Origin of the sequence: Pseudomonas sp. PD9R, assembly GCF_019200975.1 — a bacterium.
Classification (GTDB): domain Bacteria; phylum Pseudomonadota; class Gammaproteobacteria; order Pseudomonadales; family Pseudomonadaceae; genus Aquipseudomonas.
Genome location: NZ_JAHTMR010000021.1, coordinates 1 through 57,152, shown reverse-complemented (window position 1 = coordinate 57,152; position 57,152 = coordinate 1). Strand labels below are relative to the sequence as shown.

Below are 57,152 nucleotides of genomic sequence, written 5' to 3'. Positions count from 1 at the left end.
ATGAATGTAGTCACCACCGACCTGCCCGGTGTTCTGATCATCGAACCCAAGGTATTTGGTGACGAGCGTGGGTTCTTTTACGAAAGCTTCAACGCAAAGGCATTCGCAGAAGCGACGGGCGTGGACGCGAAATTCGTTCAAGACAACCATTCCCGCTCGCAAAAAGGTGTCCTTCGGGGTCTGCATTACCAACTGCAAAATACCCAAGGCAAACTGGTTCGCGTAACGGCCGGTGAAGTACTCGACGTGGCCGTGGACATCCGCCGCAGCTCGCCGAATTTCGGCAAATGGGTTGCTGTTCGATTGTCCGCCGACAATCACCGCCAGCTCTGGGTACCGGAAGGCTTTGCCCACGGCTTCGTGGTGTTGAGCGAGTACGCCGAGTTCCTCTACAAAACCACCGACTATTACACCCCTTCAGCCGAGCGCAGCATTCGTTGGGACGACCCAGACCTGGCCATTGACTGGCAACTGGACGCCGCGCCGCAGCTGTCGGGCAAAGACCAGAACGGGGTCTTTTTCAAGGACGCCGACGTGTTCGCCTGAATCCCGACCTGAACCTTTACTGCTCAGGGCGCGCAGACTGCGCCCGCAAGCCTAGGCATAATGCGCCTGTAACCACAGGCGCTCGATGCTTATGACTCCGACCCTCCCCCGCAGACCCCGTTGGCGAAGCCTGGCCTTGCTCGCGCTGTGCCTGGCGCCATTGCTGTGGCCGCTGGAACATCTGGCCGAGCGTTATTACCGCAGCGAACTGGCCGGGCAGAATCGCCAGACCCTCGACCTTTACGTCGCCAACCTGCTGGGCACCCTGCACCGATATGAAGTGTTGCCGCAGATCCTTGGCGATCTGCCGGCCCTGCGCGCCGTGCTCGGTGCGCCGGACGATGGCGTCACCCAAGGCAACGCCAACCGTCTGCTGAAAAACATCAGCACCCAGACCGGTGCCGAAGTCATGTACCTGATGGACACCACGGGCAAGACCCTGGCGGCGTCCAACTGGGACAAGCACGACAGTTTTGTCGGGCGCAATTTTGCCTTTCGACCGTACTTCAGCGAGGCCATGGCCGGGCGGCTCGGGCGATTTTTCGGGCTGGGCACCACGTCCGCCAAACGCGGTTACTTCTTTGCCGCCGCCGTGCGCGACGGCGAAAAAATCGCTGGCGTGCTGGTGGTCAAGGTCGACCTCGACCACACCGAAAGCCTGTGGGGCAAAACCCCGGAACAACTGCTGCTGACCGACCATAACGGCGTGGTCATCCTCACGTCACGACCTGAATGGCGCTTTCGCTCGACTCGACCGCTGAGCGAAGAAGAAAGCAAAGCCATCACCGCGATTCAGCCTTATCCGACCCGCGATCCCAAGCCGCTGAAGCTCAACCCCAACGCCTGGCTGACCCAGACCCAGCCGATCGCGGAGACCGGCTGGAATGTCAGCATCCTCGCCCCGCGCACTCTGATCAATCGCCCGGTGCGCACCGTGGTCGCCATCGGGGGCGCGACGCTGCTGGTGCTGATGCTGCTGCTCGGTTTGATGATGCAGCGCCGCCGCCATTACCTCGAACGCATCGCCTTCGAAGCCAAGGCCCGTCGCGAACTGGAAGGTCGGGTCGCCGAACGCACCAGCGACCTGGAAGGCCTCAACCGTCGACTGAAACAGGAAGTGCTGGAACGCGAACAGGCCCAGCAAGAACTGGTGCGCGCCCAGGATGATCTGGTACAGGCCGGCAAACTGTCGGCGCTGGGGACGATGTCGGCGAGCATCAGCCACGAGCTCAATCAACCGCTGGCCGCCATCCGCAGCTACGCGGAAAACGCCGAAGTGCTGCTCGACCATCAGCGCACCGACGATGCGCGGGGCAACCTCAAGTTGATCAGCGAGCTGACCGGGCGCATGGCCTCGATCATCGCTCACCTGCGCGCCTTTGCCCGGCGTGATCGCCACGCGCCAGAAAGCGTCGCCCTGCAACCGGCGTTGGACGATGCCCTGGCGCTGCTCGCCAAGCGTCGGCGCAGCATGGAAGTCGAGCTGATCCGTGACTTGCCTGCAGCGGCATTGTGGGTCGAGGCGGGGGAAACGCGGTTGCGCCAGGTACTCGGCAATCTGCTGGCCAACGCCCTCGACGCGCTGACGGAGAAAGGGCCGCCGCGTAAGCTCTGGTTGAGTGCCCAATCCACCGCCGATGGCGTCAACCTGTACATTCGCGACAACGGCCCCGGTTTCTGCATGGAGGCCCTTGGCCGCGCCAGCGAGCCCTTCTACACCACCAAGACCCGCACTCAGGGGCTTGGGCTGGGGTTGGCAATCTGCGAAACCCTGATGCGCGCCTTCGGCGGTGAACTGTCGTTCGCCAACCACAAGGAAGGTGGCGCCCTGATTACCCTGAAGCTCCGCGCAGGCGCACCCGGCGTGAGCCTTCAACCGTCCGAGGACCGAAGTGCATGACCATCGACAACCGCATCCAGGTCGTGTTGATCGACGACGATCCCCATTTGCGTCAGGCCCTGAGCCAGACCCTCGACTTGGCTGGCCTGAAAATTCTGCCGCTGGCCGAAGCCAAGGGGCTTGCCGCACAACTGGAGCGTGACTGGCCGGGCGTGGTGGTCAGTGACATCCGCATGCCGGGCATGGACGGCCTCGAACTGCTGACCGAGCTCCACGCCCAGGACCCGGAATTACCGGTGTTGCTGATCACCGGTCACGGCGACGTGCCGCTGGCGGTGCAAGCCATGCGCGCCGGAGCTTATGACTTTCTGGAAAAACCCTTCGCCAGCGACGCGCTGCTCGACAGTGTGCGCCGCGCGCTGGCCTTGCGCCGACTGGTGCTGGATAACCGCAGCCTGCGTCTGGCCCTGAGCGATCGCAATGAGTTGAGCACCCGATTGGTCGGGCAGTCGCCATCGATGCTGCGTCTGCGCGAGCAAATCGGTGCATTGGCGGCGACCAAGGCTGACGTGCTGATCCTCGGCGAAACCGGCGCAGGTAAAGAAGTCGTAGCGCGGGCGCTGCACGATTTGTCGAGTCGGCGAAACGGTCCGTTCGTAGCCATCAACGCCGGGGCGCTGGCCGAGTCGGTGGTCGAAAGCGAGCTGTTCGGTCATGAACCGGGGGCGTTTACCGGCGCGCAGAAACGGCGTATCGGCAAGTTCGAATTCGCCAATGGCGGCACGCTGTTCCTCGATGAAATCGAAAGCATGAGCCTGGACGTGCAAGTGAAACTGCTGCGGCTGTTGCAAGAGCGGGTGGTCGAGCGCTTGGGTGGCAATCAGCTGATCCCGCTGGACATCCGCATCATCGCCGCGACCAAAGAAGATCTGCGGCAGTCTGCCGACCAAGGGCGTTTCCGCGCCGACTTGTACTATCGACTGAACGTTGCGCCGCTGCGCATTCCACCGCTGCGCGAGCGAGGTGAGGATGCGCTGGTGCTGTTCCAGCATTTTGCCGATGAAGCCAGCGCCCGCCACGGTTTGCCGCCCCATGAACTGCAACCGGGACAACGCGCCCTGCTGCTGCGCCATACCTGGCCTGGCAACGTGCGCGAGCTGCAAAACGCCGCCGAACGCTTCGCCCTCGGCCTGGAACTGGCGCTGGACAACGACGAGTCACAAGGTGCGGCCGGCAACGCGGTGGAGGTGGTCAGCGGCGGGTTGAGCGAGCAAGTGGAAAACTTCGAGAAAACCCTGATTGCCGCCGAGCTGGCGCGCTCCCATAGCTCGGTGCGCAGCGTCGCCGAAGCCCTCGGCATTCCCCGCAAGACCTTGCACGACAAGCTGCGCAAACACGGTCTGAACTTCGCCGACAGCGGTGCCAACAGCCATAGCGACGAACTCGAGTGAGCCCGCGTCAAATCATCCACTTCAAACAAGAGGCCGCGCAATGAGCCGCGACAGTCGTCACCTGGAATCCGTCCTCCATCGCGACATCCCGCTAACGCGGGACATGGGCCTCAAAGTGCTCGACTGGCACGATCAGCAACTGCGCCTGTACTTGCCGCTGGACGCCAACGTCAATCACAAGAGCACCATGTTCGGCGGCAGCCTGTATTGCGGCGCGGTGCTGGCCGGTTGGGGCTGGCTGCATTTGCGTTTGAAAGAGGAAGGGATTGAAGACGGGCACATCGTGATTCAGGAAGGCCAGATCAACTACCCGCTGCCGGTGACGGGCGATGCCAACGCCATTTGCCAGGCGCCGAGTGCGCAGGTGTGGAAAAAGTTTCTGGCGATGTATCAGCGCTATGGACGGGCGCGGTTGACCTTGCATACGCGGGTCGTGAATGCGGGAAGCGATGAGGATGCGGTGACGTTCACTGGGCAGTACGTGTTGCACCGGTAAAGCAAAAGATCGCAGCCTGCGGCAGCTCCTACATGCATGCATTCGAATATCCGGGTACACGCTGATCCATGTAGGAGCTGCCGAAGGCTGCGATCTTTTGATCTTAGCTTCGAGCCAATTCCAACAATTTCTCCCGCCACGCAGCCTTCGCCGGCAACGCCAAAAAGAACTCGTTCAACAACGATTCCCGCGCCGGATAGCTGAACGGCTCGCCGCTCAATTCCAGGACCTCGCCACCCGCGCCTTCCAGCACGCCCTGCGCCGCCGCCGTGTCCCACTGCGAAGTCGGCGCCAGGCGCGGATAACAATCCGCCGCCCCTTCGGCCAACAGGCAAAATTTCAGCGAGCTGCCGATATTAGCCAGCTCCAATTCACCCAGGCTGGCGCTCAACCCGGCCAGCAAGCGCTCCTGTTCTGGGCTGGAATGCCGACGACTGGCAACCACAGTAAAAGACGCGCCCGCCGGCGGCACTTCACGGACCTGAATCGGCGAAGGCTCGCCATCCTTGTCGCCACGCCACGCGCCCAACCCGGTGCCACCGACATAAAAGCGCCCGTTGGTCGGCATCGACACCACGCCAAACACCACGCGGCCTTGTTCGATCAATGCAATGTTGACGGTGAATTCTTCGCTGCCAGAAATGAATTCCTTGGTGCCGTCCAGCGGGTCCACCAGCCACCAGCGCTGCCAACTGGCGCGCACGTTCTGGGCAATGTTGGCGTCTTCTTCGGACAGCACCGGAATGCTCGGGTCCAGCGCCGTCAACCCCGCCAGAATCAAGTGATGAGCGGCCAGGTCAGCAGCGGTAACGGGAGAATCGTCCGACTTCGCGGTGACGGCCGTGCCTGTGCGCCAGAACGGCAGGATCGCCTCGCCAGCCTGCAGCGCCAGTTCAACCACCGGTGCCATCAATGGATGAGGAAAATTCATGGCAGAAACACCCCGCGCTGGGTCAGCAGGTCACGGGCCAGGTACAACGCCGCCAAGGCACGGCCCTCGGTGAACTGCGGGTTCTGCGCCAGCGCCGACAGTTCGCGCAAGTTGACTTTGCTCTGGCCCATCGGCTCTGGCTCGTCACCTTCCAGACGTTCTTCGTATAGATCAGTGGCCAGCACCACCTGGATTTTCTGGCTCATGTAACCGGGCGACAATGACAATTCGGTCAGATGTTCCAATTGCCGCGCGCCAAACCCGGCTTCTTCCTTGAGCTCGCGCTCGGCCGCCGCCAGTACGTCTTCGCCTGGTTCGATCAAACCTTTGGGCAACGACAGCTCGTATTCATCGGTGCCGCCGCAATACTCTTCAACCAGTACGGCATGGTCCGCATCGAGCATCGCCACGATCATCACCGCGCCATACCCGGCGCCCTTGCCGACCAATCGCTCATAGGTACGCTCCACGCCATTGGAAAAGCGCAACTTGAGCTCTTCCACACAAAACAAACGGCTGGTGGCGACGATCTCGCGGGCGAGGATGGTGGGTTTCTGGCGCATGAGCGGCTCCTTGGCGTGAACGCGTTACTATACCCGGCCTATCCTGATTGTTTACCTCGGATATCTTTTTTACCGCTGGAGAAGTTTTTTATGTCCCTGCTGCCCTGGCACGACATCGACACCGTTCTGCTGGATATGGACGGCACGCTGCTGGACCTGCACTTCGACAACCATTTCTGGCTGGAGCACCTGCCGCAACGTTACGCCGAACTCCACGGGGTCAGCCGCGCCATGGCGGAGATGGAGTTGCAGCCGTTGTTCGAACGCAATGCCGGCCAGTTGCAGTGGTACTGCCTGGATTTCTGGAGTGCAGAACTGAACCTGCCGGTACGCGACCTGAAACTGGAAACCGCACACCTGATTGCCCTGCGCCCGGACGCGGATACCTTTCTGGCGGCGATCAAACAGGCTGGTAAACGCGTAGTGATGATCACCAATGCTCACCGTGATTCGCTGTCATTGAAGCTGGAAAAAATCGAACTGGCGCCGTACTTCGAGCGCCTGATCAGCTCGCACGATTACGGCTTCCCCAAGGAAAACCCGCAATTCTGGGATGCACTGCAAGCCGACATCGACTTTGACCCGGCACGCAGTCTGTTTATCGACGACACCTTGCCGATCCTGCGCAGTGCCCGGGAGTTTGGTGTGGCGCATTTATTGGCGGTGAAAGAGCCGGACAGCCGCAAAGGGCCGAAAGACACGGCGGAGTTTGCGGCGGTTGGCGATTATCGGGATTTGATAAACGGCCTTTGATCTCTGTAGGAGCTGCCGAAGGCTGCGATCTTTTGATTTTGCTTTTCAAAAACAAAGTCAAAAGATCGCAGCCTTCGGCAGCTCCTACTGGCCTCGCATTACTCGGGAATGCGCAACGACTGCCCCGGATAGATCTTGTTCACATCCTTAAGCATCGGTTTGTTGGCTTCGAAGATTTTGTTGTAAAGGTTCGCGTTGCCATACACCCGCAGGGAAATCGCACTGAGCGTATCGCCCTTCTCGACCACGACAAATTTCGCGGCCACAACCACGGGACCTGTCACAGTGATCTGATCTTCTACCCCGCTGACACCGGCAACGTTACCCAGTGACAAGAGGATTTTTTCCTTCTCCTCCTGCGTAGCAGCTTCGCCGCTGGCGATCACCTTATCGCCTTCGACTTTTACCTGAATTTTCGACGTATCGATCCCGGTCAAAGCATCCTTCACATGTTTGGTCAACGCTTCACTATTGGCTTCGGCTTTGTCCGGCGTCAGCGCATCAAGAATTTTTTCACCGGCTTCTTTAAGAAAACTGAACAGGCTCATCGTGTGCTCTCCATGGGGAATTAAGTGTCCAGACGCAAAAGCCTAGACCACGCCTGTCACTTGCGGATCCAACCCGACCAATGACGCCGCCGTCCCCTAAACGATAGAATCCGCACCTTCCCGAATCCTGGAGCGAAGATGGACATCAAGCAGCTGAAATTCCTCATCGCTCTCGACGAAACCCGACATTTCGGCCAGGCCGCCGCGCGCTGCCACATTACCCAGCCGACCCTGTCCATGCGTTTGCGCAACCTCGAAGAAGAACTCGACTTGCCGCTGGTCAATCGCGGCCAGCGCTTTGAAGGCTTCACCGCGCCGGGCGAGCGGGTGCTGGCCTGGGCCCGTACGGTTCTGGCCGCCTGCGATGGTTTGCACGCCGAAGCCGCCGCCTGTCGCGGCAATCTGGTCGGTACGCTGCGCCTGGGCGTGGTGCCGCTATCGAGCTTTGACCCCGTGCCGCTGATGCAACGCCTGCATGCCGAACACCCGAACCTGCATTTCGAACTCTCGGCGCTGAGTTCAGAGCAAATCCTCGAACAATTGGCAAACAACCGACTGGATATCGGTGTTTCCTATCTGGAACGTCTGGACAGCGAACGCTTCGAGTCTGTGGCCTTCAGCGAAACGCGCATGGGCCTGCTCTACGATCAGCGTTTCTTTACGTTCGGTGACAACGCGCTGAGTTGGGAATCGCTGATGGAATTGCCGCTGGGCATGCTCACCAGCGGCATGCACTTTCGCCAGTCCATCGACCACAACTTCCACATCCGTGGCCTGACGCCGCGACCGTTGTTGCAGACCGATGCCGTGCATCAACTGTTACAAGCTGTGCACGGTGGATTGTGCTGCGCCGTGATGCCGCTGGACGGCGGCCTGGAAAACCTCACCGATCATCTGCGCCTGCATCCGATCGAAAACGCCCAGACCCTCGCCCGGCTGGGGCTGATCATGCGCCGCAGCGCTCCGCGCTCGGCATTGGCCGAGGCCTGTTTCGCGATTTTTCAACAATCACTGCCGGACGCTTGATCGACGTCATCTATCGGTAGATCAGTATTAGCGATTAGACGCGACAAGTTGCCGCGCCTAGTCTTAAAGCTGATCAAACCGTCGGTGATGCCATGAACGCCAAGCGCCCCGCCCGCCCGGCGCCTGCCCTCGAAACGCCCGCGCCCGCTGCCAGCCGGACTTACAGCTACACCAGTCTCGAACACACAGAATCGGCCAGCACGGCGTTGGCCGAGGAAGTCGCGTTGGCGATCGCCTTTAACGGCATCAGCCAGGCGGTCATGTTGGTGACGCCGACGGATCTGGAAGACTTTATCGTCGGCTTCAGCCTCGGCAGCGGCATCATCCAGGACGCCACCGAGATCTATGACCTGCAACTCAGCGGCTCGGGATCGGCGCAATACGCGCAGGTAACCATCGCCAACCGCGCGTTCTGGAACCTCAAGCAGCAGCGTCGGCAAATGGCCGGCACCAGCGGTTGCGGGCTCTGCGGCGTGGAGGCGGTCGAACAGGCATTGCCAGACCTCAAGGTGTTGCCCGGCGCGCCATTACCGCCCGCCGAATGGCTCGAAGGGCTGCGCCAGCGCATCGGTGCGTTCCAGCCGCTGGGCCAATACAGCGGCGCGGTGCATGCGGCGGTGTTCATGAATGACCAGGGCGAACTGCTGCTCGGTCGTGAAGACATCGGCCGGCATAACGCCCTCGACAAACTGATCGGCGGGCTGATCCGCAGGAACATCCCGATCACCGGCGGGCTGGCGATTGTCACCAGCCGTTGCAGCCTCGAATTGATCCAGAAAGTTTTGCGCGCCGGCATCCAGACCCTGGTCAGCCTGTCGTCGCCCACGGGCCTTGCCGTGCAATGGGCCCGTCGCCACAACCTCAATCTCATTCATTTGCCGCAGAAGAATGCGCCGCGGGTCTACAGCCCGGCTTTGGAGAATCAAGCGTGAGTCAACACCGTCAAGCCGACCAGACACCCGTTCCTCGCTACAAGCCTTACAAAGGTGCCGCCGGCGGCTGGGGCGCACTGATCAGCGTCGCCCAGGCCTGGTTGACCAGCGACAACGCGCTGAAAAACCTGCGCATGATGCTCAAGACCAACAAGAACGGCGGCTTCGACTGTCCTGGTTGCGCCTGGGGCGATTCCAAGGAAGCCGGCATGGTGGCGTTCTGCGAGAACGGCGCCAAAGCGGTGAACTGGGAAGCGACCAAACGTCGTGTCGACGCTGCGTTCTTCGCTAAACACAGCGTCACTTCGTTGCTGGAACAAAGCGATTACTGGCTTGAATATCAGGGCCGTCTCACCGAACCAATGAGCTACGACGCCGAGACCGATCGCTACAAACCGATCAGTTGGGACGCCGCCTTCGCCCTGATCGCCAAACATTTGCAGGGGCTGTCGAGCCCGGATCAGGCCGAGTTCTACACTTCGGGCCGTGCCAGTAACGAAGCGGCTTATCTCTATCAGCTGTTCGTGCGCGCCTACGGCACCAACAACTTCCCCGACTGCTCGAACATGTGCCATGAGGCCAGCGGTGTGGCGTTGTCACAAAGTGTCGGCGTCGGCAAAGGCACCGTGACCTTTGACGATTTCGAACACGCCGATGCGATTTTCGTCTGGGGTCAGAACCCCGGCACCAACCACCCAAGGATGCTCGAACCACTGCGCGAAGCGGTGATGCGCGGCGCACAAGTGGTGTGCATCAACCCACTCAAAGAACGCGGTCTGGAGCGCTTCCAGCACCCGCAACACCCGATCGAAATGTTCACCAACGGCGACAGGCCGACCAACACCGCGTATTTCCGCCCCGCGCTGGGCGGCGACATGGCAATCATGCGTGGCATGGCGAAGTTCCTGTTGCAGTGGGAGCGCGACGCGCAGAAGGCCGGTGAGCCTGCTGTGTTCGATCACGACTTCCTCAACGAACACAGCGCCAACGTGCTGGAATACCTCGGCACCATCGATGACACCCCGTGGGAGCAGATCGTCGAGCAGTCCGGCCTGCCCCTGGTGGAAATCGAGCAAGCGGCGCGCATGTACGCCAAGGGTAAGAACGTCATCATGTGCTGGGCCATGGGCATCACCCAGCACCGCCATTCGGTGGCAACCATCCAGGAAATCGCCAACCTGATGCTGCTGCGCGGCAACATCGGCCGGCCGGGCGCGGGCCTGTGCCCGGTACGCGGCCACAGTAATGTGCAGGGCGACCGGACCATGGGTATCAACGAGCGCCCGCCGGTGGCGTTCCTCGATTCCCTGGAGCGACGCTTCCAGTTCAAGGTGCCGCGTGAAAACGGCCACAACGTGGTCGAGGCGATTCACGCCATGGCCGAAGGTCGGGCAAAAGTGTTCGTCGCCCTGGGTGGCAACTTCGCGCAAGCCACCCCGGACAGCCCACGGACCTTCCAGGCACTGAGCAATTGCGACCTGACCGTGCAGATCAGCACCAAACTTAACCGCAGCCATTTGGCTCACGGTAAAGACGCGTTGATCCTGCCGTGCCTTGGCCGGACCGACATTGATATCCAGACCGAAGGCGCCCAAGCGGTGACGGTGGAAGACTCCTTCAGCATGGTCCACGCCTCCAACGGCCAATTGCAGGCGCTGTCGAACCAGATGCGTTCGGAACCCGCGATCATCGCCGGCATCGCAGCGGCGGCCCTGGGCAGCAAACCGGTGGACTGGAACTGGCTGGTAGCCGATTACAGCCGCATCCGCGACCTGATTGCCGACACTATTCCGGGCTTCAAGGATTTCAACGAAAAGATCAAGAATCCAGGTGGTTTCTACCTCGGCAATAGCGCCGGTGCGCGCAAGTGGAACACCGTATCGGGGCGGGCCAATTTCCGTCCGAATGTGCTGCCCAAGGATCTGGTGCACGAACGCACCCGATCCACTGGCGTATTGCCGGACCTGATCATGCAATCGATGCGCTCCCACGATCAGTACAACACCACGATCTATGGTCTCAATGACCGCTATCGCGGGGTGAAGGGTCAGCGAGATGTACTGTTCGTCAACGAAGCCGACATCATTCGCCTGGGTTTCAAACCGGGGCAGAAGGCTGACATTGTGTCGATCTGGGACGATGGCGTGCAGCGTCGGGTGAAGGGCTTCACGCTGTTGGCGTTTGATATCCCGGCCGGACAAGCAGCGGCTTACTACCCGGAAGTAAACCCGCTGGTGCCGCTGGAAAGCACCGGGGATGGCAGCCATACACCGACGTCGAAATTCGTGGCGATCCGGTTGGAAGCGGCGAGTGAGACCGGGTTGATTTTGGCCAGGTCTGCTTAAGCCGGATCAAAAGATCGCAGCCTTCGGCAGCTCCTACAGAGACCTCTGTAGGAGCTGCCGAAGGCTGCGATCTTTTGACATTATTGCTGACACAACAACTTTCCAAACGCTCACAAAAAAGGCCGTTTTCTCTCAAAAACGGCCATTCCGAAGTAGCTAAAGACCGGCAAAAAAACGTTAAGTTCCGCCCAAAAAACAGCAACTTATAGAAATGTGCTCAAGTCGTGTTACTCGTCGGATTTCGATTGTCACGCCTATGACACAGCCTCAGGATCGCGCCGTCATCCCCTTGAGGTTCCTTTATGAAGTTCTCCTCGATTCTCTTGTTGTCCCTTAGTCTGGCCAGCGGCATCGCTTCTGCTGGCGGCACCACCGAAGCCGGTGTAGGCGGCGCATTGGGCGGGGTTCTGGGCTCGGTCGTCGGTCAGTCGTTAGGCGGCAATACAGGTTCCACCATTGGCGCGGCCCTGGGCGGCGCGGGTGGTAGCGCAGTCGGCGCAAACAAACACAGCCGTGGCGAAGCCGCCATTGGCGGTGCGTTGGGCGCAGCAGGCGGTAACGTGGTCGGCCGCAGCATGGGCGGCACCACCGGCAGCCTGATTGGCTCGGCAGCAGGCGGCGGCGCCGGTGGCGCGCTGGGTAACTACATGGGCAACAAGAGCAACGAAGAAGACGATGATCATCGCTCCTATCGTGGCCATGATGACCGTCGTTACTACCGTGACGATCACCGTCACCGCGGCCATGCCTATGGGCATCGCAAGCATCACCGGTACTATCGCGACTAAGGCTTGAGTTGCCTGGTTAGCCGGTACATCAAAAAATCGCAGCCCAAGGGCTGCGATTTTTTTTGCCTGACTAAACCACCAGGCGCTCCAGGGCGTCGCGCAATCGGGCAGGGATCGCCACGGGCTGGTTCGACGCACGATCCACAAACACATGCACGAAGCGCCCCGCCGCACAGGCTTCGTCTTCCCCGGCCTTGAACACCGCCAGCTCATACTGCACCGAACTGTTGCCCAACTTGCCTACCCGCACACCGATTTCGATCCGGTCCGGGAAGGCAATGGAAGCAAAGTAGTCACAGGCTGAACTCACCACAAACCCCACCACCTCGCCGTCATGGATATCCAGGCCGCCGACTTCGATCAAGTAAGTGTTCACCGCCGTGTCGAAGAAGCTGTAGTAGGTCACGTTGTTGACGTGGCCGTAGGCATCGTTGTCATGCCAGCGAGTGGTGATGGGCTGGAAGTGCGGGTATTCGGAGCGTTGGGGCATCAGCGTCGATTCCTGGGGTTGTATGGGCAGTCTAAGGGGAAACCCCTCTCGTGATCATTCGCGAGCCTGCTCGCGAAGGCGCCGTCACGGGCGCCACCTCCATCACTTGTCAGCAAACCCCTTCCCGGCCACTGCCAAATCGCCAATCAATCGCGCCGGGCTCCAGTGATCACCCTGGCGAGTCTCCAGCGCCAGCAAGCGCTGATGAATATCCGCCAACCCTTGCTGATCCGCCCAAGCCATCGGCCCGCCCTTGTCCACCGGGAAGCCGTAACCATTGAGGTAAACCAGATCGATATCGTGGGACGAGTCGGCGATCCCCTCCTGAAGAATCTTCGCGCCTTCATTGACCAGTGCCAGCAAGCAACGCTCCAGAATCTCTTCCGACCCGATTTCACGACGCTGAAAGCCCAGCCCTTCGCTGACTTCCAGCACCAGCGCATCCACCGTCACATCGTGCTCGGCCTGACGACTGCCCGGTTCATAGTGGTAGAAACCGTTGCCGCTCTTCTGACCAAAACGCCCCAACTCACATAAACGGTTATCCACCTGAACCTCTGGCGCATCCTGCCCGATACCGGACAGTTGGCGGGCGCGCCATTGCAGGTCGACACCCACCACGTCGAACATGCGGAATGGCCCCATGGCAAAACCGAAACCTTGCAGCGCGGCATCCACCTGATAGGGGTACGCGCCCTCCAGCAGCATTTTTCTCGCTTCAAGTACGTATGTATTGAGCATGCGATTGCCGATGAAGCCGTCACAGTTTCCCGACACCACGCTGACCTTGCCCATGCGCTTGCCCAACGCCAGGGCGGCCTCAAGCACCGCCGGTGCAGTCTTGGCACCGCGGACGATCTCCAGCAGTTTCATGATGTGCGCCGGGCTGAAGAAATGCAGACCCAGGACCTGCTGCGGGCGGCGTGTAACAGCGGCGATGGCATCAATGTCCAGTGCCGAGGTGTTGCTCGCCAGAATGGCTTCGGGTTTGAGCAGGCCATCCAGTTCACGAAAAATCTGCTGCTTGAGTTCGAGGTTTTCGTAAACCGCTTCGATGACCAGGTCGACATCGCGGATAGCCGCATAATCAACAGCGGCGGTGACCCGAGCGATGCGGGCGTCTGCCTCGGCCTGATCGATGCGCTCCTGCCGCACATTGTGAGCGTAGGTATCCGCCACGGTCACCAGTGCCTGTTCAAGCATCTGCGGATTGTTATCGACCCATTGCACCGCGACCCCGGCGTTGGCCAGGCACATGACAATGCCCCGGCCCATGGTGCCCGCGCCGATGACGGCGGCGCGCTGAATATTGAACGGCGTCTGGCTCATGTTTTGTTCTCTTGTTGGCGATCCAAAGACAGCCCTCACCATAGTCAGGCATCGCGCATTTTTGAAATTTATTCCTGTGATGAGCAACATTCAGCGCGTGGATGCAACCCTGTAGGAGCTGCCGAAGGCTGCGATCTATTGACCTTGGCTTTTTTAAAACAAGATCAAAAGATTGCAGCCTTCGGCATCTCCTACGGGTTAGAGGTGCGCCTCGGACCAATTGCGCACTTCGGCATATGGATAGTCTTCCAATGCAGCAAACCCGGAAATCGCCCGCACCTTGAGCTTGGTAAACAGCGGCACGCTGATCCCGCACAGAAACCGCGTCACCCGCTCAGCCGATGGAACACTGCCCGTATGCTGTTCATGCCTGTGGATAAAATCGTCGCACAACGTCTCGAAATTTTTATCCACAAGCGCCGGCAGCTCAGGCGGGGCTGGCAGCCGTGCTACTTGCCCGTGACACACCGAACAATGCCCGCACTGCCTTGGCGCGTTTTCATCGCCGAAATACTCGGCCAGGCGATAACCCAGGCAATGGTCGGTGGCGAACAGGTCCAACATGGCGTGTATCCGCGCGATTTCGGTTTGCTCATGCCGGGTGAAGTAGGCGTGCAGTTCTGCACTCAAAACGGCGCTGTCGAAATCGGGTTGCAGCACGCTGTAGACCTCGGTCATCTGCTTGCTTTCAAGCTCGACCCAACCCTTTTCCTGAAAGTAATCCAGCGCCTTGACCACCCGATCGCGCTCGGCCTGATGCTGCTCATACAACGCATCGAAATTCACCGTGGCCCAGGTTCGTGCACGACTGGAGGTCTGGATGATCGCTGCGACGAAATCCCTGCGCTCACCTTCGAAGCGAGCCAGCAGCGCCTCGGGCTCCTGCAAATACTTGAAACGGTATTCGGCGTAATAGGCGTAACGCGGGGCAATCAATCCACGCAGTTCCAGTTGCACCAGCAAGGTCTTTAGCGGTAACTGACGGATGTTGCTCTGATCCGCCAAAGGCCCCAGCAAAAACTCCCACTGCCCTTCTGGCGCGGCGGCTTGCATCTCGTCGAGCACGCAGCGGATGCCGTCCCGCTCAGGGGTGTCGCCATAGACGAAGTTTTCCAGCACGTTGAGGCTGTCGCGGTTGGCCAATACCAGACAGTCGGACGGCTGCCCGTCACGCCCCGCGCGACCGATTTCCTGACTGTAGTTTTCGATGGATTTGGGCAGATCGAAATGCACCACGTTGCGGATGTCGCTCTTGTCGATGCCCATGCCGAAGGCGATGGTAGCGACGATGCAATTGGACTGCCCACCCATAAAGCGTTTCTGGATCGCCTCCCGTTGCTCATGAGGCAAACCGGCGTGATAGGCCTCGGCCTGAATCCCGTTGCGGCTCAGATGCTCGGCGATGTGCTCGGCAGTTTTCTGCAAGGTGACGTAGACGATGCTCGGCTGCCCAGGACGCTGGCTCATCCACTCGACAAGACGACGGCGCTTGTCCTGCCCGCGCACCGGCTCCACCCACAGATTCAAATTTGGCCGATAGAAACCGGTGGTCACCACATCCTCGGGCGCGATGGCGAATTTGGCCTGCATGTCGGCGATCACCTTCGGCGTCGCAGTCGCCGTAAGCAGCAATACCTGAGGGATGTTGAACTGGCGCTGATAGTCCGGAAGCTTGAGGTAATCCGGGCGGAAATTGTGGCCCCACTCCGAGATGCAGTGCGCCTCGTCGACCACCAGTAGCGAGATCGGCACCTGTTGCAAGAAATTGCGGAAGCGTTCGTTCTTCAGGCGCTCCACGGAGATCATCAAAATCTTCAGTTCACCGGACTTTGCCCGGGCCATGACATCGCTTGCAACATCGCGGCTCTGCGCCGAATCGATACTGCCTGCCGCAATGCCGTGGCGTTGCAGGAACCCGAGCTGATCCTGCATCAATGCCAGCAGCGGCGAGACCACCAGTGTCAGGTGCGGCAGCAAGACCGCCGACAACTGATAGCAAAGGGACTTGCCGGAGCCGGTAGGGAAAATCGCCGCCGCCGAACGCCCGGCCAGCACCGCGCTGACCGCTGCCTCCTGACCGGGTCGAAACTGTGGATAACCGAAAACCTGTTCCAGGGTGTTGTGCATAAGCTGTCACTCCGTTGACCGCTGCGATGAGCAAAGCCTAGCCGGCGATTGCAGCGCGTCGAGAAAAGGTCGGGGGTAAAAACGATACGGGATGATACAGCGGATGGCTCTACGGGATTGCCGAGGTTGAGCAATACGACGTCTGGTAGACCGCTATCGCGAGCAGGCCCGCTCCACATATGATCTTCACTAAACGTTGATTTTGTGCTCGGCCAAGAACCACTGTGGAAGCGAGCTTGCTCGCGATGAGGCCTGTTCCATCACCACAAAAATTCGAAAGGTCCTACGGATTCTGGCGCACCGAATACCGAGATTTTTCGAATAACAACTGACAACCCCGTAGGTATTTTTACCGGCAGCGGCTTCACCCTAAAAATCCCCCACCAACCTGTAGTCCCTTTCCTCAAAAAACGAAAAAAACCCTACAAAACCTGTCCATCACAGCCGTCTTGTCGCGCTGGCACAGCCCCTTCTATAGTTTGCGGCGCGGCTGAAAACAGTGTCTCGGCCTGCCGGGCACACTTGCCGATTTCGCACAGGACCCACTTTGATGAACAACCCCGACCCACTGACCAGCCGCTATCGCCCGCTCAAAACCCGCTACAGCGAAACACCCGTGCTGGTCATCGATACCGAAGCCGATCCCTTTGAAATCCTCGACGCCGCCCGCCAACGCATCCGCGCCGCCAGCGACCTGCTCGAAACCCTTTATTGCCTGTGCTTCAAACAAGCCGACACCAGCGATTTCCCGAACATCATCAGCGCGCTATACCTGTTGACCCAGGACGGCAACGACCTGCTCGACATCGCCCGCCAACGCCTCCCAAAAGCCACCGCAATCTAAAGCCAAGCCACAACCCCCTGTAGGAGCGAGGCTTGCCCGCGAAGAACGATAACGCGCTCCAGTTGACGCCATTCAATCGTTTAAAAAGCTGCCGTGGATAGGCCTGTAAGTCATGCCCTATCAAAGCTTCGGCACGGTCCTACAACAGAAGTCACCTTGTCGCCTATCGCCGCTCGGAGACAGACATCTATAGTCCGCGCTGCCGCTGCCAAATCAGCGACCGGGTTTGGTCACCTGAATTGAGAGAGAAAACTTTCGCATGCCCTTGTATGCTGCCGGCATCTTTTATGTCAGCACGCTTTATGGCGGCTGTGTTTGGGACGCTTCGGCGTACTCGGGTTATCTCTCCCTGGTTGACCAACCTGAGCACAGTCCGCCACCCATCGTTTGGTCACGGTAACGGCGGTTCTTCGACGACATAAAAGAGAAAAAATAATGAACAAATGGAATCCGTTCACCAACGAACGCTACTACCCCCTTACCACCAACCTCACCGATTCCCCGCCACTGATCATCGACACAGAAGCCCACCCGCAAGACATCCTCGAAGCCGCCCTCCAGCGCGTCCGAGCCTCCAGCGAACTACTCCGAACCCTGCACTGCCAGAACTTTCAAGACGGCGACATCGAAGACATCCCACAAATCACCCACGCGCTCTACCTGCTGACCCAGGACGGCTGCGACCTGCTCAAAGTCGCCCACCAACGCTTGATGGGGTGGAAAGCGCCAACCTGAGTTTTGCCTCTCCGATATTAAGATCCGCTCAATCATAACTGCCATTATTCTGGATGTATTCTGGTATTTCAGCTGAAATAATGGCAGTACATATGTTTTCCCAACCCACTTTTTTGTTGCCGTGGCGACGTCCTCAGGCAAAGCGATGCCTTTCCACTTAAGTGCTATTATTTTGGTATTTAAGCCTTAAAAATGAAGGAATATTGGTATATGGCCAAGAAAACTGCGCCACTCTTGCCCTCCGCAGCCAGATTGCTTGCCGAGTTCGGGGAGCGACTGAAGCTAGCGCGCCTGCGTCGCAAACTCACAGCCAAGCAAGTCGCCGAGAGATCAGGCATGTCACTGATGACCTTGCGCTCACTGGAGTCAGGGGGGGCGGGCGTGACCATGGGCGCCTACGTGTCTGTCATGCAGGTGCTGGGCCTGGAAAAAGACTTGAGCAAACTCGCTGCAATCGATGAAGTGGGGCGTCAGTTGCAGGATGCACAGCTGAAACCTGCGGCGAATTCCGCAGCCGTCGCTCGTCGACGAGCACCCAGAGTCAACGCTGTAAAAAAGACCGCCCCACACCCCGAACAGCACACGGAAGTGATTGAAAGCGGCGACGAGACTTCAGATTTTTCTGCGGACTTCCCCTTCAATACCCACTCACTTTCCAATCTGTTGACAAAGAAAAGCACCAAACCCACGACAGGTGAAAAATGACACTGATTGCTGTGTATGCAGACTGGGAATCCTTGAACGGCCCAAGACGCCTCGGCTTCCTGCATGCCAGAAAAACGCGCTCCACCAGTGTTTTCGAGTTTGAGTACGACGCTACGGCACTGGCCGATCCCGAACTGAATTTCACAACGCTGGATCCCCGAATCGGGCTCTTCGAAGGTCGTCAGTTCCCCGGTCAACACCAGACTCGGTTTGGTGTATTCGCTGATTCAAGCCCGGATCGATGGGGGCAATTACTGATGAAGCGACGACTGGAGCGGGACATTCGTGAAGGGTTGGCCCCAGCAGGCAACAAGCTTTACGAGTCGGATTTCCTTCTAGGCGTCCATGACCTCTACCGAGTCGGGGCAATCCGCTACAAACTCAATGACGAAGGCAGTTTTCTCGATGATCGGGATGGTGTCGCTGCCCCGCCCTTCGTCGAGTTGCGCGCACTGGAACAAGCAAGCCGCGCCTTGGAAAACGACCCGGATAACACATCAATCGACGGCGGCGAGTGGCTGAGAATGCTGATTGCGCCCGGCGGCTCACTGGGCGGAGCCAGACCCAAAGCCAGCGTCGCCGATGAACAAGGTCACTTGTGGATTGCCAAGTTTCCAAGCACCCGCGATGACTATGACGTAGGGGGTTGGGAATTGGTGGTTAATGCCCTCGCCAATCACTGTGGCTTGCGCGTCGCAACCGGTATCGCCCGACGCTATGCGAGCGATCATCACTGCTTCATGATCAAGCGTTTCGACCGAACCGCACGCGGTGGCCGACTGCACTTTGCCTCAGCCATGACCATGACGGATCGCGTCGACGGTGACGATGCCTCAGTAGGCGCCAGTTACCTTGAATTGGCTGAGGTGCTCATGGAGCACGGCTCGGAAACCAACGCGGATCTTAGGGAGTTGTGGTCTCGAATTGTGTTCAACATCCTGGTTTCCAACACTGATGATCACCTGCGCAATCACGGGTTTATCCTTGACCCGGGTCGTGGATGGCGTTTGTCTGCTGCCTATGACATGAACCCGGTGGCGCACGCCGATGGCTTGAAACTCAACATCACTGATTCAGACAACGCGCTTGATCTCGAACTTGCCCTGATCGTAGCGGAGTATTTTCGGGTCAATCGTGCGGATGCAGAAGACATAATCGAAAGCTTCAAGGATGTTGTCAGCCAATGGTCAACACTGGCTGGAGCCTTGGGATTGTCGAGGCGTGAACAGGACAAAATGGCACCAGCGTTTCGGCTTGCAGAATCTTAGCTACCTAGCCTGACCTAGAGTGAAGAACGTTCCCATGCGTGAGTAAAGACCAACAAGCTCAAGCCCAACCGGATACAGCGCCATGATCCTCGCCCCCAACCTCCCCGACGACCCAACAATGCGCCAGCTCCTGCAACTGTTACACGAAGAGCTTGGCTTCCCAGAGCGCAAAACCATCAGCCTCAACACCTCGATCAACTTCGACCTGAACTGCAACGGCGCCGACGCCCAGCATTTGATCGAGTCCCTGGAAGACCAGTTCGCCATCGACTTTGTGGATTACGACAGCTATCGCTATTTCCAACCTGAAGGCTACGATGTATTCCTCAAACGCAAGGCCAAGGGTCGCGGCGACAAGGAACCATTGACCATCGCCATGCTCTACCGAGCTATCAAGGCTCGACGCTGGGACACCCGGGAGCTGGAAGGCCTGTAATGTCCGGCGGATAACGATAAGGACATTGCGTGGACGTACTGATGGGTTTGTTGGCCGCCCTGCTTTGGGGCGGGACGGATTTTCTGGTGGGTTTGAATGCCCGCGCAGTGGGTGTCAAACGCGCCGTGTATTTCGGTCAAGCGCTGGGCTTCGCCATCATGAGCCTGCTGCTGATCGCCTTTCCCGTGTTCATTCTCAGGTCCATGGCCGCCCCGCCAGAGATCTGGTTGATTGGTGTCGCCGCCGCATTACTCACCGTGTCTGGCGCCTTGGCCTTGTCCAAGGCCTTCGCCCTCGGCAAAGCCTCAATCGTCGCGCCACTGGTGACGTCCTACGGCGTGGTGACCACGCTGCTCTCCTGGGCCGGTGGTGAACAGATCAGTCAGCTCCAGTTGCTGTGTATTGCCCTGTGCGTAATCGGGGTAATCCTCTCCAGCCTTCACTCCGACCCGAAAGTGCCACACACCACTCAGGCCAGCAGTTCCATTTTCTACGCGCTGCTGGCCGCCGTGTTCTACGGCACCAGTTTTTGGTTGCAGGGCCATTACGTCTTGCCGGTGATTGGACCGGTGACGATGCTCTGGCTCGCTTATCTGGTGGGCCTGATCGTGCTGGTAGCGATCGTCCTCAGAGTCGATGACGGACTGAAAATCCCGCCACTGAAAAACTGCCTGACGCTGACCGGCGCAAGCCTCATGAACCTGGGCGGTTTTTCGTCGTTTGCCTGGGGTGCGGTGGCCGGATCGGTTTCGGTGGTGACGGTGATCAGTACGTTGTCTGGCGGGATTGCGGCGATTCTGGGGTATATGTTTTTCAAGGAACGGCTAGGGAAGGTGCAGGTGCTCGGGGTGGTACTGGTTCTGGTCGGGGCGTTTGTCTTGCATTTGAAAACCTGAGACAACGCCCACAAAAAAGCCGCCCTGAAGGGTAATGCAGATCAGCTAAGGCAATTGTAGGAGCGAGCGTGCTCGCGATGAACTTGAGGACGACGCGTTTATCCAGCAAACACGCGTTATCGTTAACGTCCATCGCGAGCAGGCTCGCTCCTACCGGGTACAGCGCTCGCCTAACTGATCAGCACTACCCCAAAGGGCGGCTTTTTCATTGCTTCAAACCAACGCTTACAACTTTGGACCAGCAGCCTTGATCGCGTCGCTCACTTCGAACTTCTTGAAGTTCTCGATGAACAGGCCGGCCAGTGCTTTGGCGGCTTCGTCGTAGGCGGCTTTGTCTGCCCAGGTGTTGCGTGGGTTCAGCAGGCCAGTCTCAACGCCCGGTACGGCCAGTGGCACGTCGAGGTTGATGGTGTCCAGGTGCTCGGTCTCGGCACCGATCAGAGCGCCGCTCTGGATCGCTGCGATCACGCCACGGGTGGTCGGGATGTTGAAGCGTTTGCCGACGCCGTAGCCACCGCCGGTCCAGCCGGTGTTGACCAGGTAGACCTTGGAACCGAAGCCGCGGATGCGCTTGATCAGCAGCTCTGCGTATACGCCAGCCGGACGCGGGAAGAACGGTGCGCCGAAGCAGGTGGAGAAAGTCGACTTGATGCCACTGCCCGAACCCATTTCAGTCGAGCCCACCAGAGCGGTGTAGCCAGACAGGAAGTGGTAGGCCGCTTGTTCTTCGCTGAGGATCGACACTGGCGGCAGCACGCCGGTCAGGTCGCAGGTCAGGAAGATCACCGCGTTTGGCTCGCCACCGAGGTTTGCCTCGGAGCGTTTGGCAACGTGCTCCAGCGGGTAGGCGGCGCGGCTGTTCTGGGTCAGGCTGACATCGGCATAGTCGGCGTGCTTGGCGTCGTCGATAACGACGTTTTCCAGGACTGCGCCGTGCTTGATGGCTTTCCAGATAACCGGCTCGTTCTTCTCGGACAGGTCGATGCACTTGGCATAGCAACCGCCTTCGATGTTGAACACCACGCCTTCACCCCAGCCGTGCTCGTCGTCACCAATCAGGTAACGGCTTTCGTCAGCCGACAGGGTGGTTTTGCCGGTGCCCGACAGACCGAAGAACAGGGTCACGTCGCCTTCTTCGCCGATGTTGGCGGCGCAGTGCATTGGCAGTACGTCGGCGGCCGGCAGCAGGAAGTTCTGCACCGAGAACATGGCTTTCTTCATTTCACCGGCGTAACGCATGCCAGCGATCAGCACTTTCTTTTGTGCGAAGTTAAGGATCACGCAGCCATCGGAGTTGGTGCCGTCGCGCTCTGGAACGCACTCGAAGTTGGCGACGTTGAGAACCTGCCATTCTTCACGGCCAGCCGGGTTGTACTGGGCCGGGTTGATGAACAGGCAACGACCGAACAGGTTCTGCCAGGCAGTCTGGGTGGTCATTTTCACGGCCAGGTAGTGCTCGGAAGCCGAACCTACATGAACGTGGGAAACGAAATGCTCTTGCGCGTTATTGAACGACTCGACGCGAGCCCACAGGGCATCGAACTTGTCGGCCGGGAACTTGCGGTTGATCGGGCCCCAGCCAATGGCGGCCGAGGTGGACGGTTCGTCAACGATAAAACGATCGACTGGCGAACGGCCGGTACGGTGACCGGTACGAACAACCAGTGCGCCGGTATCGGCAAGCTCGCCTTCACCGCGGTTGAGGGCTTCTTTAACCAGATCATCAACACTCAGATCGGTGTACACGGCGTTATTGGCTTGCGTCATGAGGTTCCCCGTCGGCCAGTGGCCGAGTGCTCCAAACGTTTTTGTAGTAGAAAGTCGTGCACTACTACCGCGAAAAAAGTGGGCCGGATTATGCCAGAAAAGCCCAAAAAGAGTAGGCCCCTCCTGTCGTAACGGCGTTATTCCGGCACTAACCAGTGAATTTACCTGCGCTGAACCGTTTTAGTGACGGGTATCTGACGGCGTCTCGACACCCGCTCCGGAGAACAATTGAGTGACATCGGCGGCGTCGAACAGGTACTGCTGGTTGCAGAACTGGCAGTCGATCTCGATGTGGCCACCGTGTTCAACCACCAGGTTTTGCGCGTCTTCCATACCCAAACTGACCAACGCATTGGCCGAACGTTCGCGCGAGCAGCTGCAACGGAAGCGCAGTTTCTGAACATCGAACAGACGCACCTGCTCTTCGTGGTACAGGCGATGAAGCACGGTTTCGTTGTCCAGGCTCAGCAGTTCGTCAGCGGTCAGCGTGCTGCCCATCGCGGTGATGTGCTGCCAACTGGCGGCGCGATCTTCTTCGTCCTTCAGGCGGTCGGCGGGCAGTTGTTGCAGCAACAGGCCACGAGCGCGGCGGCTATCGGCGTAAAGCCAGAAACGCGTACCCACCTGCTGCGACATCACGAAATAGTTGGTGAAGCACTCCGACAGGGTTTCGCCGTCGAGGTCGACGATGCCTTGGTAGCGCTGACCCTGGTTCGGGTCGATGGTCAGCGTCAGCGAGCCGTTGGGCATCAGGTCAGCGAGGGTTGCGTCGGGGGCAATCTGGTCCGCTTCATAACGGGCCAGGCCACGAAGGTCGCGCTCGCTGGAGCACTCGATCATCAGCAACGGGATCGGGCCATCGGAACGGGCCTGAAGGATCAGCAGCCCATCGAACTTCAGGGTTCCGACCAGCAACGACGCGGCCGCCATCAGTTCGCCGAGCAGTTGCTGGACCGGCTCCGGGTAAGCATGTTTGGCGAGGACTTCGGCGTAGCTGAGCTCCAACGAGACCAGCTCGCCACGGGTGTCGCTGTCATCGAAGATGAAGCGTTGGGTGAAGTCGGTGTCCGCTAGATCGGTCATAAGTCTGGGTATCTGAATGGGTGACAATGGGGTTTAAACGGTATTAATCGCGCTTCTTGCAGCACTCGTGGTGCGTAACGCTCAGCCATGGCCGGCATTTTAGGAACAATCCCGGATTGTTCCTAGCGAGGCGGGCAATAGGCAATCCTTGGCTCCTGGCACCGCTAGTCTTCTGTTTATGGTCTATGGCTCAGGGACTGTGGCGATTTGCGACGAGCGGTTGTTTATCCGCTCGGTGCGCCGCAGACGAATCACCCTATATGGTTGCTCATCCTCGCAATTGCAAGTGAATGGCGCATCCTTTGAAAAGATCGCAGCCTTCGGCAGCTCCTACACGGGACTTGTATTCACCCTGCTGAGCTGCCGAAGGCTGCGATCTTTTTAGTCGCCGTGACTGTCTCCACGGAACTTGAACAGGTCCCGCCGCTGCTTTTTGCTCGGCTTGCCATCGGTGCTCACGCCCAAGGCGCCGGCCTTGCGCTGGGCCGCGGCATTCTCGCGCTTGGCAATGCTGGCTTCGGTTTCGGCGTACAACGTCTGCGCTTCCGGCGCGCCCCGGCGCACGATCGACAGCGCCTGGACCACCACTGTGCGCTCCTCGAAACCCGTGCGGATCACAAATTCATCGCCAATACGTGGCTCTTTGCCAGGCTTGCAGCGCTCGCCCCGGCAATGCACCTTGCCGCTTTCAATCGCCGCTTTGGCCAGCGCACGAGTTTTATAAAAGCGCGCCGCCCACAACCATTTATCGAGGCGGACTTTGTCGTCCTCTTCGTTTTTTTGTGCCATGGGATTTCCTCGTTCTGAAATATTGGTGAACTGTACTACCGTTTCTGTCGTACCAAGAATTACACCGTCTCGGATTACAATGCAGGCATTCCAGAACCGCCCTGCGGGACTGGAAATCCGGGCCGTAGATATCTGTCGCCTTTTAACCATTATTCTGCGTGAATACCGCGAATTCGGCTGCTTGCGGCCAGCGCGGTTTCTACCGGTTGAGCAATTTTGAAGACATTTGACCATTTGACCGTTGTCGGTCTGCGCGAGTGGGTGGCGCTCCCGGATTTGGGAGTCGCGGGCCTTCGGGCAAAAATCGACACCGGCGCCAGCACCTCCAGCCTGCATGCCACCGACATCGAGACATTCGAGCGCGACGGCGGGCAGTGGGTGCGTTTCACCGCACACCTGGGCACGGTGGTGCAATTGCGTCACCGCCGTTGCGAAGCGCCGCTGGTAACGATGAAAACCATTAAAAGCTCTAACGGTCATGCGCAGGTGCGATACGTGATCAGCACGACCCTGGCCCTTGGTGATCGGGTCTGGCGGGTTCAGTTCACGCTGGCCTGCCGCAAGTCCATGCGTTATCGCCTGTTACTCGGTTCCAAAGCCCTGATCGACGGCCAGCTGGTCGTTAATCCAGGCATTAAATATGTACAAGACAAGCCGGTGTTCCCGGTATCTACCTCCTCCACAGGTGTTGCATGAAGATCGCTGTGCTGTCGCGGAACCCGCGTCTGTATTCCACCCGCCGCCTGGTCGAAGCCGGTACCGAACGCGGCCATGAAATGGTGGTAGTCGATACCCTGCGCGCCTATATGAACATCGCCAGCCACAAGCCGCAGATCCACTATCGCGGCAAGCCGCTGGAGGGTTTCGATGCAGTGATCCCGCGAATCGGCGCGTCGGTCACGTTTTATGGCTGCGCGGTGCTGCGCCAGTTTGAAATGATGGGGGTTTTTCCACTCAACGAATCGGTAGCCATCGCCCGCTCGCGGGACAAACTGCGTTCGCTGCAATTGCTGTCACGCCGGGGGATCGGTTTGCCGGTAACCGGGTTTGCCCACTCCCCGGATGACATTCCCGACCTGATCGAGATGGTCAACGGCGCGCCGCTGGTAATCAAAGTGCTGGAAGGCACCCAAGGCATCGGCGTGGTGTTGTGCGAAACCGCCACAGCGGCGGAGTCTGTGATCGAGGCGTTCATGGGCCTCAAGCAAAACATCATGGTTCAGGAATACATCAAGGAGGCTGGCGGTGCCGATATCCGCTGCTTCGTGGTGGGCGACAAGGTGATCGCGGCGATGAAGCGCCAGGCCAAACCGGGTGAGTTTCGCTCCAACCTGCATCGCGGTGGCAGCGCCAGCCTGATCAAGATCACGCCAGAAGAACGCATGACGGCATTGCGTGCGGCGAAGGTCATGGGTTTGGCGGTGGCGGGGGTGGATATCCTGCGCTCCAATCACGGGCCGCTGGTGATGGAAGTGAACTCGTCGCCGGGGCTGGAAGGGATCGAGACCACCACGGGGAAGAATGTGGCCGGGATCATCATTGAGCACCTGGAGAAGAATGGCGGGCCGAATATGACCCGGACCAAAGGTAAGGGTTAAAAGCCAAAAGATCGCAGCCTGCGCCAGCTCCTACATGGGAATACGTACCCTGTAGATACAAGGAGCTGCCGCAGGCTGCGATCTTTTCAGTCTTTAAACGGCATCCCGAGGCAACATCAACCCCAGCGGCAACCGCACCCGCGCTTCAAGCCCACCGCCAGAACGGTTGCGCAACTCAACGTTGCCGCCGTGCATCGAAGCAATCCGCTTCACGATCGCCAAGCCCAAACCAGTGCCCTTCCCGCCACGCGCACGATCGCCACGGGTAAACGGGTTAAAGATCGCCTCAAGCTCTGACGGATCAATCCCGGCGCCACGGTCCATCACACTCAGCACCACGTATGGCGCAGCGGTGTCCCCGGAGACATACGCCGCTACTTCAACGCCATTACCGGCATGATGCAGCGCGTTGCCAATCAGGTTGTTCAGCAGGCGTTTCATCGACACTCGACGCAACGGGAACGGCTGGATCGGTTCCAGGCGCAAGCGCACCTTCTCTTCGTTCTGGTTGTACGGCGCGGCAACTTCACGAACGAGATCGCTCAAGTCCACCTCTTCCACCGACTCATCGCGGCCATCGCGAATGAACGCCAGGAACTGGTCGAGAATCGCGTCCATGTCTTCGATGTCGCGGACCATGTCGTCCGTCAAGTCGTTGCGGTCGCCCATCAGTTCCAGGGACAGCCGTAATCGGGTCAGTGGCGTGCGCAGGTCATGGGAGACCCCGGCCAGCATCAGCTCGCGCTCGCGTCCGGCCTGTTCGACGTCCTCCGCCATTTGGTTGAAGGCGCGATAAACCTCGGTCATTTCACTCGGCGTATCGCTGATCGGCAGACGCACGCTGCGCCCCTGACCGAGCTGCCTCGCGGCATAGACCAAGCGTTTCAAAGGTTGATTGAGCTGGCTGACGAAGATCCACGCCGAGGCGGTGGACAGCAAGCCGATAGCGAGGAACCAACCGAGCACGTTCCAGATTTTCTGGCCGCGCAGTGGATGCGGGTACAACGGCACCTTCAGCCATCCATCGCCCAGGCTCGGCGCCCGAACCCACAGCGCCGGCGGCGAATGCATGCGTAACCGCACTTCGGTATCGGCACCCAGTTCGGCTTGCATTTGCCGCTGATAGATCTCGCTGTAAGGCCAGTGTTGCTCGCCTTCCGGCACACCCGCGCCCACTACCCGAATCAGGGTCGCGGCATCGGCAATCTTGTCACGGTTGTTTTCGTCGGCGGCCCAATAGGCGCGTAGCGTCAGGGCGACGCCGTGGCTGTATTGGCGGTCCACCAGCACGTCTTCGTTCATCAACAGATAAACCAGCGTCAGCGCCTTGGAGAACAGAACGACGATGAGCACCAGCCAAAGGGTGCGGGAGAAGAAGCTTTGGGGGAACCAAACCGGGGTTTTCATGGATAACCGCTACACACTTGCAGGAGCGAGCGATGCTCGCACATTGCGGATCGCGAGTCTGCGGGCAAGGTCTTCTAACCGCTGCCCGCGCAACCCGCTCCTACAAATCGCCGATCACTTGGTGGCGGCGCCATCCGGAACGAACACATAGCCCACGCCCCAGACGGTCTGGATGTAGCGCGGCTTGGACGGATCAGGTTCGATCATCCGGCGCAGGCGGGAAATCTGCACGTCGATGGAACGCTCCAGCGCATCCCACTCGCGGCCACGGGCCAGGTTCATCAGTTTGTCGCGGGTCAGTGGCTGACGGGCGTTCATTACCAGCGCCTTGAGCACCGCAAACTCACCGGTGGTGAGCATGTGCACTTCTTCGCCGCGCTTGAGTTCGCGGGTAGCCAGCGACAGTTCATAGTCACCGAAGGTCACGCTTTCGTCTTCGCTGCCCGGCGCGCCCGGCACCGGAGCCGATTGGCGACGCAGGACCGCTTTGACGCGGGCCATCAGCTCGTCCGGGTTGAACGGCTTGGCCAGGTAGTCATCGGCGCCCAGTTCCAGGCCCTTGATGCGGCTCAGCTCATCGCCCTTGGCGGTCAGCATGATGATCGGAATCTGATTGTTCGCGCCACGCAGGCGGCGGCAAGCAGTCAGGCCGTCTTCGCCGGGCAGCATCAGGTCGAGGACGACCAGGTTGAACACTTCACGCGCCAGCAGGCGGTCCATTTGTTCCGTGTTCGGTACCGCGCGTGCGCGATAGCCCTTGCTGACGAAAAAACGTTCCAGCAGGCTGCTGAGCCCTGGATCGTCGTCAACGATGAGAATTTTTTCGCCTTCAGCAGTTTGTGCAGTGCTGCTCATTGGATGCTCCTTTGATCTCGGCGCGCATTATGGCGTAGCTGTCGTTATACGCACCGTGTGCATTGTTAGCAGATTTTTCCTTTATCGCCAGAAAACCGCCCGTTGCACCGGGCAACCCCTGATGCCCCCGAACGGCGAACGCTGGTTATAATGCGCGGCCTTTTGTGTCAGGCAACGTCTGATCATTACGCCCGGTGGCCGCTTTTTATTTTCATGGTGCCGGCAGTAATTGTTCGATTTCACGGGTCAACGGGATACCTTTTGATCCAGGTAGCGGCGCCGGCCAGGCCGCTCAACCAGACTCGCCGAGGCCCTATCTCTGCGCCTGCGAGCCTGCTTTCACAATTTGTCAGGTGGTTTTATGGACAGCATCAACAGCCGCATCGCCGAGGAACTCGGCGTCCGCCCACAACAGGTCGAAGCGGCCGTCGCGCTACTCGATGAAGGCTCCACGGTGCCCTTCATCGCCCGTTACCGGAAAGAAGTGACCGGCAGCCTCGATGACATTCAGTTGCGTCATCTGGAAGAGCGTCTGCGCTACCTGCGAGAACTCGACGAACGGCGCATCAGCATCCTGGCCAGCATCCAGGAGCAAGGCAAGCTGACCCCGCAACTGGAACGCGATATCAAACTCGCCGACACCAAGACCCGCCTCGAAGATTTGTACCTGCCGTACAAGCAAAAGCGCCGCACCAAGGGCCAGATTGCACTGGAAGCCGGCCTCGGCGACTTGGCTGACGGCTTGTTCAACGACCCGAGCCTGACGCCGGACGCTGAAGCTGCACGCTTCGTCGATGCCGAAAAAGGCGTGGCCGATGTAAAGGCGGCCCTCGAAGGCGCCAAGTACATCCTGATGGAACGCTTCGCAGAAGACGCCGGCCTGCTGGACAAGCTGCGCAGCTACCTCAAGCAGGAAGCCACCCTCAGTGCCCGCGTGATTGCCGGCAAGGAAGAGGAAGGCGCCAAGTTCCGCGACTACTTCGAACACGACGAACCGCTGAAAAGCATGCCGTCGCACCGCGCCCTGGCGATTTTCCGTGGTCGTAACGAAGGCATTCTCAGCTCCGCGCTGAAAGTCGGCGACGAGCTGCCGGGCACCATGCACCCGTGCGAAGGCATGATCGGCCAGCAATTCGGCATCCAGAATCAGAACCGCGCCGCCGACAAATGGCTGGGGGAAGTGGTGCGCTGGACCTGGAAGGTCAAGCTCTACACCCATCTGGAAACCGACCTGCTGGGCGAACTGCGCGATGGCGCGGAAACCGAAGCCATCAATGTCTTCGCACACAACCTGCACGACTTGTTGCTGTCGGCCCCGGCCGGTCCGCGCGCCACCCTGGGCCTCGACCCGGGCCTGCGCACCGGTTGCAAGGTCGCCGTGGTCGACTCCACTGGCAAGCTGCTGGATCACGCGACGGTTTACCCGCACGTACCGCACAACAAGTGGGACCAGACCCTCGCGATTCTTGCCGCCCTGTGCGCCAAGCACGCGGTCGACCTGATTGCCATCGGCAACGGCACCGCCAGCCGTGAAACCGACAAACTGGCTGCCGAGCTGATCAAAAAATACCCAGCAATGAAGATGACCAAAGTCATGGTCTCCGAGGCCGGCGCATCGGTTTACTCGGCATCGGAACTGGCTTCCAAGGAATTCCCGGACCTCGACGTGTCGATCCGTGGCGCGGTGTCGATTGCCCGTCGCCTGCAAGACCCGTTGGCCGAACTGGTGAAGATCGATCCGAAATCCATCGGTGTCGGCCAATACCAGCACGACGTGTCGCAATTGAAACTGGCTCGTGGCCTCGACGCTGTGGTCGAAGACTGCGTGAACGCCGTTGGCGTGGATGTGAACACTGCCTCCGTGGCGCTGCTGGCGCGCATCTCCGGCCTCAACGCAACACTGGCACAGAACATTGTCAGTCACCGCGACGAGCACGGCGCGTTCAAAACCCGCGCGGCGCTGAAGAAAGTCGCGCGTCTGGGTGAAAAGACCTTCGAACAAGCCGCCGGTTTCCTTCGCGTCATGAACGGTGAGAACCCGCTGGATTCGTCCGCCGTTCACCCGGAGGCCTATCCGCTGGTGCAGCGCATCGCCGCTGAAACGGACCGTGACATTCGCTCGCTGATCGGCGACGCAAGCTTCCTCAAGCGCTTGGACCCGAAGAAGTACACCGACGAAACATTCGGTCTGCCGACGGTCACCGACATTCTGCAAGAGCTCGAAAAACCCGGTCGCGACCCGCGTCCCGAGTTCAAGACTGCCGAGTTCCAGGAAGGCGTCGAAGACCTCAAGGACCTGCAACTGGGCATGATCCTCGAAGGCGTGGTGACCAACGTGACCAACTTCGGCGCGTTCGTCGACATCGGCGTGCATCAGGACGGTTTGGTGCACATCTCGGCGCTTTCGGAGAAGTTCATCAAAGATCCGCGTGAAGCGGTGAAGGCCGGTGATGTGGTCAAGGTGAAGGTCATGGAAATCGACATTCCGCGTAAACGCGTGGGCCTGTCGATGCGCATGAGCGACACGCCGGGCGAGAAAATCGACGGTGCCCGTGGTGCACGTCCGGGTTCGGCACCGCGCCAGTCCCAGAACACTGCACCGCGCAAGGAAACCACGGCTCCGGCCCCGAGCAACAACGCCATGGCTTCGCTGTTCGCCAACGCCAAGCAGTTGAAGAAACGCTGATGGACATCCCGGCCGGCTTGACCGAAAGCGCGTTTTTCAAGCTGCTGGGGTGCCGCTTGCACAGTTTGGAAACCGGGGTGGCGCAAGTCGCCCTGGCGCTGGAACCAGAACTGCGCAACCGTGGCGGCAAGCTGCACGGCGGGGCTTTGTTCAGTCTGGTAGACATTGCGATGGGGCTGGCCTGTTCCAGCACCCATGGCTTTGACCAGCAGAGCGCGACCATCGAGTGCAAGATCAACTACATCCGCGCCGTCTCGGACGGTGAGGTGATGTGCACGGCCCGAGTGATCCACCCGGGTCGCCGCACCTTGGTGGTTGAAGCCGACGTGATGCAAGGAGACAAACTGGTCGCAAAAGCGCAAGGCACGTTCGCTGTCCTGTAGCTAGAAGTCATCGATTTGGGTTAATTTCCACGCAACGAAACCTGTAGGAGCTGCCGCAGGCTGCGATCTTTTGATTTTGTTTTTTTCAAAAGCAAGATCAAAAGATCGCAGCCTGCGGCAGCTCCTACAGGGGTTTGTGCATGGCTGTGCGGCTCTAAAAACCAGGCGAAAACGCCAGTTTCAACTTCACCCTTGTAGACCGTCTTGCCCACCCCCATATTGGGGCGACTGACGCGTGAAGGAATCCAACTTGAGCGAACTTCTCAACCGCCGCCTGGCTCTGCTCGGCGAGCGCGCTAACCTCTCTCTGCTCGAACAGTGCCTTCACGGCATCGAACGTGAATGCCTGCGCGTGACCGATGAAGGTCGCCTGGCGCAAACGCCGCACCCGGAAGAATTGGGTTCCGCGCTGACCAACGAACAGATCACCACCGACTATTCCGAGTCGCTGCTGGAGTTCATCACTCCGGCCCTGCCCAACCCGGCGGACACTCTGGCGAGCCTGGACAAGATTCACCGCTTTGCCTACAGCAAGCTCGGCAACGAGTACCTGTGGAGTCCATCGATGCCGTGCCCGTTGCCGGCCGAGGAAGATATCCCGATTGCCTATTACGGCACGTCCAACATCGGTCAGCTCAAGTATGTCTATCGCAAGGGTTTGGCCCTGCGTTACGGCAAGACCATGCAGTGCATCGCCGGGATTCACTACAACTTTTCCCTGCCGGAAAAACTCTGGCCGCTGCTCAAGCAGGCCGAGGGCTTTGTCGGCACCGATCGCGACTTCCAGTCGTTTGCCTATATCGCGCTGATCCGCAACTTCCGCCGCTACAGCTGGCTGCTGATGTACCTGTTCGGCGCGTCGCCGGCGCTGGACGCGGGTTTCCTGCGCGGCCGTTCGCACCAGTTGGAACAGCTGGACCCGGACACCTTGTATCTGCCGTACGCCACCAGCCTGCGCATGAGCGACCTGGGTTACCAGAGTAACGCCCAGGCGGGCCTGACCCCGTGCTACAACGATCTTGGCAGCTACATCGACAGCCTGCGCAAAGCGGTGGCCACGCCGTACGCGCCGTATGTCGAAGTCGGCACCCACAAGGACGGAGAGTGGGTTCAGCTCAACACCAACATCCTGCAGATCGAAAACGAGTACTACTCCAACATCCGCCCGAAGCGCGTGACCTACACCGGCGAGCGGCCGATTCAGGCGCTGATGGCCCGTGGCATCCAGTACGTCGAAGTACGCTGCCTGGACATCAACCCGTTCTTGCCGACCGGTATCGACATCACCGAGTCGCGCTTCCTCGACGCGTTCCTGCTGTTCTGCGCGCTGAATGACAGCCCGCTGCTGACCAACACCACTTGCAACAACGCGACTTCGAACTTTCTCAGCGTGGTCAAGGAGGGTCGCCGTCCGGGCCTGCAACTACAACGCGACGGTCAGCTGGTGGACCTGAAAGAGTGGGCTGGCCAATTGCTGGAAAACATCGCACCACTGGCCGCGCTGCTGGATCAAAGCCATGGCGGTGATACGCACAGCAAGGCGTTGGACGCTCAGCTTGCCAAGGTCAAGGACCCGTCCCTGACGCCCTCGGCCCAGGTGCTGGCAGCCATGGCCGAGCACAAGGAAAGCTTTGTCCAGTTCTCCCTGCGCCAGAGCCGCGCCCATGCGGAGTTTTTCCGTAGCGAGCCGTTGGCAGCGGAGGAACAGGCCAAGTTTGAAGAACTGGCGCGTTCGTCGCTGGCTCAGCAGTCTGAGCTGGAACAGAACGAAGTTGGCGATTTCGATGTGTTTGTCGGGTCGTACCAGGCCAGTATTCTGGCGATCAGCAACTAATCATCGTCTATAAAAAGATCGCAGCCTTCGGCAGCTCCTAAACGGGATTTGTATTCACCCAGCAGGAGCTGCCGAAGGCTGCGATCTTTTGATCTTCAAAAATCTTATCTAATAAGCTAATTCGAAAAAGTTATTTATTTTCGAATTCTTATATCATTTAGTCTCCTTTCACGCCGACTCTCGGTCGCCTGACAAGGAGCTTCCTCGATGAAACTGCATTTCCCTCTTCGCCTGCTGGCGGCCGCATCGCTGGCCGCAGCAAGCTTCTTTGCCCAGGCAGCCGACGTAACCGTCGCCTACCAGACCACCGTTGACCCGGCCAAAGTCGCCCAGGCCGACGGTGCTTACGAAAAAGCCACCAACGCCAAAATCGACTGGCGCAAATTCGACAACGGTGCCGACATCATCGCCGCCATCGCCTCCGGCGACGTACAGATCGGCTACCTCGGTTCCAGCCCTCTGACCGCAGCCATCACCCGCAAAGTCCCGGTGGAAACCTTCCTCATCGCCACTCAGATCGGCGCTGCCGAAGCCCTGGTCGCTCGCGACGGCTCCGGGATCAAGACGCCACAAGATTTGATCGGCAAGAAAATCGCCGTGCCGTTCGTGTCCACCGGACATTACAGCCTGCTGGCCGCGCTGAAGCACTGGAACATCGACCCGTCGAAAGTCACCGTCCTCAACCTCGCCCCGCCAGCCATCATCGCCGCGTGGAAACGCGGTGACATCGATGCCACCTACGTTTGGGACCCGGCGCTCGGCGTGGCCAAGGAAAACGGCAAAGTGCTGATCACCTCCGGCGAACTGGCCAAGTTCGGCGCGCCGACTTTCGATGCCTGGATCGTGCGTAAAGACTTCGCCGAGAAGCACCCGGAAATCGTCACCGCGTTCGCCAAAGTGACCCTGGATGCTTACGCCGACTACCGCAAAGACCCGAAAGCCTGGCTCGCCAACCAAGGCAACGTCGACAAGCTGGTGAAACTGTCCGGCGCCAAGGCCAGCGACATTCCGCTGCTGCTGCAAGGCAACGTTTATCCGCTGGCGGCTGATCAGGTGATCACCCTCGGCGCACCGACCACCAAAGCCATCACCGACACCGCCGCATTCCTCAAGGAGCAAGGCAAGGTCGAGGCTGTGCTGCCGGACTACGCACCGTACGTCAGCGCCAAATTCATCACCAACTGATCGGGAGTTAACCGCGATGGCCTTGCTACAGCTGGAGCGCATCAGCGCACAGTACCCCGGTGCAGCAGAACCTGTGCTGGCGGATATTTCCCTGAGCCTTGGGCCCCAGCAATTGCTGGTCGCCCTCGGCCCGTCCGGCAGTGGCAAGACATCGCTGTTGAACCTGATTGCCGGTTTCGTCGAGCCCAGTGCCGGGCGCATCACTCTTGATGGCGTGCCGGTCAAAGGCCCGAGTGCCGAGCGCGGTGTAGTGTTCCAGGACGACGCTCTGCTGCCTTGGCAGGACGTGTTGGCCAACGTCGGTTTCGGCCTGGAACTGGCCGGCATTGCTCGGGACAAACGCGAAATCCGCGCTCGGGAAATGCTTGCGCTGGTGGACCTCTCGGGATTTGAACAGCGTCGGATCTGGCAACTCTCCGGCGGCCAGAAACAACGTGTTGGCCTGGCCCGCGCCCTCGCTGCCGACCCACGAGTGTTGCTGATGGACGAACCCTTCGGCGCCCTCGATGCCTTCACCCGCGAACAGATGCAGGAGCTGCTGCTGCAAGTCTGGCGACGCACCGCCAAACCGGTGTTCCTGATTACCCACGACATCGAAGAAGCGGTATTCCTCGCCACCGACCTGATTTTGCTGGCACCTAATCCAGGGCAAATCGTCGAACGCTTGAGCCTGGATTTCGGTCAGCGTTACGCCGCTGGCGAGTCGGCTCGGGCAATCAAGTCCGACCCGCGTTTCATCGAAACCCGCGAACACGTACTTGCCAAAGTGTTCTCCCAACGCAGCGCCGCCCAGCGGCAGGAGCGCGCATGAGCAGCTATGAAATTCCGGCCGTCGCAGTGAAAACCGGTTCGACAGTGATCCCGGTCCGGCGCAGCTTGAGCACGCGCTGGATCAGCGTACTGACGCTGGTCGCGCTCGTAGCCATTTGGTGGGCTGTCACCGCCACCGGTTTAATCGAACCGTTGTTCCTGCCGCCACCGTCCGCCGTGCTGCAAAAAGGCTGGCTGCTGGCGACCAGCGGTTACATGGATTCGACGCTGTGGCAGCACCTGGGCGCGAGCCTCGGCCGCATCGGTCTTGGCCTCGGCTTTGCCGTGCTGACCGCCGTTCCGGTGGGCATCGCCATCGGTCACAACCGCATCGCGCGCGGCATTCTCGATCCGCTGATCGAGTTCTACCGCCCGATTCCACCGCTGGCCTATCTGCCGTTGATCGTGATCTGGTGCGGCATCGGTGAGCTGTCGAAAGTCTTGCTGATCTATCTGGCGATTTTTGCCCCGATTGCCATCGCCACCGCCACCGGCGTGCGCACTGTCGACCCGGCCAAATTGCGCGCCGCGCAGTCGTTGGGTGCAACCCGCGCCCAGTTGATTCGCCATGTGATTCTGCCGAGTGCCTTGCCGGATATTCTGACCGGTGTGCGCATTGGCCTGGGCGTCGGCTGGTCGACGCTGGTTGCCGCCGAACTGATCGCTGCCACCAGTGGCTTGGGCTTCATGGTGCAGTCGGCTGCGCAGTTCCTGGTCACCGATGTGGTGGTGCTGGGGATTCTGGTCATCGCGCTGATCGCCTTCGCCATGGAAATGGGCTTGCGCGCCCTGCAACGTAAATGTGTGCCGTGGCACGGCCAGGCGCACTGAAGCATTTGGATTGCCCCTTTATTTGGATCAACCCTGTAGGAGCTGTCGAGTGAAACGAGGCTGCGATCTTTTGATCTTGCTCTCTAAAAACAACATCAAAAGATCGCAGCCTCGTTTCACTCGACAGCTCCTACAGGGGCGGTGTCGTTCACAACGTTCATGTACGACACCCAAAATTTAAGAGAACCACCATGAGCCACCTGACCATCGTCCCCTTAAGTTTCGCCCTCGGCGCGCAAATCAGCGGCGTCGACATCAGCCAGCCGCTGACCCTCGAACAACGCGATGCCATCGAGCAAGCGCTGCTCAAGCATCAGGTGCTGTTCTTCCGTGACCAGCCGATCACGCCGCAGCAACAGGCGCGTTTCGCCGCCAATTTTGGCGACCTGCACATTCATCCGATTTACCCCAATGTGCCGGAACAACCTGAAGTGCTGATCCTCGATACGGCCGTCACCGACGTGCGCGACAACGCGATCTGGCACACCGACGTGACCTTCCTGCCGACCCCGGCCATGGGCGCGGTGCTGAGCGCCAAGCTGCTGCCGGAATTTGGCGGCGACACGCTGTGGGCCAGTGGTATTGCAGCGTATGAAGCGTTGTCGGCGTCGATGAAAACCTTGCTTGAGGGACTGACCGCTACCCACGATTTCACCCGCTCGTTTCCGTTGGAGCGCTATGGCAACACGCCTGAAGCGTTGGCTCAGTGGGAAGAAGCACGCCGGAAAAACCCGCCACTGTCGCACCCGGTAATCCGCACGCACCCGGTGAGCGGGCGTCGCTCGCTGTTCGTCAACGAAGGCTTCACTTCGAAGATCAATGAGCTGTCGGACACTGAAAGCGAGGCGATTCTGAAGTTTTTGTTCGCCCACGCCACCCGACCGGAATTCACCATCCGCTGGCGCTGGCAGCAAGACGACATTGCTTTTTGGGACAACCGCGTGACCCAGCATTACGCGGTGGATGACTACCGTCCGGCGCGAAGAGTGATGCAGCGGGCGACGGTGTTGGGGGATGTGCCGTTTTTTTAGGATCAAAAGATCGCAGCCTGCGGCAGCTCCTACATGGGAATGCGAAGGCTGCGATCTTTTGCTTTTTAACGGTTACTCAGCCGTCGAAGGCTTCTCCCAAAGATTGATCCCGCCCTCTTGGGCAAACCGGTCAATCTCTGCCAGTTCCTCTGCGCTAAAACTCAAGTTCTTCAACGCCCCGACGTTCTCGATAATCTGCTCCGGCCGGCTCGCACCGATCAGCGCCGAGGTCACGCGCGGATCACGCAGGGTCCAGGCCAGCGCCAGTTGCGCCAGGCTCTGACCACGACGCTTGGCGATCTCATTCAGTGCCCGCACATGGGCGATGTTGGCCTCGGACAAGTGGGACGCCTGCAATGAACCACCTCCCGGACGGTTGACCCGCGCATCTTCCGGGACGCCGTTGAGGTACTTGTCAGTCAGCAGCCCCTGAGCCAACGGCGTGAAGGCAATCACGCCAGTGCCAAGTTCGTCGGTGGTGTCCAGCAGGTCTTTTTCGACCCAACGGTTGAGCAGGTTGTACGCCGGCTGGTGAATCAATAGCGGGACTTTCCACTCTTTTAACAGCGCGGCCATTTCGCGAGTTTTCACCCCGGAATAGGACGAGATACCGATGTACAACGCCTTGCCTTGTTGCACGGCCGTGGCCAGCGCACTGGCGGTTTCTTCCAGTGGCGTGTCCGGGTCGAAGCGGTGCGAATAGAAGATATCCACATAGTCGAGGCCAAGGCGCTGCAGGCTCTGGTCGAGGCTGGCCAGCACGTACTTGCGCGAACCGCCGCCCTGACCGTAAGGGCCGGGCCACATGTCCCAGCCGGCCTTGCTGGAGATGATCAATTCATCGCGGTACTGCTTGAAGTCTTCACGCAGCAACCGCCCGAAGTTGATCTCGGCACTGCCGTACGGCGGGCCGTAGTTGTTGGCCAGGTCGAAATGGTTGATGCCCAGGTCGAACGCCGTGCGCAACAACGCCCGCTGGGTGTCGATCGGCGTGCTGTCGCCAAAGTTGTGCCACAGGCCCAGGGACAGTGCCGGCAGCACCAGTCCGCTGCGGCCAACGCGGCGGTAAGGAATGGAGTCGTAGCGGTTTTCGGCAGCGGTGTAAGTCATCGAATCCTCTCTTGTCTGTCTTGAATCTGGTATCGACTGCTTCGCCAGTCGCCCAGCATACGCTCAGTCAAATGCCGGTAAACCTCGGACTCGATAAAATGCTGAAACGTTTCACATATTTCATGTTCAACATCATTCCTCTGTAGAAGCTGCCGCAGGCTGCGATCTTTTGATCTTTACCGTTCCCCCGCAAAAACCTCCCCCAACCAATCCACAAACACCCGAACCCGTGGCGACATCTGTCGGTTATGCGGATACAACACAGAAACCGGCATCGGTGGCGGTGGTGTGTCGGTGAGGATTTCCTTCACCAGTCCTTGGGCGATTTGCGCTTCCATTCGGTAATGCGGGCACTGAATCAGGCCGAGGCCGGCAATCGCCGAGGCAGCGTAGATTTCCGCGCCAAACACTGAAACGGCACCTTCAATGGCGACCTCCTTGAGCTCGCCATCGACCATGAACTCGAACGGAAACAACTTGGCAGTGGTGCGCGAAACGTAGTTCACCGCGCGGTGGTGTTTCAGGTCGTCGAGGTTTGTCGGTTCGCCGTATTTGCGCAGGTAGGCGGGACTGGCGCAGGTGATCTGACGCAGGTTGGCCACGCGACGGCCAATCAATGTCGAATCGTTCAAGGTGCCGGCGCGCAGCACGCAATCGACGCCTTCAGCGATCAGGTCGACGAAGCGATCGGCCTCACTGATCGATAGCTCGATGTCCGGGTAACGCGCCATGAATTGCGGCAGGGCCGGGATCACGAAATGTTTGGCCAGCGTGCCGTGCAAGTCGACTCGCAACCGCCCTTTCGGTGCCACGCCGCGAAACGCCAGCTCGGCTTCTTCAAGCTCCGCCAGCAACTGCACGCAACGTTGGTAATACGCCTCGCCATCCAGCGTCGGGCGCACTTTACGCGTGCTGCGCTCCAGTAACCGTGTGCCAAGCCAGGCTTCGAATTGATTCAGCGTATGGGTTAGCGTCGCGCGCGGCAGGTTCAGGTCATCCGCCGCCAGCGTGAAGCTGCTGCGCTCATAAATGCGCACGAACACCTTCATCGCTTTGACTTGATCCACGTTGAACTCCGGGTGCGCGATTGTTGGCGATTATTGAACAGTCAAGGCAACTCTCGTGCATTTATCGGCCTGAGTAAACATGTGAAATTGGCTTCACACCCAATCAACAGGAACAGATCCATGACTCACCAGACTTCGAAAGTTGCCCTCGTGACCGGCGCCTCACGCGGCATCGGCGCGGTGATCGCCAGACAACTGGCCGGCGAAGGTTTCGCCGTCGCCATCAACTACGCCAACAGCGCCAGCGAAGCCTCGAAGCTAGTGGTGGAGCTGCGTCAGGCCGGCCATCAGGCCATAGCGATCAAGGCTGATGTGGCGAATGCCGACGATGTGCGGCGGATGTTCGACGAAACCGAAACGCAACTGGGCAAGGTCGATGTGCTGGTGAACAACGCCGGCATCCTAAAGGTCATGCCATTGGCGCAACACAGCGACGAGCTGTTCGAGCAGAACTTCAATATCCACGCACGCGGCACCTTCAACACCCTGCGTGAAGCGGCCACACGCCTGAACAGCGGCGGGCGGATCATCAACTTTTCCAGCAGCACCGTCGGCCTGAACCTGCCGGGTTACGCGGTGTACATTGCCAGCAAAGCGGCGGTGGAATCGCTGACCCAAGTGTTCGCCAAGGAAATGCGCGGGCGCAATATCACGGTCAATGCGGTGGCTCCGGGGCCGGTAGCGACTGAGTTGTTTCTGCATGGCAAGAGTGAGGAGCAGATCCAGACCTTCGCCAAGATGGCGCCGTTGGAGCGGTTGGGTCAGCCGGAAGATATCGCCCGTGTTGTGTCGTTTTTGGTCGGACCGGATTCGGCTTGGGTCAATGGGCAGATTTTGCGGGTGAATGGTGGGTTGGTTTAAGGACGACGCTATGCTCGATATGACGGAGTGATCCAATGAGACCGCCTTCGCGGGCAAGCCTCGCTCCTACAGATTTACCGCTGAGCCCCGTAGGAGCGGAGCTTGCCCGCGAAGACGGTCTAACAGACAGCGCATCTGCAGGGCGAGACCCACCATGCACACCACCATCATCATCACCTTCGGCCTGATCCTGCTCGCCCTGATGCTGTTCATCGGCGAGAAAATCGGCTTCAGCCGCCTGACCCTGACTTACGGTTTCGTGGCCCTGTGGCTGGCGCTGACGCTGATCAACGGCGCCATCGGCATGGTCAATGCCGGCCAGCCGTTGAGCACTGAGCTGGTGGTCGGCACCGTGGTGTTCAGTGTGCCGGTGGCGGCGCTGGTGCTGTTCATGGTGCTGACCAGCGAAGCGTGAAACATCGGTCAACGCACCAGGTGCAAGAACTGCATGTGCCGTTCGTACTGATCAAGGATGTCGTTGATGATCTGCTCCTTGGTGTACCCCACCAGATCGTAGTTCTGACTGCCCTCGCTCAAGTGCACTTCAGCCCGGTAATAACGACGGTTATTGAGCTCTTTTGAGCCCATGCCGCCACGGGCGAAGGACGGCGTAAAGTAGCCGCGCATTTGCACCTGATAGATGAACGGGTGCTCGTCACCGTGACCGATTTCCAGGCTGACGCTGTCATTGACCGGTTCCGGGTGCGTGATGACCTTCAAGCCTTTTTCGACGAACACCGCCGAGACGTCTTCAATGGCCGGACGCACCGTTGAATCGAGGAAGCGATAGACCTCGTCACGCGACGGAAAATGCACGGCCTGACTCAAGCGCTGGCGCCAGCCACCACGTCGAGAACCCGATACCGGCGCCAGTGAGTGCAGCTGCGCAATCTGCTTCTGCGACTCCAGATAAAACGCCTTGTGCAGCCCCCACATCATCAACAGCAAAATCAGCGAGAACGGCAACGAGGTCAGCACCACCGCTGACTTCAATGCATCGATGCTGCCGGAGAACAGCAGCGCACTGGTCACCAGCGCGGTCATCGCCCCCCAGAACACCCGCAACCATTTCGGCCCGTCTTCATCTGGATTGCCGCCCGTGGCGGATAGCGTCGACAACACCACGGTGCCAGAATCGGCCGAGGTGACGAAGAACACAAAACTGATGAACACCGTGATCGCAATGACGGTTTTGCTCCACGGGTAAGTTTCCAGCAGTAGATAGAGCGTCATCGACGGATTGTCGATAGCCGACATGCCCAGCGCGCTCATACCGTGATTGAGCACTTGGTCGATGGCGCTGTTACCGAAAATCGACATCCACGCCAGGGTGAAGCCGAGCGGGATCAGCAGCACGCCGAAGACGAATTCGCGAATGGTCCGGCCACGGGAAATCCGTGCGATGAACAAACCCACGAATGGCGACCAGGCAATCCACCAGGCCCAATAGAACACCGTCCAGCCGCCCAGCCAGTCGCCGGGTTTGCCGTAGGCGTACAGGTCGAAACTCTTCATCGGCAAGGCGCCGAGGTAATCACCAATATTCTGGATCAAGGTGTTGAGCAGGTGCTGCGTGGGGCCGGCGAACAACACAAACAGCAGCAACGCGCAGGCCAGCAGCATGTTGATGTCGGACATTACCCGCACGCCCTTATCGACGCCGGACACCGCAACGATGATCGCCGCACCCATCATCAACGTGATCAGGCCGACCTGAATCCATTGGGTGTGGGCGATGCCGAACAGGTAGTCCAGACCCGAGTTGAGGTGCAGCACGCCGAAGCCCATGTCGGCACCAAGGCCGAACACCGTGGCGATGATGCCGAAGCCGTCCACGGCGTAGCCGATGGGACCGTTGATTCGTTTGCCAATCAACGGATACAGCGCCGAGCGCAAGGCCAGCGGAAGGTTATGCCGATAGGCGAAATAGGCCAGCGCCATGCCGACAAAGGCAAACACGCCCCAGCCATGCAGGCCCCAGTGCAGAAACAGAATCTGCATCGCCTGACGCGCCGCATCCGCCGTGCCGGCCTCGCCTTGCGGCGGCTGGATCATGTGGGTCAGCGGTTCGGACACGCAGAAGAAAAACAACGTGATGCTGATCCCGGCGGCGAACAGCATGCCGGCCCAGGACAGGTAGCTGAATTCGGGCTCGTCGTGGTCGGCACCGAGTTTTATCTTGCCGTAGCCTGATAACGCGGTGACCACCACGAAGACCAGATACAGCGTCATCGCGAGCATGTAGTACCAGCCGACCGTATTGGCCGCCCAGTTTTGCGCCGCCAGCAACCAGGCGCCGGCTTGTTCGGGCATGGCGATAACGACGACGCCGAACAACAGAATGAAACTCGCCGCGAAGTAGAACACCGGCGGATTCATGCGGACCAGGCCGCTTGAGGGGATGGACGATGCACTCATGAACGGTGCACCTCGAAGGGGTAAAACGTGGCTGTAGAAATCGGACTCAGCAAAGGCAAGCCTCCTGTTGTGAGCGGGCGGCGAACCACCGGTTTAACTTGAATGAACGTTCAATTTAAACATGGATAGGAGGCTAAGGACTAATCGCAGGGCTCGACGGTCATAGAATTCTGTAGGTCTGCGGACTGCAGGCCTGTAGGACTGTAGGAGCTGTCGAGTGCAACGAGGCTGCGATCTTTTGATCTTGATGTTTTAAAATCAAAAGATCGCAGCCTCGTTGCACTCGACAGCTCCTACGGGTCTACAGGCCTATAGAGGGGGCAATTTTTACTTCTGCGCCCCGTCATCATGCTGCAGATTCGCCTGGGTCACGTTACTGCCCACCGGTACGCTGCGGGTCAGCCAGACGTTGCCGCCAATGGTCGAACCCTGGCCGATGGTGATGCGCCCCAGGATCGTCGCACCGGCATAAATCACCACGTCATCCTCGACGATCGGATGCCGCGGCTGGCCCTTCTGCAACTGGCCGTCTTCGTCCGCCGGGAAGCGTTTGGCGCCCAGGGTCACCGCCTGATAAATCCGCACCCGCTCACCAATGATTGCCGTCTCGCCGATCACCACGCCGGTCCCGTGGTCGATGAAGAAACTGCGGCCAATCTGCGCGCCGGGGTGAATGTCGATGCCGGTGGCCGAGTGGGCGATTTCCGAACTGATCCGCGCCAGCAACGGCAAACCGGAGCGATACAAATGATGGGCTAGGCGATGGTGAATCACCGCCAGAATCCCCGGATAGCACAACAGCACTTCATCGACGCTACGCGCCGCCGGGTCGCCGTGATAGGCCGCCAGCACGTCGGTATCCAACAGGCTGCGCAACCCTGGCAAGGCAAGGGCGAAGTCCTGAATGATCTGGATGGTTTTGGCTTCGACCTCAGTATCCGCCTGGGCACTGTGGCGAGCGGCATAACGCAATTCGAGCCGTGCCTGAGCCAGCAACGCATTCAACGCCACATCAAGGGTGTGACCGACGTAGAAGTCTTCACTCTCCTCGCGCAAGTCCACCGGCCCCAGCCGCATCGGAAACAGCGCCCCACACAGGGCTTCGAGAATCTCCGCCATGGCCGCCCGGGACGGCAACTCGCGACCACCCTGTTCGGTGCTGGCCCGGCCGTTTTGTGCTCGCCACTGGTCACGTGCCGTGCGCAGTTGACTGACGATGCTCTGCAATTGCCAATGGCTGGAACGCTCACTCACGGTAAAAACTCCTCACGGGCGGCCGGACGGTCTGGCCGCGTCAACGGCGATTACTTTACGGCAAGGCCCGCAAGCCAAATTAAGAACCAATTGTGCTGTGTTAAGCACTATTGGCTATAAGCGATTGGCGGTTGCCCCTTCAAATAGGCGTGCCTATAGTCCTTCAATCTCCCTCCGCCAGTACGGAACTATGTTCAATCAACAGCCGTTCAAACAACAGCTTGCCCGCTTTAACCGTCTCGACCTGCTCGGTCAGCCGACCGCCCTGGAAAAACTCGAGCGCCTGTCGACCTGGCTGGGTCGCGATGTATACGTCAAACGCGATGACCTGACCCCGCTGGCAATGGGCGGCAACAAGCTGCGCAAGCTCGAATACCTGGCCGCCGATGCCTTGGCCCAGGGCGCCGACACCTTGATTACCGCTGGCGCGCTGCAATCCAACCATGTGCGCCAGACCGCTGCCATTGCCGCCAAGCTGGGGCTGGGCTGCGTCGCCCTGCTGGAAAACCCGCTGGGCACCGACGATGCCAATTATGTCGGCAACGGCAATCGACTGTTGCTCGACCTGTTTGATGCCAAAGTCGAGCGGGTCGAAAACCTGGATAACGCCGATGAACAACTGCAAGCCTTGGCCGCTCGGCTGCGCAGCAACGGCAAAAAACCGTATCTGGTGCCGATTGGCGGCTCCAATGCATTGGGTGCTCTGGGTTACGTGCGCGCGGGTCTCGAACTGGCCGAACAAATCAAGGACACCGGCCTGAATTTCGCCGCCGTGGTCCTGGCCTCCGGCAGCGCCGGGACCCACAGTGGCTTGGCGTTGGCTTTAAGCGAGACATTGCCGGAATTGCCAGTGATTGGTGTCACGGTGTCCCGCAGTGATGAGGATCAACGACCGAAGGTACAGGGCCTGGCCGAGCGTACCGCCGAGTTGCTGGGTGTGAAGCTGCCGGCGAGTTTCAAGATCGAGTTGTGGGATGAATATTTCGCGCCGCGTTATGGCGAACCGAATGCCGGAACATTGGCGGCGGTGAAGCTGGTGGCGGGTCAGGAAGGGCTGCTGCTTGATCCGGTCTACACCGGCAAGGCCATGGCTGGTTTGCTCGACGGGATTGGTCGTCAGCGTTTTGATGATGGCCCGATCATATTCCTGCACACCGGTGGGGCACCGGCGTTGTTTGGCTATACCAGCTTTTTGTAAGCGCCAAAGATCAAAAGATCGCAGCCTGCGGCAGCTCAAGGTACGCCGATTTATGTAGGAGCTGCCGAAGGCTGCGATCTTTTCCATGGAACACCGCATATTCTTTAAATGAATAACAAAAACTAAAATTATTATTTTCTATTCTAAAAACGCCATCATATAGTCGCATCGCAGGCGAATTTGCAGCGAGACGCATAAGCTGCTTTAGGGCACGATATCGCAGTCGTTCAAATCCCGAATTTGCCAACTTTCCTAAAGCGTCTTCCATAAGAAAACACAGGGGCTTGTCATGAATTTTTCCGCACTACGTCGAAATCTGCTGGTGGGTTCACTGGGCCTGGCGCTGAGCGCCGGCCTGATCGGGCAAGCAGTTGCCGGTGAGCAACTGCAAAAAATCAAAGACGCCGGCGTGATCAACGTCGGCCTGGAAGGCACCTACCCACCGTTCAGTTTCGTCGACGCTGACGGCAAACTGGCCGGCTTCGAAGTTGAATTCTCCGAAGCCCTGGCCAAAGAGCTGGGCGTCAAAGTCAAACTGCAACCGACCAAATGGGACGGCATCCTCGCAGCCCTGGAGTCCAAGCGCCTGGACGTTGTGATCAACCAGGTAACCATCTCCGAAGAGCGCAAGAAGAAATACGACTTCTCCGAGCCTTACACCGTTTCCGGGATTCAGGCGCTGGTACTGACGAAGAAGGCCGCCGAGCTGAACATCAAGTCCGCTGCTGATCTGGATGGCAAAAAAGTCGGTGTAGGACTAGGCACCAACTACGAGCAATGGCTCAAGGACAATCAGCCGAAAGCCATTATCAAGACCTATGATGATGATCCGACCAAGTTCCAGGATCTGCGCGTCGGCCGTATCGACGCCATTCTGATCGATCGCCTGGCAGCGCTGGAATACGCCAAGAAGGCCAAGGACACCACCGCCGCCGGTGATGCTTTCTCCCGTCAGGAAGCGGGTATTGCCCTGCGCAAAGGCGAGCCTGAACTGTTGGCCGCGATCAACAAAGCGATCGACAAACTGCGCGCCGATGGCACCCTGAAAAAGCTCTCGGAAAAATACTTCAGCGCTGACGTCACCCAATAATGAACGAAGCTTTCCAACTCGCACTGGACTCCCTGCCCTTCCTGCTCAAGGGAGCGTACTACACGGTCATCTTGAGCCTGGGCGGGATGTTCTTCGGTCTCGTGCTGGGCTTCGGCCTGGCACTGATGCGCCTGTCGCGCTTCAAGCTGGTGAGCTGGATCGCCCGCATCTACGTGTCGTTCTTTCGCGGCACGCCGTTGCTGGTGCAGCTGTTCGTGATCTATTACGGCTTGCCGCAATTGGGTATGGAACTCGATCCGCTGCCGGCGGCCCTGATCGGCTTCTCGCTGAACATGGCCGCTTACGCCTGTGAAATCCTGCGTGCCGCGATCAGCTCCATCGAGCGCGGCCAGTGGGAAGCGGCTGCCAGTATCGGAATGACCCGTGCGCAAACCCTGCGCCGGGCCATTATTCCGCAGGCCATGCGCACCGCATTGCCACCGCTGGGCAACAGCTTCATTTCGCTGGTCAAGGACACTGCACTGGCGGCCACCATTCAGGTGCCGGAGCTGTTCCGCCAGGCGCAGCTGATCACCGCCCGTACCTTCGAAGTGTTCACCATGTACCTTGCCGCCGCGCTGATCTACTGGATTCTGGCCACAGTGCTTTCGCACCTGCAGAACCAGTTGGAAGCCCGGGTCAATCGGCACGATCAGGAGTCCTGACCCCATGATTGTCGTGGAAAAACTGACAAAGCAGTTCAAGGGTCAAGTCGTGCTCAACGGCATCGATCTGCAAGTGAAGGAAGGCGAGGTAGTGGCGATCATCGGGCCGAGCGGCTCGGGCAAGACCACGTTCCTGCGTTGCCTGAACTTCCTGGAAGAACCTACCAGTGGCCGGATCAAGGTCGGTGACATCGAGATCGATACCAGCCGCCCGTTGAACCAGCAGCAAAGCCTGGTGCGTCGTTTGCGCCAGCATGTAGGTTTCGTGTTCCAGAACTTCAACCTGTTCCCCCATCGCACCGCCCTGGAAAACGTCATCGAAGGCCCGATCATTGTAAAAAAGATCCCGCTTGCCGACGCCGTTGTCCTGGGTAAAAAGCTGTTGGCCAAGGTCGGCCTGGCGGGCAAGGAAGATGCTTATCCGCGTCGCCTCTCAGGCGGTCAGCAACAGCGTGTGGCGATTGCCCGTGCGCTGGCGATGGAACCTGAAGTGATTCTGTTCGATGAACCGACCTCGGCACTCGACCCGGAGCTTGTGGGCGAAGTGCTGGCGACTATCCGCGGCCTGGCTCAGGAAAATCGCACCATGGTCATCGTCACCCACGAAATGGCTTTCGCCCGTGATGTGGCCAACCGTGTGGTGTTTTTCGACAAGGGCGTGATCGTCGAACAAGGCGAAGCCAAGGCGCTGTTTGCCAACCCTAAAGAAGAACGTACCAAACAGTTTCTCAGCAAATTCCTGAATAACGCTCACAACTGAGTGACCGCTGCACACGTATTGACTTCCATGGATGGAAGTTGAACCTGCCTTTATTAACAATCCCTCTTTATTAAAACAGCATCGTCGCACAGCAACTGTTATTGCTAACGGCGGTACATATTTATGTCCCGCAATAGATTAATCCCGCCTAAAATCCCAAAAAAAACTGGCACTGCCTTGGCAGAGAGTTGCCTGCTTTACGGCCAAAAATCCACAAAACCCGCAGTCATATTCGACAGATCAGGAAAGCTTATTAACGCTGTCGCGTAGGAACATTCTGAATAACGCGATATCCACAACCTAACTAACAAACCCTATTGACACTGATTCGGTCGCGCTCTTATCTAGCCTCCAACAGGCGCCAATCACTATTTAAAAACGGGAAAATAATCAGCCGCTTTGTTACTTGGCAATTCGCGCCTTTTGAACTTTCAGAAACGGACTTCACTGCAAGGCTTCAAGGAGAAACCCATGACAAGCACTTCAAATAAAACCGAACTTGTGGCCCCGACCCTGGCGCAAACTCACAAGATCGGTATCAACATTATCTCGGCAGCGCATCAGTTGATCGACGTACCGCCGTACCCGGCGATGGACGAAGGCGACCTGATCGAACTGTTCTGGGACAACTGTTACGTCGCCTCCCGAGTCCTGACAGCCCACGATGTGGGTCAGCCCGTTCAGTTGCGCGTACCCGAGAGCTTTATTGCCAATGGCACCGCGCGCGTTCACTACCATGTCATGCAGATCGGACAAGGCGCATCGGTATCAGCTGCCAGGCGTGTACACATCAAACTCGACGGCCCCGGCGGACAGCCTTCGGCACTGTGTGGCGACGAAAATCAAAGCCTGGCCCCGGTGAGTATTCCCGAGACGATTCGTCGTCAAGGGGTCAACCCGAACCAGATCAAGCGCGGTGTACCGTTGACCATCGAGCCCTACCTGAACATGGCCGCCGACGACGAGATTACCCTGCGCTGGGGCGATGTCCGCATGGACCTGCCCCGCCTCAAGGCCAGCGATGTCGGCCAGCCGATACAGGTCTGGGTGCCGCCGGCGATCATTGTCGAGGCCGGCGAAGACCTGCGGCTGGAAGTGACTTACTGCATCCTCGACCGGGTAGGGAACAACTCACGCTGGGCGCCGGCGCGGACGCTGAAGATTGGTTGCGCCAATCCTTACTTGAAGACCCCACTGTAGGAGCGAAGCTTGCTCGCGAAGGACGTTAACGAAAACGCGGGCTACCTGGATAAACGCATCGCCTTCACGTTTTTCGCGAGCAAGCTCGCTCCTACAGAACCCGAATGCGACCTTGAACTGTTGCTACAAGAACAACTGTTGCCCTGCGTACAGTTCGCGCCGGCACACTTCTATCAATATTCCTAAAAGTTAGTTCATAACTTATTTATAAACGCTTAGGGTATATGCACCGGACCACCGGACATTCTTGTTTTCGATCGCCGCAGCCTGCGGCGCTTCCATGAGATGTGAGGTAGGTATGGTCCGGAACACAATCACCCCAGTGCAGATCGCCAGGGCATTGCGTGCAGCCAAGGAGTGGCACTGATGTCCAGTCTGGCAGACGCATTAGTTCAGAGTGATCTGGACGTCGCCCCATTGTTGTTGCCCGCGCAGGTATTGCGCAACGACGCACAAGCGATCAAGGCCGCCCATGAGCTGGCGCAAGTCGCCCGCCTGCAAGCGGCCAAACGCGACCAGCAGCGCAAGCTGCCGTGGTCGGAAATCGAACAGTTCACCCGCAGCGGTTTGGGCAGCATTGCCATCCCGCGCGAGTACGGCGGCCCGCAGGTTTCCTTCGTCACCCTGGCTGAGGTGTTCGCGATCATTTCCGCGGCAGACCCGGCACTCGGGCAGATCCCGCAAAACCAGTTCGGCATTCTCAATCTGGTGCTGGGCAGCGCTACCGAAGCGCAGAAAAAACAGCTGTTCAAAAGCGTGCTCGACGGCTGGCGCATCGGCAATGCCGGGCCCGAGCGCGGCACCAAAAACACCCTTGATCTGAAAGCGCGCATCACCGCCGACGGTGATGGTTTTGTTCTCAGCGGGCAGAAGTTTTACTCCACTGGCGCGCTGTTCGCGCATTGGGTGGCGGTCAAGGCGCTCAATGACGACGGCAAGCAGGTGTTGGCCTTTGTGCGTCGTGGCACGCCGGGGTTGCGGATCGTCGATGACTGGTCCGGTTTTGGCCAGCGCACCACCGCCAGCGGCACTATTTTGCTCAACAACGTGCGGGTCGACGCCGAGCTGGTGGTGGATAACTGGAAGATCAACGACAAGCCGAATACCCAGGGCGCCGTCTCTCAGCTGATTCAAGCCGCCATCGACGCCGGCATTGCCCGTGGCGCTATCGACGACGCTATCGCGTTCGTGAAGACACGGGCCCGGCCGTGGATCGACGCCAAGGTCGAACGCGCCAGCGATGACCTGTACGTGATCGCCGACATCGGCAAACTGAAAATCGAACTGCATGCCGCCGAAGCGCTGCTGCGCAAGGCCGGGCAAGTGCTCGATCAGGTCAGTGCCGCGCCACTCACCGCCGAGTCCGCCGCCCGTGCTTCGATTGCCGTGGCCGAAGCCAAAGTGCTCACCACCGAGATCTCGTTGCTGGCCAGCGAAAAGCTCTTCGAACTGGCCGGCAGCCGCGCCACCCTCGCCGAATTCAACCTTGACCGCCACTGGCGCAACGCCCGCGTGCACACCCTGCACGACCCGGTGCGCTGGAAGTATCACGCAGTCGGTAACTATCACTTGAACGGCACTCTGCCGGCACGCCACTCCTGGATTTAACGACCAGACCTCTGGAGAAACACATGTCAATTTCTCAACACGTCGCGGTCATCACCAGCGATGAGCAAGCCCTGATCATCGCCAGCGACCTGGCTGAAGATTTCAAACGCGACAGCGCCCTGCGCGACCGCGAACGTCGTTTGCCGCACCCGGAACTGGAAGTATTTTCCCGCTCGGGCCTATGGGGCATCAGCGTGCCGAAAGAATACGGCGGTGCCGGTGTTTCCAACGTCACCCTGGCCAAGGTTATCGCGCTGATCGCACAGGCTGACGGCTCGCTGGGGCAGATCCCGCAAAACCATTTTTATGCCCTCGAAGTGCTGCGCGTAAACGGCAGCCACGAGCAGAAAGAACGTCTATATGCCGAAGTGCTGGCCGGTCAGCGCTTCGGCAATGCCCTCGCCGAACTGGGCACCAAAACCGCCCACGATCGCGTCACCCGCCTGACACGTGACGGCAGCGGTTATCGCATCAATGGTCGCAAGTTCTACGCCACCGGCGCGATTTACGCCCAGCGTATTCCGACCTCGGTGATCGACGAAAACGGCGTACAGCAACTGGCATTCGTCCCGCGTAACAGCAAAGGCCTGACGGTGATCGACGACTGGAGCGGTTTCGGCCAGCGCACCACCGGCAGCGGTTCGGTGGTGTTCGAAGATGTGTTTGTAGCATCCGACGACGTGATCCCGTTTCAAAGCGCATTCGAACGGCCAACGCCGGTCGGCCCGTTGGCGCAGATTCTCCATGCCGCCATCGACACCGGCATCGCCCGCGCCGCCTATGAAGATGCGCTGCACTTCGTGCGCACCAAAACCCGGCCATGGATCGACGCCACCCACGAAAAAGCCACCGAAGACCCGCTGACCATCAAGAGTTTCGGCCACTTGAGCATTCGCCTGCATGCCACCGAAGCCTTGCTGGAACGCGCCGGCGAATTCCTCGATAAAGCCCAGGCCGAGAGCAACGCCGAGACGGTGGCTGCCGCGTCGATTGCTGTCGCCGAAGCCCGCGCCATCAGCACCGAAATTTCCCTGGCCGCCGGCAGCACCTTGTTTGAACTGGCCGGCAGCCAGGCGACGCTGATCGAACACGGCCTGGATCGCCACTGGCGCAACGCTCGCGTGCACACCTTGCACGACCCGGTGCGCTGGAAGTATCACGCGGTCGGCAATTACTACCTCAATGATGAAAACCCTCCGTTGCGGGGGACCCTCTGATGACCGCCATCAAGAAGAAAATCCTGCTCAATGCGTTCAACATGAACTGCATCGGGCACATCAATCACGGCCTGTGGACCCATCCACGGGATAACTCCACCCAGTACAAAACCATCGAATATTGGACAGAGCTCGCGCAGTTGCTGGAGCGCGGACTGTTTGACGGTTTGTTCATCGCCGACATCGTCGGGGTCTACGACGTCTACCAGAATTCGGTGGACGTGCCGCTGAAAGAGTCGATCCAACTGCCGGTCAACGATCCGCTGTTGCTGGTTTCAGCCATGGCCGCGGTGACGAAAAACCTCGGTTTCGGCCTGACCGCCAACCTTACCTACGAACCGCCGTACCTGTTCGCCCGACGCATGTCGACGCTCGATCATCTGAGCCGTGGCCGCGTCGGTTGGAACATCGTCACCGGCTACCTCGACAGCGCCGCCAAGGCCATGGGCCTGAGCGAACAAGTCGAACACGACCGTCGTTACGATCAGGCCGATGAATACCTGCAAGTGCTCTACAAACTCTGGGAAGGCAGCTGGGAAAACGACGCGGTGCTCAACGACCCACAGCAGAGGATCTACGCGCAACCGGAGAAAGTGCACAAGGTCGAGCACAAAGGCGAGTTCTATCAGGTCGAGGGTTATCACCTTTGCGAACCGTCGCCGCAGCGAACGCCCGTGCTGTTCCAGGCTGGCAGTTCTGATCGTGGATTGCTGTTCGCCGGCCGCCACGCCGAGTGCGTGTTCATCAGCGGCCAGACCAAAGCGTCGACCAAAGTGCAGGTAGACAAGGTCCGCGCCAGCGCCGTTGAGGCAGGGCGCAATCCCGAGGACATCAAGGTGTTCATGGGGCTGAACGTGATTGTCGATGCCACCGAAGAACTGGCCTGGAAGAAACACGCCGAATACCTGAGCTATGCCAGTGCCGAGGCCGGCGTGGCGCATTTTTCGGCGTCCACCGGCATCGATTTTTCCGAATACGCCATCGACGAACCGATCCAGTACGTGAAAAGCAACGCGATCCAGTCCGCCACCAAAAACCTGCAAAACAACGACTGGACCCGGCGCAAATTGCTGGAGCAACACGCCCTCGGTGGTCGCTACATCACCGTGGTCGGCTCGCCCGAGCAAGTGGCTGACGAACTGGAATCATGGATCGCCGAAACCGGCCTCGACGGCTTCAACCTCACGCGCATTGTCACGCCGGAAAGCTATGTGGATTTCATTGAACAGGTGATCCCCGAGCTTCAACGGCGCGGGTCGTACAAGACCGCTTATGACAATGGCAGCTTGCGGGAAAAGCTGTTTCGCGAAGGGGCGCAATTACCACCACAACATACCGGTTCGGCATTTCGCCGCTAAAAGCTTCGCGGGCAAGCCTCGCCCTACAAGAGCACTGCAGTCCCCTGTAGGAGCGAGCTTGCTCGCGATGAGGCCCGACCAAACACCACAAATTCAATGCACTGACTGGAAAACCATCATGACCAAAAACCTCTTCTCTCACCCAGTCAAAGCACTGGCCCTGGCCCTCGGTCTGTTCAGCTCTGCGGTCTTCGCCGCCGACGCCCCGCTGAAAATCGGCACCACCGCCGCCTTCGCCATTCCGCTGGAAGCCGCCGTCGAAGAGGCCAACAAACAAGGCCTGAAAGTCGAGCTCGTAGAGTTCACCGACTGGATCGCCCCCAACGTCAGCCTTGCCGCCGGCGACATCGACGTGAATTACTTCCAGCACATCCCGTTCCTGGAAAACGCCAAAGCCGCCTCCGGTTTTGACCTGGTGCCGTTCGCGCCAGGAATCATCAACAACGTCGGCCTCTACTCGAAAAAATACAAAAGCTTCGATGAATTGCCAGAAGGCGCCAACGTGGCCATCGCCAACGATCCGATCAACAGCGGCCGTGGTTTGCAGTTGCTGGCCAAGGCCGGTCTGATCACCCTCAAGCCGGGCGTCGGCTACAAAGCCACCGAAGAAGACATCATCGCCAACCCGAAGAAAATCAAAATCCTTCAGGTCGAAGCCGTGCAACTGGTGCGCGCCTATGACGACGCCGATCTGGTCCAGGGCTACCCAGCCTACATCCGCCTGTCGAAGACCTTCGATGCTGGTTCCGCCCTGCTGTTCGACGGCCTCGATCACAAGGAATACGTGATTCAGTTCGTGATCCAGCCGAAAAGCAAAACCGACCCGCGCCTGATCAAATTCGTCGACATTTACCAGCATTCGCCAGCTGTCCGTGCGGCGCTGGATAAAGCGCACGGCAAGCTCTATCAAGCCGGTTGGGAGAGCTGAGCATGACGGCCGCAACCCAACTGCGACTGGAAATTCCAGAGCCCCGCCTTGTTTCAGAGCACGCTGAACAAACCGAGCTGCATCCAGAACTCAATCGTGCCCACGTGCGCTTCATCGGCCTGGGCAAAACCTACGAAGGCAAACAAGGGCCGGTCGCGGCCTTGCACGGCATCGACCTGGCCATCCAGCGCGGTGAAGTGTTCGGCATCATCGGCCGCAGCGGCGCGGGCAAGTCGTCGTTGATCCGCACCATCAACCGCCTCGAACAACCGACCTCGGGTCGGGTGTTGATCGATCAAGTCGATATCGGCGCATTCGATGAAGACCGTCTGGTGGCGCTGCGTCGGCGCATCGGCATGATCTTCCAGCATTTCAACCTGATGTCGGCCAAGACGGTTTGGCAGAACGTCGAGTTGCCGCTGAGAGTCGCCGGAGTACCGAAAGAAAACCGCGACCGCAAAGTCCGCGAACTGCTGGAACTGGTGGGCCTGCAAGGCAAGCACAACGCCTACCCGGCGCAGCTGTCCGGCGGGCAGAAACAGCGCGTCGGGATCGCCCGCGCATTGGTTCACGACCCTGCGATTTTGCTCTGCGACGAAGCTACTTCGGCGCTGGACCCGGAGACCACGCAATCGATCCTCGGCCTGCTGCGCGAGATCAATCAGCGCCTGGGCCTGACCATCATTTTGATCACCCACGAAATGGCAGTAATCCGCGAAATCTGTGATCGCGTGGTTGTCCTCGAACACGGCCGAATCGTCGAGCAAGGGCCGGTGTGGGAAGTGTTCGGCAACCCGCAGCATGAGGTCAGCAAGACCCTGCTCGCACCGTTGCAACATGCGCTGCCGCCAGAGTTGCAAAGCCGTTTGCACACACAACCGCAGTCTTCGGCGGACGCCGTTGTGCTGCGCCTGCAATTCACCGGAACAGCTCAGGACGAGCCCGACATCGCCGCGCTGTTCAGTGCACTCGGCGGTCGCGTGCGCTTGCTTCAGGGTGGTGTTGAACGGATTCAGGGACACGTGCTGGGGCAACTGCTGCTGGCGGTGACAGGCTCGCCCTTCGCCGCCGAAGAACTGCATCAGCGTGCCGCTCAGTGGGCGCAACAGGTTGAGGTATTGGGTTATGTGGTTTGATCGCTTGCTGCAAGGCTTCATAGACACGTTCCTGATGGTCGGCGTGTCGTCGTTGATCGCTCTGCTGGCGGGCATTCCGCTGGCGGTAATTCTGGTCACCAGTTCCAAGGGTGGCATCTACGAAGCACCGACCGTGAACCGCATACTGGGCGCGTTCGTGAACCTGTTCCGCTCGGTGCCGTTCCTGATTTTGATGGTGGCGCTGATTCCGTTCACCCGGTTGATCGTCGGCACCACTTACGGCGTCTGGGCGGCCGTCGTGCCGCTGACCATCGCGGCGACACCGTTCTTTGCGCGCATCGCCGAAGTCAGCTTGCGCGAGGTCGATCACGGCTTGATCGAAGCGGCGCAAGCCATGGGCTGCCGGCGCGGGCACATCGTTTGGCATGTGCTGTTGCCTGAAGCGCTGCCCGGGATTGTTGGTGGGTTCACGATTACGCTGGTGACGATGATCAACTCATCGGCCATGGCCGGCGCGATTGGTGCCGGTGGGTTGGGGGACATTGCGTATCGGTATGGGTATCAGCGGTTTGATAGCCAGATCATGTTGATGGTGATTGTGCTGCTGGTGGCGTTGGTGGCGGTGATTCAATTGGGTGGGGATCGGTTGGCTCGGGGGTTGAATAAGCGGTGAGTGGGAGCAGGCTCGCTAGCGTTTCGTTTTTTAAAAATGAAGCGCTCTCTCATTCTGGTGATTGGGTCTACGCGGCACTTGTAGTTCCGGCCTAAAGAGTTCCGCTTCAAACAACTGCCTCAATGATGACGAGTTCTGTTCCAATGTATCACTGACCGTCGCAAACATTTTTAACAGTTCTGCTTTTACCTCTATTGATATCTCTTCAAACCCCCCAAACACCTCTAACGAGCCATCAACAAACATATTATACGCCTTGTTATAATCATCAATATTTGCGCCAACGGAAACAAACTCTTCCGAAACCCTATAAGTTTTTGGCTTATTAATCGACCTTGACGTTCCAATTAATGTGGGCGATTTTTTATAGACCTGACCAGTCTGAAACGGTAAATCTCGAACATCATTCAGAGTAAATCCGATTGTGAAATTTTCAGGTCTTGAAAAAATCTCCATCGCTTGGCGATGCGCAACTTTCATCCCGCTACTAATGCCTCCATGTTCTATTGGGACTCCTGCATCATGCAGACTTCCTTCATAAGAAGTTTTTTGCTCACTTGCGCTTGCCCATGGATTCGGCTTCAAAGGATATATATCCACCACACCACTAAGCGATCCGTTAAGTTCAACATTTGCTATACCAGTAAAGCTATTTCCAGGCCGTGATTGACTGAGATAGTAAACAAACTCTGGTCCCGGACGCATTTTCGGAATTTCATAGTCCACAACAAGCCTCGCATTGACTACCCCGTCCCCCCTTGGTCTTTTATTCGGATCCGAAGAAAAATTCAAAACAACTGTACCTTCAGCATCAAAAAAAGTGATCGGGCCGTTATTGAAGGATCGATATATATTTAAACCATCGACATCTCCAAAAGGATCCGGATTAATCCATCGCTGCAACCATGGCGCGTAATAGCGATATCCATAGTGATAAAGCCCCGTCGCATCCATTTCCTTGCCCGAATAGCGAATTGTTTTGTACTGCGCCACCAACGCAGTTTTCCCCGCCCAACAGGCCGTACCGCCGAAGGCATAGTAGCGTTCCTGAGTCAGCACACCGGCCTCGCCGTCCAATTCCAACGTGCTGGAACGCAGATGATCGCTAAGGCTGTAGCGCAGTTGATCGTCATGAGCGCCATCGGGCCAATGCAGGGTGCGTACGCTACTGCGCCCTGCTTCGATGCTGACGACATGGTGCTCTTCGCCATCGGTCTGGCGGTGGATCTCCAAGTTGGGCAGATAGCGGACTTCAGCCCGCAGGGTTCTGCGATTGGTTTGGCTGAAATGGATCTTGCGCAAACGATGGCCGGGGCGGTTGTAGCGGTAGCATTCGTAGT

The 57,152-nt window shown here is 59.0% G+C and carries 54 protein-coding genes; 37 read left to right on the top strand and 17 right to left on the bottom strand.

The window, feature by feature from the left end:
- The 4 genes from rfbC (at position 1) to KUF73_RS27875 (ending at position 4,333) form a co-directional block, all read left to right on the top strand.
- A complete protein-coding gene (gene rfbC / locus KUF73_RS27890) occupies positions 1–546 on the top strand; it encodes a dTDP-4-dehydrorhamnose 3,5-epimerase (RefSeq protein ID WP_218441179.1) in 546 nt (181 codons plus the stop codon).
- Positions 547–637: 91 nt separating this feature from the next.
- Positions 638–2,446, top strand: a complete 1,809-nt coding sequence (locus KUF73_RS27885; protein WP_218441178.1) for an ATP-binding protein — start codon at positions 638–640, stop codon at positions 2,444–2,446.
- The gene (locus KUF73_RS27880; RefSeq protein ID WP_218441177.1) at positions 2,443–3,837 is read left to right on the top strand and encodes a sigma-54 dependent transcriptional regulator; all 1,395 of its coding nucleotides are present in this window, start codon (positions 2,443–2,445) and stop codon (positions 3,835–3,837) included. The genes KUF73_RS27885 and KUF73_RS27880 overlap by 4 nt, the downstream gene beginning before the upstream one ends.
- A 40-nt stretch (positions 3,838–3,877) precedes the next feature.
- Positions 3,878–4,333 carry a YiiD C-terminal domain-containing protein gene (locus KUF73_RS27875; protein ID WP_218441176.1) on the top strand — a complete coding sequence of 152 codons (456 nt, stop codon included), beginning with the start codon at positions 3,878–3,880 and terminating at the stop codon, positions 4,331–4,333.
- Positions 4,334–4,436: 103 nt separating this feature from the next.
- Here KUF73_RS27875 and cysQ read toward each other — a convergent pair whose 3' ends face one another.
- Together cysQ and nudE are read right to left on the bottom strand one after the other, a co-directional pair.
- The gene (gene cysQ, locus KUF73_RS27870; protein ID WP_218441175.1) at positions 4,437–5,264 is read right to left on the bottom strand and encodes a 3'(2'),5'-bisphosphate nucleotidase CysQ; all 828 of its coding nucleotides are present in this window, start codon (positions 5,262–5,264) and stop codon (positions 4,437–4,439) included.
- Positions 5,261–5,827 (bottom strand): ADP compounds hydrolase NudE, encoded by a 567-nt coding sequence (gene nudE, locus KUF73_RS27865; protein ID WP_218441174.1) that lies wholly within the window; start codon positions 5,825–5,827, stop codon positions 5,261–5,263. Before nudE ends, cysQ begins: the two co-directional genes overlap by 4 nt.
- 90 nt (positions 5,828–5,917) lie before the next feature.
- Here nudE and yrfG point away from each other — a divergent pair, with 90 nt between their 5' ends.
- Positions 5,918–6,580, top strand: coding sequence for a GMP/IMP nucleotidase (yrfG, locus tag KUF73_RS27860; RefSeq protein ID WP_218441173.1), 663 nt, complete (start codon positions 5,918–5,920; stop codon positions 6,578–6,580).
- Positions 6,581–6,678: 98 nt separating this feature from the next.
- Here yrfG and lysM read toward each other — a convergent pair whose 3' ends face one another.
- On the bottom strand, positions 6,679–7,128 hold the full coding sequence (lysM, locus tag KUF73_RS27855) for a peptidoglycan-binding protein LysM (protein ID WP_218441172.1): 450 nt from the start codon (positions 7,126–7,128) through the stop codon (positions 6,679–6,681).
- A 138-nt stretch (positions 7,129–7,266) separates the two neighbouring features.
- Here lysM and KUF73_RS27850 point away from each other — a divergent pair, with 138 nt between their 5' ends.
- From KUF73_RS27850 to KUF73_RS27835, 4 genes are all read left to right on the top strand, one after another.
- On the top strand, positions 7,267–8,154 hold the full coding sequence (locus tag KUF73_RS27850; RefSeq protein WP_218441171.1) for a LysR family transcriptional regulator: 888 nt from the start codon (positions 7,267–7,269) through the stop codon (positions 8,152–8,154).
- A gap of 92 nt (positions 8,155–8,246) precedes the next feature.
- Positions 8,247–9,086 (top strand): formate dehydrogenase accessory sulfurtransferase FdhD, encoded by an 840-nt coding sequence (fdhD, locus tag KUF73_RS27845; protein ID WP_218441170.1) that lies wholly within the window; start codon positions 8,247–8,249, stop codon positions 9,084–9,086.
- Positions 9,083–11,431, top strand: coding sequence for an FdhF/YdeP family oxidoreductase (locus KUF73_RS27840; protein WP_218441169.1), 2,349 nt, complete (start codon positions 9,083–9,085; stop codon positions 11,429–11,431). Before fdhD ends, KUF73_RS27840 begins: the two co-directional genes overlap by 4 nt.
- A gap of 302 nt (positions 11,432–11,733) precedes the next feature.
- Positions 11,734–12,219: a glycine zipper domain-containing protein gene (locus tag KUF73_RS27835; protein WP_218441168.1), complete on the top strand. Its 486-nt coding sequence runs from the start codon at positions 11,734–11,736 to the stop codon at positions 12,217–12,219.
- A 70-nt stretch (positions 12,220–12,289) separates the two neighbouring features.
- Here the strand turns inward: KUF73_RS27835 and KUF73_RS27830 are convergent, their stop codons facing one another.
- The 3 genes from KUF73_RS27830 to KUF73_RS27820 all read right to left on the bottom strand — a co-directional run bounded on the left by KUF73_RS27830 (position 12,290) and on the right by KUF73_RS27820 (position 16,165).
- On the bottom strand, positions 12,290–12,709 hold the full coding sequence (locus tag KUF73_RS27830; protein ID WP_218441167.1) for a thioesterase family protein: 420 nt from the start codon (positions 12,707–12,709) through the stop codon (positions 12,290–12,292).
- Between the two features lie 102 nt (positions 12,710–12,811).
- On the bottom strand, positions 12,812–14,038 hold the full coding sequence (locus tag KUF73_RS27825; protein WP_218441166.1) for a 3-hydroxyacyl-CoA dehydrogenase: 1,227 nt from the start codon (positions 14,036–14,038) through the stop codon (positions 12,812–12,814).
- A 198-nt stretch (positions 14,039–14,236) separates the two neighbouring features.
- Entirely contained in the window at positions 14,237–16,165 is a 1,929-nt protein-coding gene (locus KUF73_RS27820; protein ID WP_218441165.1) for an ATP-dependent DNA helicase RecQ, read from the bottom strand.
- A gap of 550 nt (positions 16,166–16,715) precedes the next feature.
- On the opposite strand from KUF73_RS27820, the gene KUF73_RS27815 reads away from it, so the two are divergent.
- The 6 genes from KUF73_RS27815 (at position 16,716) to KUF73_RS27790 (ending at position 21,049) form a co-directional block, all read left to right on the top strand.
- Positions 16,716–17,009, top strand: a complete 294-nt coding sequence (locus KUF73_RS27815) for a hypothetical protein (protein ID WP_218441164.1) — start codon at positions 16,716–16,718, stop codon at positions 17,007–17,009.
- A 435-nt stretch (positions 17,010–17,444) separates the two neighbouring features.
- Positions 17,445–17,744, top strand: a complete 300-nt coding sequence (locus tag KUF73_RS27810) for a hypothetical protein (RefSeq protein WP_218441163.1) — start codon at positions 17,445–17,447, stop codon at positions 17,742–17,744.
- 210 nt (positions 17,745–17,954) lie between these two features.
- Positions 17,955–18,449, top strand: a complete 495-nt coding sequence (locus KUF73_RS27805; protein WP_218441162.1) for a helix-turn-helix domain-containing protein — start codon at positions 17,955–17,957, stop codon at positions 18,447–18,449.
- Positions 18,446–19,717: a type II toxin-antitoxin system HipA family toxin gene (locus KUF73_RS27800; RefSeq protein ID WP_218441161.1), complete on the top strand. Its 1,272-nt coding sequence runs from the start codon at positions 18,446–18,448 to the stop codon at positions 19,715–19,717. The genes KUF73_RS27805 and KUF73_RS27800 overlap by 4 nt, the downstream gene beginning before the upstream one ends.
- A gap of 82 nt (positions 19,718–19,799) precedes the next feature.
- Complete coding sequence (locus KUF73_RS27795) at positions 19,800–20,153, top strand: DUF1493 family protein (protein ID WP_218441160.1); 354 nt, start codon at positions 19,800–19,802, stop codon at positions 20,151–20,153.
- Positions 20,154–20,194: 41 nt separating this feature from the next.
- Positions 20,195–21,049, top strand: coding sequence for a DMT family transporter (locus tag KUF73_RS27790; RefSeq protein ID WP_218441206.1), 855 nt, complete (start codon positions 20,195–20,197; stop codon positions 21,047–21,049).
- Between the two features lie 225 nt (positions 21,050–21,274).
- On the opposite strand, the gene KUF73_RS27785 is transcribed toward KUF73_RS27790, so the two are convergent.
- The 3 genes from KUF73_RS27785 to KUF73_RS27775 all read right to left on the bottom strand — a co-directional run bounded on the left by KUF73_RS27785 (position 21,275) and on the right by KUF73_RS27775 (position 24,688).
- Positions 21,275–22,816: a phosphoenolpyruvate carboxykinase gene (locus KUF73_RS27785; RefSeq protein ID WP_218441159.1), complete on the bottom strand. Its 1,542-nt coding sequence runs from the start codon at positions 22,814–22,816 to the stop codon at positions 21,275–21,277.
- 180 nt (positions 22,817–22,996) lie between these two features.
- Positions 22,997–23,899, bottom strand: a complete 903-nt coding sequence (gene hslO / locus KUF73_RS27780; RefSeq protein ID WP_218441158.1) for an Hsp33 family molecular chaperone HslO — start codon at positions 23,897–23,899, stop codon at positions 22,997–22,999.
- Between the two features lie 381 nt (positions 23,900–24,280).
- On the bottom strand, positions 24,281–24,688 hold the full coding sequence (locus KUF73_RS27775) for an RNA-binding S4 domain-containing protein (RefSeq protein ID WP_218441157.1): 408 nt from the start codon (positions 24,686–24,688) through the stop codon (positions 24,281–24,283).
- A gap of 234 nt (positions 24,689–24,922) precedes the next feature.
- Between KUF73_RS27775 and KUF73_RS27770 the strand changes: the two genes are divergently transcribed.
- Complete coding sequence (locus KUF73_RS27770; protein ID WP_218441205.1) at positions 24,923–25,384, top strand: ATP-dependent zinc protease; 462 nt, start codon at positions 24,923–24,925, stop codon at positions 25,382–25,384.
- The gene (gene rimK / locus KUF73_RS27765; RefSeq protein ID WP_007972871.1) at positions 25,381–26,286 is read left to right on the top strand and encodes a 30S ribosomal protein S6--L-glutamate ligase; all 906 of its coding nucleotides are present in this window, start codon (positions 25,381–25,383) and stop codon (positions 26,284–26,286) included. Before KUF73_RS27770 ends, rimK begins: the two co-directional genes overlap by 4 nt.
- 93 nt (positions 26,287–26,379) lie before the next feature.
- Here the strand turns inward: rimK and KUF73_RS27760 are convergent, their stop codons facing one another.
- Both KUF73_RS27760 and ompR read right to left on the bottom strand, forming a co-directional pair.
- Positions 26,380–27,693: an ATP-binding protein gene (locus tag KUF73_RS27760; RefSeq protein WP_218441156.1), complete on the bottom strand. Its 1,314-nt coding sequence runs from the start codon at positions 27,691–27,693 to the stop codon at positions 26,380–26,382.
- A 114-nt stretch (positions 27,694–27,807) separates the two neighbouring features.
- The gene (gene ompR / locus KUF73_RS27755) at positions 27,808–28,548 is read right to left on the bottom strand and encodes a two-component system response regulator OmpR (RefSeq protein ID WP_218441155.1); all 741 of its coding nucleotides are present in this window, start codon (positions 28,546–28,548) and stop codon (positions 27,808–27,810) included.
- A 361-nt stretch (positions 28,549–28,909) separates the two neighbouring features.
- Here ompR and KUF73_RS27750 point away from each other — a divergent pair, with 361 nt between their 5' ends.
- The 7 genes from KUF73_RS27750 to tauD all read left to right on the top strand — a co-directional run bounded on the left by KUF73_RS27750 (position 28,910) and on the right by tauD (position 37,308).
- A complete protein-coding gene (locus KUF73_RS27750; protein ID WP_218441154.1) occupies positions 28,910–31,234 on the top strand; it encodes a Tex family protein in 2,325 nt (774 codons plus the stop codon).
- Positions 31,234–31,617, top strand: coding sequence for a PaaI family thioesterase (locus KUF73_RS27745; RefSeq protein WP_007972875.1), 384 nt, complete (start codon positions 31,234–31,236; stop codon positions 31,615–31,617). The genes KUF73_RS27750 and KUF73_RS27745 overlap by 1 nt, the downstream gene beginning before the upstream one ends.
- A 250-nt stretch (positions 31,618–31,867) precedes the next feature.
- On the top strand, positions 31,868–33,451 hold the full coding sequence (gene gshA / locus KUF73_RS27740) for a glutamate--cysteine ligase (RefSeq protein ID WP_218441153.1): 1,584 nt from the start codon (positions 31,868–31,870) through the stop codon (positions 33,449–33,451).
- A 207-nt stretch (positions 33,452–33,658) separates the two neighbouring features.
- A complete protein-coding gene (gene tauA / locus KUF73_RS27735; protein ID WP_218441152.1) occupies positions 33,659–34,636 on the top strand; it encodes a taurine ABC transporter substrate-binding protein in 978 nt (325 codons plus the stop codon).
- 16 nt (positions 34,637–34,652) lie between these two features.
- Positions 34,653–35,447 carry a taurine ABC transporter ATP-binding subunit gene (gene tauB, locus KUF73_RS27730; RefSeq protein ID WP_218441151.1) on the top strand — a complete coding sequence of 265 codons (795 nt, stop codon included), beginning with the start codon at positions 34,653–34,655 and terminating at the stop codon, positions 35,445–35,447.
- Positions 35,444–36,277: a taurine ABC transporter permease TauC gene (gene tauC / locus KUF73_RS27725; protein WP_218441150.1), complete on the top strand. Its 834-nt coding sequence runs from the start codon at positions 35,444–35,446 to the stop codon at positions 36,275–36,277. Before tauB ends, tauC begins: the two co-directional genes overlap by 4 nt.
- 191 nt (positions 36,278–36,468) lie before the next feature.
- Complete coding sequence (gene tauD / locus KUF73_RS27720; RefSeq protein WP_218441149.1) at positions 36,469–37,308, top strand: taurine dioxygenase; 840 nt, start codon at positions 36,469–36,471, stop codon at positions 37,306–37,308.
- Positions 37,309–37,380: 72 nt separating this feature from the next.
- On the opposite strand, the gene mgrA is transcribed toward tauD, so the two are convergent.
- Both mgrA and KUF73_RS27710 read right to left on the bottom strand, forming a co-directional pair.
- Positions 37,381–38,418, bottom strand: coding sequence for an L-glyceraldehyde 3-phosphate reductase (mgrA, locus tag KUF73_RS27715; RefSeq protein WP_201235989.1), 1,038 nt, complete (start codon positions 38,416–38,418; stop codon positions 37,381–37,383).
- A 176-nt stretch (positions 38,419–38,594) separates the two neighbouring features.
- On the bottom strand, positions 38,595–39,485 hold the full coding sequence (locus tag KUF73_RS27710; protein ID WP_218441148.1) for a LysR family transcriptional regulator: 891 nt from the start codon (positions 39,483–39,485) through the stop codon (positions 38,595–38,597).
- A gap of 120 nt (positions 39,486–39,605) precedes the next feature.
- Between KUF73_RS27710 and KUF73_RS27705 the strand changes: the two genes are divergently transcribed.
- A complete protein-coding gene (locus KUF73_RS27705) occupies positions 39,606–40,346 on the top strand; it encodes an SDR family oxidoreductase (protein WP_218441147.1) in 741 nt (246 codons plus the stop codon).
- Between the two features lie 154 nt (positions 40,347–40,500).
- The gene (locus tag KUF73_RS27700) at positions 40,501–40,761 is read left to right on the top strand and encodes a hypothetical protein (protein WP_218441146.1); all 261 of its coding nucleotides are present in this window, start codon (positions 40,501–40,503) and stop codon (positions 40,759–40,761) included.
- An 8-nt stretch (positions 40,762–40,769) separates the two neighbouring features.
- Here KUF73_RS27700 and betT read toward each other — a convergent pair whose 3' ends face one another.
- Positions 40,770–42,725: a choline transporter BetT gene (gene betT, locus KUF73_RS27695; protein ID WP_218441204.1), complete on the bottom strand. Its 1,956-nt coding sequence runs from the start codon at positions 42,723–42,725 to the stop codon at positions 40,770–40,772.
- A 366-nt stretch (positions 42,726–43,091) separates the two neighbouring features.
- Positions 43,092–44,018 (bottom strand): serine O-acetyltransferase EpsC, encoded by a 927-nt coding sequence (gene epsC, locus KUF73_RS27690; protein WP_218441145.1) that lies wholly within the window; start codon positions 44,016–44,018, stop codon positions 43,092–43,094.
- A gap of 190 nt (positions 44,019–44,208) precedes the next feature.
- On the opposite strand from epsC, the gene KUF73_RS27685 reads away from it, so the two are divergent.
- Positions 44,209–45,216, top strand: coding sequence for a D-cysteine desulfhydrase (locus KUF73_RS27685; protein ID WP_218441144.1), 1,008 nt, complete (start codon positions 44,209–44,211; stop codon positions 45,214–45,216).
- 10 nt (positions 45,217–45,226) lie between these two features.
- Here the strand turns inward: KUF73_RS27685 and KUF73_RS27680 are convergent, their stop codons facing one another.
- Positions 45,227–45,484, bottom strand: a complete 258-nt coding sequence (locus KUF73_RS27680; RefSeq protein ID WP_218441143.1) for a hypothetical protein — start codon at positions 45,482–45,484, stop codon at positions 45,227–45,229.
- 21 nt (positions 45,485–45,505) lie between these two features.
- Between KUF73_RS27680 and tcyJ the strand changes: the two genes are divergently transcribed.
- The 10 genes from tcyJ (at position 45,506) to KUF73_RS27630 (ending at position 55,812) form a co-directional block, all read left to right on the top strand.
- Positions 45,506–46,306, top strand: coding sequence for a cystine ABC transporter substrate-binding protein (gene tcyJ, locus KUF73_RS27675; protein ID WP_218441142.1), 801 nt, complete (start codon positions 45,506–45,508; stop codon positions 46,304–46,306).
- A complete protein-coding gene (tcyL, locus tag KUF73_RS27670) occupies positions 46,306–46,971 on the top strand; it encodes a cystine ABC transporter permease (RefSeq protein WP_218441141.1) in 666 nt (221 codons plus the stop codon). Before tcyJ ends, tcyL begins: the two co-directional genes overlap by 1 nt.
- 4 nt (positions 46,972–46,975) lie before the next feature.
- Positions 46,976–47,731, top strand: coding sequence for an L-cystine ABC transporter ATP-binding protein TcyN (gene tcyN / locus KUF73_RS27665; protein WP_218441140.1), 756 nt, complete (start codon positions 46,976–46,978; stop codon positions 47,729–47,731).
- Between the two features lie 471 nt (positions 47,732–48,202).
- Positions 48,203–48,931 carry a hypothetical protein gene (locus KUF73_RS27660; protein WP_218441139.1) on the top strand — a complete coding sequence of 243 codons (729 nt, stop codon included), beginning with the start codon at positions 48,203–48,205 and terminating at the stop codon, positions 48,929–48,931.
- A gap of 366 nt (positions 48,932–49,297) precedes the next feature.
- Positions 49,298–50,539: an SfnB family sulfur acquisition oxidoreductase gene (locus tag KUF73_RS27655; protein ID WP_218441138.1), complete on the top strand. Its 1,242-nt coding sequence runs from the start codon at positions 49,298–49,300 to the stop codon at positions 50,537–50,539.
- Positions 50,540–50,562: 23 nt separating this feature from the next.
- Positions 50,563–51,756, top strand: coding sequence for an SfnB family sulfur acquisition oxidoreductase (locus tag KUF73_RS27650; protein WP_218441137.1), 1,194 nt, complete (start codon positions 50,563–50,565; stop codon positions 51,754–51,756).
- Positions 51,756–53,114, top strand: a complete 1,359-nt coding sequence (locus tag KUF73_RS27645; protein WP_218441136.1) for an LLM class flavin-dependent oxidoreductase — start codon at positions 51,756–51,758, stop codon at positions 53,112–53,114. Before KUF73_RS27650 ends, KUF73_RS27645 begins: the two co-directional genes overlap by 1 nt.
- A 118-nt stretch (positions 53,115–53,232) precedes the next feature.
- Positions 53,233–54,042, top strand: coding sequence for a MetQ/NlpA family ABC transporter substrate-binding protein (locus tag KUF73_RS27640; protein ID WP_218441135.1), 810 nt, complete (start codon positions 53,233–53,235; stop codon positions 54,040–54,042).
- Positions 54,043–54,044: 2 nt separating this feature from the next.
- Positions 54,045–55,178 carry a methionine ABC transporter ATP-binding protein gene (locus KUF73_RS27635; RefSeq protein ID WP_218441134.1) on the top strand — a complete coding sequence of 378 codons (1,134 nt, stop codon included), beginning with the start codon at positions 54,045–54,047 and terminating at the stop codon, positions 55,176–55,178.
- The gene (locus tag KUF73_RS27630; protein WP_218441133.1) at positions 55,168–55,812 is read left to right on the top strand and encodes a methionine ABC transporter permease; all 645 of its coding nucleotides are present in this window, start codon (positions 55,168–55,170) and stop codon (positions 55,810–55,812) included. Before KUF73_RS27635 ends, KUF73_RS27630 begins: the two co-directional genes overlap by 11 nt.
- Positions 55,813–55,842: 30 nt before the next feature.
- On the opposite strand, the gene KUF73_RS27625 is transcribed toward KUF73_RS27630, so the two are convergent.
- Positions 55,843–57,152 (bottom strand): RHS repeat-associated core domain-containing protein (locus KUF73_RS27625; RefSeq protein ID WP_218441132.1); only part of this gene is annotated, 1,310 nt, incomplete at its 5' end.

Bases quoted from the DNA above. Each gene is read 5' to 3' on its own strand.
- KUF73_RS27805 (WP_218441162.1), top strand. From the start codon at position 17,955: ATGGCCAAGAAAACTGCGCCACTCTTGCCCTCCGCAGCCAGATTGCTT.
- KUF73_RS27880 (WP_218441177.1), top strand. From the start codon at position 2,443: ATGACCATCGACAACCGCATCCAGGTCGTGTTGATCGACGACGATCCC.
- KUF73_RS27700 (WP_218441146.1), top strand. From the start codon at position 40,501: ATGCACACCACCATCATCATCACCTTCGGCCTGATCCTGCTCGCCCTG.
- KUF73_RS27655 (WP_218441138.1), top strand. From the start codon at position 49,298: ATGTCCAGTCTGGCAGACGCATTAGTTCAGAGTGATCTGGACGTCGCC.
- KUF73_RS27885 (WP_218441178.1), top strand. From the start codon at position 638: ATGACTCCGACCCTCCCCCGCAGACCCCGTTGGCGAAGCCTGGCCTTG.
- KUF73_RS27750 (WP_218441154.1), top strand. From the start codon at position 28,910: ATGGACAGCATCAACAGCCGCATCGCCGAGGAACTCGGCGTCCGCCCA.
- lysM (WP_218441172.1), bottom strand. From the start codon at position 7,128: ATGAGCCTGTTCAGTTTTCTTAAAGAAGCCGGTGAAAAAATTCTTGAT.
- mgrA (WP_201235989.1), bottom strand. From the start codon at position 38,418: ATGACTTACACCGCTGCCGAAAACCGCTACGACTCCATTCCTTACCGC.
- tcyN (WP_218441140.1), top strand. From the start codon at position 46,976: ATGATTGTCGTGGAAAAACTGACAAAGCAGTTCAAGGGTCAAGTCGTG.
- KUF73_RS27790 (WP_218441206.1), top strand. From the start codon at position 20,195: ATGGGTTTGTTGGCCGCCCTGCTTTGGGGCGGGACGGATTTTCTGGTG.
- KUF73_RS27680 (WP_218441143.1), bottom strand. From the start codon at position 45,484: ATGGAAGACGCTTTAGGAAAGTTGGCAAATTCGGGATTTGAACGACTG.
- betT (WP_218441204.1), bottom strand. From the start codon at position 42,725: ATGAATCCGCCGGTGTTCTACTTCGCGGCGAGTTTCATTCTGTTGTTC.
- tauC (WP_218441150.1), top strand. From the start codon at position 35,444: ATGAGCAGCTATGAAATTCCGGCCGTCGCAGTGAAAACCGGTTCGACA.
- rfbC (WP_218441179.1), top strand. From the start codon at position 1: ATGAATGTAGTCACCACCGACCTGCCCGGTGTTCTGATCATCGAACCC.
- KUF73_RS27820 (WP_218441165.1), bottom strand. From the start codon at position 16,165: ATGCACAACACCCTGGAACAGGTTTTCGGTTATCCACAGTTTCGACCC.
- tcyJ (WP_218441142.1), top strand. From the start codon at position 45,506: ATGAATTTTTCCGCACTACGTCGAAATCTGCTGGTGGGTTCACTGGGC.
- tcyL (WP_218441141.1), top strand. From the start codon at position 46,306: ATGAACGAAGCTTTCCAACTCGCACTGGACTCCCTGCCCTTCCTGCTC.
- rimK (WP_007972871.1), top strand. From the start codon at position 25,381: ATGAAGATCGCTGTGCTGTCGCGGAACCCGCGTCTGTATTCCACCCGC.
- KUF73_RS27630 (WP_218441133.1), top strand. From the start codon at position 55,168: ATGTGGTTTGATCGCTTGCTGCAAGGCTTCATAGACACGTTCCTGATG.
- KUF73_RS27775 (WP_218441157.1), bottom strand. From the start codon at position 24,688: ATGGCACAAAAAAACGAAGAGGACGACAAAGTCCGCCTCGATAAATGG.
- KUF73_RS27825 (WP_218441166.1), bottom strand. From the start codon at position 14,038: ATGAGCCAGACGCCGTTCAATATTCAGCGCGCCGCCGTCATCGGCGCG.
- KUF73_RS27650 (WP_218441137.1), top strand. From the start codon at position 50,563: ATGTCAATTTCTCAACACGTCGCGGTCATCACCAGCGATGAGCAAGCC.
- fdhD (WP_218441170.1), top strand. From the start codon at position 8,247: ATGAACGCCAAGCGCCCCGCCCGCCCGGCGCCTGCCCTCGAAACGCCC.
- KUF73_RS27835 (WP_218441168.1), top strand. From the start codon at position 11,734: ATGAAGTTCTCCTCGATTCTCTTGTTGTCCCTTAGTCTGGCCAGCGGC.
- ompR (WP_218441155.1), bottom strand. From the start codon at position 28,548: ATGAGCAGCACTGCACAAACTGCTGAAGGCGAAAAAATTCTCATCGTT.
- KUF73_RS27875 (WP_218441176.1), top strand. From the start codon at position 3,878: ATGAGCCGCGACAGTCGTCACCTGGAATCCGTCCTCCATCGCGACATC.
- tauB (WP_218441151.1), top strand. From the start codon at position 34,653: ATGGCCTTGCTACAGCTGGAGCGCATCAGCGCACAGTACCCCGGTGCA.
- KUF73_RS27685 (WP_218441144.1), top strand. From the start codon at position 44,209: ATGTTCAATCAACAGCCGTTCAAACAACAGCTTGCCCGCTTTAACCGT.
- nudE (WP_218441174.1), bottom strand. From the start codon at position 5,827: ATGCGCCAGAAACCCACCATCCTCGCCCGCGAGATCGTCGCCACCAGC.
- tauD (WP_218441149.1), top strand. From the start codon at position 36,469: ATGAGCCACCTGACCATCGTCCCCTTAAGTTTCGCCCTCGGCGCGCAA.
- tauA (WP_218441152.1), top strand. From the start codon at position 33,659: ATGAAACTGCATTTCCCTCTTCGCCTGCTGGCGGCCGCATCGCTGGCC.
- KUF73_RS27760 (WP_218441156.1), bottom strand. From the start codon at position 27,693: ATGAAAACCCCGGTTTGGTTCCCCCAAAGCTTCTTCTCCCGCACCCTT.
- yrfG (WP_218441173.1), top strand. From the start codon at position 5,918: ATGTCCCTGCTGCCCTGGCACGACATCGACACCGTTCTGCTGGATATG.
- KUF73_RS27660 (WP_218441139.1), top strand. From the start codon at position 48,203: ATGACAAGCACTTCAAATAAAACCGAACTTGTGGCCCCGACCCTGGCG.
- KUF73_RS27645 (WP_218441136.1), top strand. From the start codon at position 51,756: ATGACCGCCATCAAGAAGAAAATCCTGCTCAATGCGTTCAACATGAAC.
- KUF73_RS27705 (WP_218441147.1), top strand. From the start codon at position 39,606: ATGACTCACCAGACTTCGAAAGTTGCCCTCGTGACCGGCGCCTCACGC.
- KUF73_RS27785 (WP_218441159.1), bottom strand. From the start codon at position 22,816: ATGACGCAAGCCAATAACGCCGTGTACACCGATCTGAGTGTTGATGAT.
- KUF73_RS27830 (WP_218441167.1), bottom strand. From the start codon at position 12,709: ATGCCCCAACGCTCCGAATACCCGCACTTCCAGCCCATCACCACTCGC.
- KUF73_RS27850 (WP_218441171.1), top strand. From the start codon at position 7,267: ATGGACATCAAGCAGCTGAAATTCCTCATCGCTCTCGACGAAACCCGA.
- KUF73_RS27635 (WP_218441134.1), top strand. From the start codon at position 54,045: ATGACGGCCGCAACCCAACTGCGACTGGAAATTCCAGAGCCCCGCCTT.
- KUF73_RS27795 (WP_218441160.1), top strand. From the start codon at position 19,800: ATGATCCTCGCCCCCAACCTCCCCGACGACCCAACAATGCGCCAGCTC.
- cysQ (WP_218441175.1), bottom strand. From the start codon at position 5,264: ATGAATTTTCCTCATCCATTGATGGCACCGGTGGTTGAACTGGCGCTG.
- KUF73_RS27745 (WP_007972875.1), top strand. From the start codon at position 31,234: ATGGACATCCCGGCCGGCTTGACCGAAAGCGCGTTTTTCAAGCTGCTG.
- hslO (WP_218441158.1), bottom strand. From the start codon at position 23,899: ATGACCGATCTAGCGGACACCGACTTCACCCAACGCTTCATCTTCGAT.
- KUF73_RS27810 (WP_218441163.1), top strand. From the start codon at position 17,445: ATGAACAAATGGAATCCGTTCACCAACGAACGCTACTACCCCCTTACC.
- KUF73_RS27815 (WP_218441164.1), top strand. From the start codon at position 16,716: ATGAACAACCCCGACCCACTGACCAGCCGCTATCGCCCGCTCAAAACC.
- KUF73_RS27800 (WP_218441161.1), top strand. From the start codon at position 18,446: ATGACACTGATTGCTGTGTATGCAGACTGGGAATCCTTGAACGGCCCA.
- KUF73_RS27640 (WP_218441135.1), top strand. From the start codon at position 53,233: ATGACCAAAAACCTCTTCTCTCACCCAGTCAAAGCACTGGCCCTGGCC.